49 protein-coding genes, 3 tRNA genes and 1 other RNA gene are annotated in these 52,188 nt (G+C 66.6%); 41 read left to right on the top strand and 12 right to left on the bottom strand.

What is annotated here, in order from left to right; genetic code table 11:
- Window positions 1-235 precede the first annotated feature (235 nt).
- Window positions 236-2,206, top strand: a complete 1,971-nt coding sequence (locus DYQ94_RS20355) for a peptidyl-prolyl cis-trans isomerase (protein ID WP_104541544.1) — start codon at window positions 236-238, stop codon at window positions 2,204-2,206.
- A 644-nt stretch (window positions 2,207-2,850) separates the two neighbouring features.
- Here the strand turns inward: DYQ94_RS20355 and DYQ94_RS20350 are convergent.
- The gene (locus DYQ94_RS20350) at window positions 2,851-4,035 is read right to left on the bottom strand and encodes a lytic transglycosylase domain-containing protein (protein WP_104553645.1); all 1,185 of its coding nucleotides are present in this window, start codon (window positions 4,033-4,035) and stop codon (window positions 2,851-2,853) included.
- A complete protein-coding gene (gene gloB / locus DYQ94_RS20345; protein ID WP_102581886.1) occupies window positions 4,032-4,799 on the bottom strand; it encodes a hydroxyacylglutathione hydrolase in 768 nt (255 codons plus the stop codon). Before gloB ends, DYQ94_RS20350 begins: the two co-directional genes overlap by 4 nt.
- Window positions 4,800-4,811: 12 nt before the next feature.
- Here gloB and DYQ94_RS20340 point away from each other — a divergent pair, with 12 nt between their 5' ends.
- Genes DYQ94_RS20340 through dnaQ form a run of 3 tightly spaced genes read left to right on the top strand, consistent with a single transcriptional unit; the run spans window position 4,812 to window position 6,706 of the window.
- Complete coding sequence (locus DYQ94_RS20340; protein ID WP_024938427.1) at window positions 4,812-5,468, top strand: hypothetical protein; 657 nt, start codon at window positions 4,812-4,814, stop codon at window positions 5,466-5,468.
- A 31-nt stretch (window positions 5,469-5,499) separates the two neighbouring features.
- The gene (gene rnhA, locus DYQ94_RS20335; protein WP_024938428.1) at window positions 5,500-5,952 is read left to right on the top strand and encodes a ribonuclease HI; all 453 of its coding nucleotides are present in this window, start codon (window positions 5,500-5,502) and stop codon (window positions 5,950-5,952) included.
- Window positions 5,953-5,971: 19 nt separating this feature from the next.
- Window positions 5,972-6,706, top strand: a complete 735-nt coding sequence (dnaQ, locus tag DYQ94_RS20330) for a DNA polymerase III subunit epsilon (protein ID WP_024938429.1) — start codon at window positions 5,972-5,974, stop codon at window positions 6,704-6,706.
- Between the two features lie 597 nt (window positions 6,707-7,303).
- Here dnaQ and DYQ94_RS20325 read toward each other — a convergent pair.
- Window positions 7,304-8,008: a PP2C family protein-serine/threonine phosphatase gene (locus DYQ94_RS20325; RefSeq protein WP_024938430.1), complete on the bottom strand. Its 705-nt coding sequence runs from the start codon at window positions 8,006-8,008 to the stop codon at window positions 7,304-7,306.
- Window positions 8,009-8,205: 197 nt separating this feature from the next.
- Here DYQ94_RS20325 and DYQ94_RS20320 point away from each other — a divergent pair.
- Window positions 8,206-8,296: transfer RNA gene (locus DYQ94_RS20320), tRNA-Ser, on the top strand.
- Window positions 8,297-8,553: 257 nt separating this feature from the next.
- Complete coding sequence (locus DYQ94_RS20315; protein WP_102252645.1) at window positions 8,554-8,958, top strand: DUF6165 family protein; 405 nt, start codon at window positions 8,554-8,556, stop codon at window positions 8,956-8,958.
- A gap of 237 nt (window positions 8,959-9,195) precedes the next feature.
- Here DYQ94_RS20315 and DYQ94_RS20310 read toward each other — a convergent pair whose 3' ends face one another.
- Complete coding sequence (locus tag DYQ94_RS20310) at window positions 9,196-10,245, bottom strand: glycosyltransferase family 9 protein (protein ID WP_126965173.1); 1,050 nt, start codon at window positions 10,243-10,245, stop codon at window positions 9,196-9,198.
- Window positions 10,246-10,265: 20 nt separating this feature from the next.
- Between DYQ94_RS20310 and DYQ94_RS20305 the strand changes: the two genes are divergently transcribed.
- From DYQ94_RS20305 to DYQ94_RS20280, 6 genes are all read left to right on the top strand, one after another.
- Window positions 10,266-11,015: a 3-deoxy-D-manno-octulosonic acid kinase gene (locus DYQ94_RS20305; RefSeq protein WP_024938433.1), complete on the top strand. Its 750-nt coding sequence runs from the start codon at window positions 10,266-10,268 to the stop codon at window positions 11,013-11,015.
- Window positions 11,015-11,764, top strand: a complete 750-nt coding sequence (locus DYQ94_RS20300; protein ID WP_115043147.1) for an MBL fold metallo-hydrolase — start codon at window positions 11,015-11,017, stop codon at window positions 11,762-11,764. Before DYQ94_RS20305 ends, DYQ94_RS20300 begins: the two co-directional genes overlap by 1 nt.
- Window positions 11,764-12,795: a GTP 3',8-cyclase MoaA gene (gene moaA / locus DYQ94_RS20295; RefSeq protein ID WP_104568858.1), complete on the top strand. Its 1,032-nt coding sequence runs from the start codon at window positions 11,764-11,766 to the stop codon at window positions 12,793-12,795. Before DYQ94_RS20300 ends, moaA begins: the two co-directional genes overlap by 1 nt.
- A 76-nt stretch (window positions 12,796-12,871) precedes the next feature.
- Window positions 12,872-13,369 carry a cyclic pyranopterin monophosphate synthase MoaC gene (gene moaC / locus DYQ94_RS20290; protein ID WP_024938436.1) on the top strand — a complete coding sequence of 166 codons (498 nt, stop codon included), beginning with the start codon at window positions 12,872-12,874 and terminating at the stop codon, window positions 13,367-13,369.
- Window positions 13,366-13,611: a MoaD/ThiS family protein gene (locus tag DYQ94_RS20285; RefSeq protein ID WP_160954651.1), complete on the top strand. Its 246-nt coding sequence runs from the start codon at window positions 13,366-13,368 to the stop codon at window positions 13,609-13,611. Before moaC ends, DYQ94_RS20285 begins: the two co-directional genes overlap by 4 nt.
- Window positions 13,608-14,057, top strand: a complete 450-nt coding sequence (locus DYQ94_RS20280; RefSeq protein WP_160954650.1) for a molybdenum cofactor biosynthesis protein MoaE — start codon at window positions 13,608-13,610, stop codon at window positions 14,055-14,057. Before DYQ94_RS20285 ends, DYQ94_RS20280 begins: the two co-directional genes overlap by 4 nt.
- Before the next feature lie 247 nt (window positions 14,058-14,304).
- Here DYQ94_RS20280 and ffs read toward each other — a convergent pair.
- An RNA gene (ffs, locus tag DYQ94_RS20275) (signal recognition particle sRNA small type) lies at window positions 14,305-14,401 on the bottom strand.
- Window positions 14,402-14,470: 69 nt separating this feature from the next.
- Window positions 14,471-14,563: transfer RNA gene (locus DYQ94_RS20270), tRNA-Ser, on the bottom strand.
- A gap of 236 nt (window positions 14,564-14,799) precedes the next feature.
- On the opposite strand from DYQ94_RS20270, the gene dnaX reads away from it, so the two are divergent.
- The 4 genes from dnaX to DYQ94_RS20250 all read left to right on the top strand — a co-directional run bounded on the left by dnaX (window position 14,800) and on the right by DYQ94_RS20250 (window position 18,314).
- Window positions 14,800-16,836, top strand: coding sequence for a DNA polymerase III subunit gamma/tau (gene dnaX / locus DYQ94_RS20265; RefSeq protein ID WP_126965171.1), 2,037 nt, complete (start codon window positions 14,800-14,802; stop codon window positions 16,834-16,836).
- 6 nt (window positions 16,837-16,842) lie between these two features.
- Window positions 16,843-17,163 (top strand): YbaB/EbfC family nucleoid-associated protein, encoded by a 321-nt coding sequence (locus DYQ94_RS20260; RefSeq protein ID WP_005913896.1) that lies wholly within the window; start codon window positions 16,843-16,845, stop codon window positions 17,161-17,163.
- Between the two features lie 100 nt (window positions 17,164-17,263).
- A complete protein-coding gene (recR, locus tag DYQ94_RS20255) occupies window positions 17,264-17,857 on the top strand; it encodes a recombination mediator RecR (protein ID WP_016902529.1) in 594 nt (197 codons plus the stop codon).
- Between the two features lie 106 nt (window positions 17,858-17,963).
- Entirely contained in the window at window positions 17,964-18,314 is a 351-nt protein-coding gene (locus DYQ94_RS20250) for a histidine triad nucleotide-binding protein (RefSeq protein ID WP_016902528.1), read from the top strand.
- 111 nt (window positions 18,315-18,425) lie between these two features.
- Here the strand turns inward: DYQ94_RS20250 and DYQ94_RS20245 are convergent, their stop codons facing one another.
- From DYQ94_RS20245 to DYQ94_RS20230, 4 genes are read right to left on the bottom strand one after another with little or no spacing between them, the layout of a single operon-like run.
- The gene (locus tag DYQ94_RS20245; RefSeq protein WP_016902527.1) at window positions 18,426-18,959 is read right to left on the bottom strand and encodes a Slp family lipoprotein; all 534 of its coding nucleotides are present in this window, start codon (window positions 18,957-18,959) and stop codon (window positions 18,426-18,428) included.
- Window positions 18,956-20,908, bottom strand: coding sequence for a transglutaminase TgpA family protein (locus DYQ94_RS20240; RefSeq protein WP_126965170.1), 1,953 nt, complete (start codon window positions 20,906-20,908; stop codon window positions 18,956-18,958). Before DYQ94_RS20240 ends, DYQ94_RS20245 begins: the two co-directional genes overlap by 4 nt.
- Window positions 20,901-21,857: a DUF58 domain-containing protein gene (locus tag DYQ94_RS20235; protein ID WP_039515942.1), complete on the bottom strand. Its 957-nt coding sequence runs from the start codon at window positions 21,855-21,857 to the stop codon at window positions 20,901-20,903. Before DYQ94_RS20235 ends, DYQ94_RS20240 begins: the two co-directional genes overlap by 8 nt.
- 5 nt (window positions 21,858-21,862) lie before the next feature.
- Window positions 21,863-22,816 carry an AAA family ATPase gene (locus DYQ94_RS20230; RefSeq protein WP_016902524.1) on the bottom strand — a complete coding sequence of 318 codons (954 nt, stop codon included), beginning with the start codon at window positions 22,814-22,816 and terminating at the stop codon, window positions 21,863-21,865.
- A gap of 36 nt (window positions 22,817-22,852) precedes the next feature.
- Between DYQ94_RS20230 and DYQ94_RS20225 the strand changes: the two genes are divergently transcribed.
- From DYQ94_RS20225 to DYQ94_RS20215, 3 genes are read left to right on the top strand one after another with little or no spacing between them, the layout of a single operon-like run.
- Complete coding sequence (locus DYQ94_RS20225; RefSeq protein ID WP_160954649.1) at window positions 22,853-24,694, top strand: glycosyltransferase family 39 protein; 1,842 nt, start codon at window positions 22,853-22,855, stop codon at window positions 24,692-24,694.
- 8 nt (window positions 24,695-24,702) lie between these two features.
- Window positions 24,703-25,698, top strand: coding sequence for a glycosyltransferase (locus DYQ94_RS20220; RefSeq protein ID WP_160954648.1), 996 nt, complete (start codon window positions 24,703-24,705; stop codon window positions 25,696-25,698).
- A complete protein-coding gene (locus tag DYQ94_RS20215; protein WP_160954647.1) occupies window positions 25,698-27,530 on the top strand; it encodes a hypothetical protein in 1,833 nt (610 codons plus the stop codon). The genes DYQ94_RS20220 and DYQ94_RS20215 overlap by 1 nt, the downstream gene beginning before the upstream one ends.
- Before the next feature lie 122 nt (window positions 27,531-27,652).
- Here the strand turns inward: DYQ94_RS20215 and DYQ94_RS20210 are convergent, their stop codons facing one another.
- Complete coding sequence (locus DYQ94_RS20210; protein ID WP_054590838.1) at window positions 27,653-28,228, bottom strand: Maf family protein; 576 nt, start codon at window positions 28,226-28,228, stop codon at window positions 27,653-27,655.
- 110 nt (window positions 28,229-28,338) lie between these two features.
- Between DYQ94_RS20210 and DYQ94_RS20205 the strand changes: the two genes are divergently transcribed.
- The 14 genes from DYQ94_RS20205 to DYQ94_RS20140 all read left to right on the top strand — a co-directional run bounded on the left by DYQ94_RS20205 (window position 28,339) and on the right by DYQ94_RS20140 (window position 39,606).
- Window positions 28,339-28,848, top strand: coding sequence for a YceD family protein (locus DYQ94_RS20205; protein WP_046341941.1), 510 nt, complete (start codon window positions 28,339-28,341; stop codon window positions 28,846-28,848).
- Between the two features lie 97 nt (window positions 28,849-28,945).
- Window positions 28,946-29,140: a 50S ribosomal protein L32 gene (gene rpmF, locus DYQ94_RS20200; protein ID WP_003483870.1), complete on the top strand. Its 195-nt coding sequence runs from the start codon at window positions 28,946-28,948 to the stop codon at window positions 29,138-29,140.
- A 90-nt stretch (window positions 29,141-29,230) separates the two neighbouring features.
- Entirely contained in the window at window positions 29,231-30,208 is a 978-nt protein-coding gene (locus DYQ94_RS20195) for a beta-ketoacyl-ACP synthase III (protein WP_024938452.1), read from the top strand.
- Window positions 30,209-30,268: 60 nt separating this feature from the next.
- Entirely contained in the window at window positions 30,269-31,051 is a 783-nt protein-coding gene (locus tag DYQ94_RS20190) for a BUD32 family EKC/KEOPS complex subunit (RefSeq protein ID WP_160954646.1), read from the top strand.
- 104 nt (window positions 31,052-31,155) lie between these two features.
- Window positions 31,156-32,100 carry an ACP S-malonyltransferase gene (gene fabD, locus DYQ94_RS20185; RefSeq protein WP_126965167.1) on the top strand — a complete coding sequence of 315 codons (945 nt, stop codon included), beginning with the start codon at window positions 31,156-31,158 and terminating at the stop codon, window positions 32,098-32,100.
- Between the two features lie 82 nt (window positions 32,101-32,182).
- A complete protein-coding gene (gene fabG, locus DYQ94_RS20180; RefSeq protein WP_016902515.1) occupies window positions 32,183-32,926 on the top strand; it encodes a 3-oxoacyl-ACP reductase FabG in 744 nt (247 codons plus the stop codon).
- A 155-nt stretch (window positions 32,927-33,081) separates the two neighbouring features.
- Window positions 33,082-33,321: an acyl carrier protein gene (gene acpP / locus DYQ94_RS20175; protein ID WP_002814322.1), complete on the top strand. Its 240-nt coding sequence runs from the start codon at window positions 33,082-33,084 to the stop codon at window positions 33,319-33,321.
- A gap of 141 nt (window positions 33,322-33,462) precedes the next feature.
- Window positions 33,463-34,698, top strand: a complete 1,236-nt coding sequence (fabF, locus tag DYQ94_RS20170) for a beta-ketoacyl-ACP synthase II (RefSeq protein WP_024938455.1) — start codon at window positions 33,463-33,465, stop codon at window positions 34,696-34,698.
- Window positions 34,699-34,879: 181 nt separating this feature from the next.
- Window positions 34,880-36,235, top strand: coding sequence for an aminodeoxychorismate synthase component I (locus DYQ94_RS20165; RefSeq protein WP_126965166.1), 1,356 nt, complete (start codon window positions 34,880-34,882; stop codon window positions 36,233-36,235).
- Between the two features lie 60 nt (window positions 36,236-36,295).
- The gene (mltG, locus tag DYQ94_RS20160) at window positions 36,296-37,360 is read left to right on the top strand and encodes an endolytic transglycosylase MltG (protein WP_039530796.1); all 1,065 of its coding nucleotides are present in this window, start codon (window positions 36,296-36,298) and stop codon (window positions 37,358-37,360) included.
- Window positions 37,357-38,316 (top strand): DNA polymerase III subunit delta', encoded by a 960-nt coding sequence (locus tag DYQ94_RS20155; RefSeq protein ID WP_039523908.1) that lies wholly within the window; start codon window positions 37,357-37,359, stop codon window positions 38,314-38,316. The genes mltG and DYQ94_RS20155 overlap by 4 nt, the downstream gene beginning before the upstream one ends.
- Window positions 38,313-38,666: a PilZ domain-containing protein gene (locus DYQ94_RS20150; RefSeq protein WP_024938459.1), complete on the top strand. Its 354-nt coding sequence runs from the start codon at window positions 38,313-38,315 to the stop codon at window positions 38,664-38,666. The genes DYQ94_RS20155 and DYQ94_RS20150 overlap by 4 nt, the downstream gene beginning before the upstream one ends.
- A gap of 232 nt (window positions 38,667-38,898) precedes the next feature.
- Window positions 38,899-38,973, top strand: a tRNA-Val gene (locus DYQ94_RS20145).
- A gap of 306 nt (window positions 38,974-39,279) precedes the next feature.
- The gene (locus DYQ94_RS20140; RefSeq protein WP_054590844.1) at window positions 39,280-39,606 is read left to right on the top strand and encodes a hypothetical protein; all 327 of its coding nucleotides are present in this window, start codon (window positions 39,280-39,282) and stop codon (window positions 39,604-39,606) included.
- 28 nt (window positions 39,607-39,634) lie between these two features.
- Here DYQ94_RS20140 and prpR read toward each other — a convergent pair whose 3' ends face one another.
- On the bottom strand, window positions 39,635-41,236 hold the full coding sequence (prpR, locus tag DYQ94_RS20135) for a propionate catabolism operon regulatory protein PrpR (protein ID WP_126965165.1): 1,602 nt from the start codon (window positions 41,234-41,236) through the stop codon (window positions 39,635-39,637).
- Window positions 41,237-41,382: 146 nt separating this feature from the next.
- Between prpR and prpB the strand changes: the two genes are divergently transcribed.
- The 8 genes from prpB (at window position 41,383) to DYQ94_RS20095 (ending at window position 51,753) form a co-directional block, all read left to right on the top strand.
- Window positions 41,383-42,279 carry a methylisocitrate lyase gene (prpB, locus tag DYQ94_RS20130; protein WP_126965164.1) on the top strand — a complete coding sequence of 299 codons (897 nt, stop codon included), beginning with the start codon at window positions 41,383-41,385 and terminating at the stop codon, window positions 42,277-42,279.
- Window positions 42,280-42,354: 75 nt separating this feature from the next.
- Window positions 42,355-43,509, top strand: a complete 1,155-nt coding sequence (gene prpC / locus DYQ94_RS20125) for a bifunctional 2-methylcitrate synthase/citrate synthase (RefSeq protein ID WP_102256895.1) — start codon at window positions 42,355-42,357, stop codon at window positions 43,507-43,509.
- Between the two features lie 222 nt (window positions 43,510-43,731).
- Window positions 43,732-46,323 (top strand): Fe/S-dependent 2-methylisocitrate dehydratase AcnD, encoded by a 2,592-nt coding sequence (acnD, locus tag DYQ94_RS20120; protein WP_126965162.1) that lies wholly within the window; start codon window positions 43,732-43,734, stop codon window positions 46,321-46,323.
- 91 nt (window positions 46,324-46,414) lie between these two features.
- Complete coding sequence (locus DYQ94_RS20115; protein WP_029220676.1) at window positions 46,415-46,657, top strand: type II toxin-antitoxin system ParD family antitoxin; 243 nt, start codon at window positions 46,415-46,417, stop codon at window positions 46,655-46,657.
- Window positions 46,654-46,971 (top strand): type II toxin-antitoxin system RelE/ParE family toxin, encoded by a 318-nt coding sequence (locus DYQ94_RS20110; protein ID WP_016903136.1) that lies wholly within the window; start codon window positions 46,654-46,656, stop codon window positions 46,969-46,971. The genes DYQ94_RS20115 and DYQ94_RS20110 overlap by 4 nt, the downstream gene beginning before the upstream one ends.
- A gap of 93 nt (window positions 46,972-47,064) precedes the next feature.
- Window positions 47,065-48,264 carry a 2-methylaconitate cis-trans isomerase PrpF gene (prpF, locus tag DYQ94_RS20105; RefSeq protein ID WP_102256898.1) on the top strand — a complete coding sequence of 400 codons (1,200 nt, stop codon included), beginning with the start codon at window positions 47,065-47,067 and terminating at the stop codon, window positions 48,262-48,264.
- 188 nt (window positions 48,265-48,452) lie between these two features.
- On the top strand, window positions 48,453-50,669 hold the full coding sequence (locus DYQ94_RS20100; protein ID WP_126965161.1) for a TonB-dependent receptor: 2,217 nt from the start codon (window positions 48,453-48,455) through the stop codon (window positions 50,667-50,669).
- A 106-nt stretch (window positions 50,670-50,775) separates the two neighbouring features.
- The gene (locus tag DYQ94_RS20095; RefSeq protein WP_160954700.1) at window positions 50,776-51,753 is read left to right on the top strand and encodes a nucleoside hydrolase; all 978 of its coding nucleotides are present in this window, start codon (window positions 50,776-50,778) and stop codon (window positions 51,751-51,753) included.
- Window positions 51,754-52,188 lie beyond the last annotated feature (435 nt).

Raw genomic sequence — 52,188 nt, 5'->3', positions numbered from 1 at the left:
TAGTTCAGCTGGTTAGAATGCTGGCCTGTCACGCCGGAGGTCGCGGGTTCGAGTCCCGTCCGCTCCGCCAGTTATACAAAGCCCTCGGCTCCGTGCCGGGGGCTTTTTTTTGGCCGCTATGGCGGCAATTGCGCGCCGAAAGCCGTGTCGGATCCGGTGCGGTGCGGGATTGGGCTGGGTGCCCGGCGTCAGGCGCGTTACACTGCGCGGCTCGCCCACAGGCCGTGATTTGCCAATGCTGCAGAAACTTCGCGACAAGACGTCAGGCTGGATCGCTACCGCCATCCTGGGGTTGCTGATGATTCCGTTCCTGTTCGTCATCGACAACAGCTACCTCGGCGGCATTGGCGCCAATAATGTGGCCAAGGTGCAGGCACCGCCGACATGGTGGAAATCGGCGCCGTCGTGGTGGCCGGTTTCGCTGCTGTGGCAGCACCATGAAATCAGTACGCAGGATTTCCGCGCCCGCTTCGAGCAGGCGCGCATGCAGGAGCGGCAGCGCCAGGGCGAGAATTTCGATCCGCGCACGTTCGAATCCCGCGAAAACAAATTGCAGGTGCTCGACCAGTTGGTCGACGAGCAAGTGGTGCGTCTGGGGGCCGAAGATGCCGGCATCGTGATCGGCGATGCGACGGTGCGCGATTACATCGCCGGCATTCAGGCATTCCAGGTCGACGGCAAATTCAGCCCCGACCAGTACCGCGCTGCACTTGCGCAGGGCACGCCACCGCGCACGCCGGCGCAGTTCGATGCGTTGGTGCGCGACAGCTTGCAGCAGTCGGTGATTCCGCAGGCGATTGCCGAGTCGGGCTTTGCGACCAAGGCCGAGTTCGAGCGCTTGCTCAAGCTGATGGGCGAAACGCGTGACGTGCAGCTGGCCATGCTGCCGCCACCGGCCGCCGATACGGCGCCGGTCAGCGATGCACAGATCAAGCAGTGGTACGACGGGCATACCCAGGATTTCCGTCAGCCGGAGACGGTGACGATCGAGTATGTCGAACTCGATGCCGCCAAGTTGCCGCCGGCAACCGCCGCTGACGAGGCGACGCTGCGCAAGCGCTACGACGAAGAGAAGGCGCGTTTTGTCGAGCCGGACCAGCGTCTGGCGTCGCACATCCTGATCACCGCCGGTAGCGATCCTGCCGCGCAGAAAGCCGCCGAGGAGAAAGCGGCCAAGCTGGCTGCGGAAGCCAAGCAGCCCGGCGCCGATTTTGCCGCGTTGGCCAAAGCCAATTCGCAAGACCCTGGTTCCAAGGGCGCTGGTGGCGATCTTGGCTGGGTCGAGAAGGGCACGATGGTCAAGCCGTTTGAAGATGCCTTGTTCTCGATGAAGGCTGGCGAGGTGGTCGGCCCGATCAAGAGCGAGTTCGGTTACCACGTGATCCAGCTGCGCGAGGTCAAGGGCGGCCAGGGCAAGTCGTTCGAGCAGGTGCGCGATCAGCTCGCCGCCGAGCAGCTCAAGGCCGATGCCGACAAGGCATTTACGGATGTGAGCGGCAGGCTGGTGGATCAGGTCTACAAGAATCCCACCGCGCTGGAGCCGGCAGCCAAGCAGGTCGGTCTGCCGGTGCAGACACTGGGTCCGTTCTCGCGCGCCGATGCGAGCGGTATTGCGGCCAATCCGGCGGTGCTGCGTTCGGCATTCTCCGAAACGCTGGTGCAGGACGGCACGGTGAGCGATCCGATCACCATCGGTCCGAACCACAGCGTGGTGTTGCGTGTGACCAACCACACCGCCGAGGCGGCCCTGCCGTTGGACAAGGTGCGCGAGAAGGTGATCGCCGCCGTCCGCGCGGACCGCACCGAGAAGGCCGCCGCAGCGGCTGCCGACGCGTTGCTGGCACGTGTGCAGAAAGGCGAGACCCTGCAGGCGCTGGCCGCCAGCGAGAAGTTGCAGGTGCAGCCGATCCCGGGCTTGCCGCGCACCGCGCCGATTCCGACGCCGGCGGCAAACCGCGCCATCTTCAGCGCGCCGCGTCCGACCGACGGCAAGCCGTCGGTGGGCAAGGTGGAGCTGGATGGCGGGCGCTTTGCGGTGTTTGTCATCAGCAAGGCGACCCCGGGCGACCTGAAGCAGATGCCGGCCGAGCAGCAGACCATGCTGCGCGAGCAGCTGAGCCAGATCGACGGCAACAATGCGGCGCAGGCGTACGTCAAGGAAATGCGCAAGCGCTACAAGATCCAGATCGAAGAGGCGCAGCTGTAACCGCTGCTGTTCGACTGGTGGAGAAAGAGCCCGGGGAACCGGGCTTTTTCTTTGGCCGATGCCGTCGTGGGCAGGTGCCAGCGTTCGTGTGGAGTATCCCGCCGCTGGCGCTGCGGCGAGTCTGTGGTTGCGTGGACCAGGCACTGCGATGGCCCGCCGCAACTGATCTGGCGTCGTGCGCATTGCCATCCGTTTGGGATAGGTCTGCCGGGGTTGCGGATTTCGCGCGTCAGGATTGCAGGCGTGCGGTTGCGAAGACGTGCGTCATTCAACGTGCTGATCTGCCGGGCCAATCTGCCAGGCCAGAAAAGCCAGCGTCGGGTTGCGCGTTTGGTGCGCCTACGGGTGGCTGCCTGTCGGTTGGCGGCAGATGCTGCAAGCGCGCTCAATCAACTGCGATGTCGGTCGGCTTGCAACGATAGCGGGCCAATCGGCTGCGAGTACGCCCGTTTCCGATTCCACCCGTGTCCGATTCCATACGGCGTCGCTAGCAGCGCACGCAAAAGGTAAGTGTCAGGCGCTCTCTTCGCAGCCGACCTACGCCTGCGCAGCGCGGCGCTCAACTTCCCCGTGCAAGGTCGACGAGAAGCATGCCGCTGTAGCGTCAGCGGCGCAGGAACGGCGCCGGAGGCAGGCGGCTTAGGTCAGGGTGTGTCTTCGAACGACAACACCATGCCGGGCTTCAGCACGGCACGCTTGTCCAGGCCATTGCTGGTCAGCAGTGTCGTGACTGTCACGCCATAGCGGCGTGCGATGGCCCAGGCGGATTCGCCGTTGCGGACCGTATGCGTGGTGCGCGCCTGTGGCCTGGAGGCATCCGTCGTCGCGGCGGCAACGACCGTGGGGGCGGCAGCGCTGTTGTCCGCAGTGCTGCCCGTGTCGGCAGATGCGACCACGGCACCTGTCGCACCTGGCTGCGCAGGTGCGATCGGGGCGAGCACATGCACGCCCCGCGGTGCGGCGCGCGCGCTGGCCAGCGCCGGATTCAACCGGGCCAGCAGCTGCGGCTCGATGTCGCGTTGTCCCGCAAAGGCGTTGAGACTGGTGCCGGCCGGCAATGCATGTTCGGTGAGTACCGGTACCGGGCGGTCGAGCGAGGTCAGCAGATTGCCCTGCTGCTGCGCATGGTCCAGCACACAGGCGAGCGCGTGCAGCTTTTCCACGTACTCGTAGGTGACCTTGGACATGCCGGGCAATTCGGACGGGCGAGCGTTCTGCGCGTTCATGCCGGCCGTGCGCATGGCCTGCAGCACGCGATACTCGCCCGCGTTGTAGGCCATCAGCGCCAGGCGCCAATCGCCGCCGAACATGCCATACAGCGTCTTGAGATAACGCACCGCAGCGGTGGTGGAGTCCACTGCCGAGAGGCGTCCGTCGTATTGCGCGCCAACCGGCACATGGTGGTTGCGCGCAGTGGTAGCGATGAACTGCCAGAGGCCGGCGGGGCCACTGCCGTTGCGGGCGCCCGGGCGATAACCGCTCTCGACGAACGGAATTAGCGCAAATTCGGTCGGCATGTCGGCTTCGCGCAATTCATCGACCACGTAGCCGAATAGCGGCAAGACATCCTGTGCGTCGTCTGCCAGACGGGCCGGCGCGCGCGAAAAATGTTGTTCCCAGCGGGTGTCGCTATGTTCGCTGTCGCAGCCAGGATCGGCGCGACCGTCCAGGAACGACGAAAAGATCTCCCGACCGTTGCGCACCTGGGGTGTGGCGGTCTGGGCGATCGAGCTCTCTGCGGGTTTGGAGCGGCTTGCGTCGTTGGACGATGCGGCTGCGGGTGCGACGACCGCCGATGCGGTCAGCACTGCCAGAAGCAGGCGCCTCATGCGCGAAATTCGTCTTTCCAGCGCCGAAGTTCGGCGAAAACGTCAACTTCAGAGGAAATTGCCCCACCTGCGCGAGATGCCACCGCAGCGCGGATTTCGGGACTGCTGGTGCGTAAGAACGGATTGGTGGCCAGTTCACTCTTGAGCGAAATCGGCAGGGTAGGACGGGCTGCATGACGCATGGCCTGGGCTTCCTGTTGACGGCGCTGCAAGGCAGCGTTGGTGGGATCGACGTGCAGCGCAAAGGCCGCATTGGCCAAGGTGTATTCATGGCCGCAACACACGAGTGTTTCGCCAGGCAGGGAGGCCAGGCGCTGCAACGCGTCGAACATCTGAGGAGCGGTACCTTCGAACATCCGCCCACAGCCTAGGCTGAACAGGGTATCACCGCTGAACAGATGGCGGTCAGTGACGAAGGCGATATGGCTGCGGGTATGGCCGGGCACTTCCAGCACATCGAAGCTGTTTCCAAGCAGGCTCAAGCGATCACCCTGGCCCACGCGGTGGGCATCTGCCGGGATGCGTTCGTCGGCCGGACCGTACAGCGCAAGGTCCGGCCAACGCTGCTGCAGCGCTGCCACGCCGCCAATGTGGTCGGCATGGTGGTGGGTCAGCAGGACCGCACTGGGGCTGAAGCCTTCGCGCTCTGCGGCGGCGAACACCGGCTCGGCCTGGCCCGGGTCGACGATGACTGCGCGGCCATCGCTGGCGACCAGCGCCCAGATGTAGTTGTCGTCGAATGCGGGCAGGGCGGTCAGTCGCATAGAATTGGGACCATGCCTGCCACGCCATTCTCCCGTCAAGCTGGCGTCTCATCCTGGTTTGAAACAGGTGCAGGGCGCAGCCTGCTCCTGCTGGAGCGCAAATTGGCGCTTGCGGCGTTGCAAACGCGTCCCTCGCAGCCCTGGTTGTGGCTGACGCCGACGCCCGAGCTGCCGCCGCGCGAGCTGCTGCAGGGGCGCGGGCTGCGGCTGACTCGCAGCGCTGGCCGCTTTGCGGGAGATGCGCGTTGCGCCATGCCGTTTCCGTTGCCGACCGAAAGCCTGCAGGCCATCGTGGTGCAGCATGCGGTGGTGGGCGGCGCGGCGGAATTCCTGGCCGAATGCGAGCGGTTGCTGATGCCGGGCGGGCGGCTATGGCTGTTCACGCTCAATCCGCTGAGCCCGTACCGCTTTCGCTGGGCGCGGCGCGGTCCGGTGGCGCTGCGGCCGGATCGCTGGCGGCTGCTGGCGCAGCGTGCGGGGCTGCAATGCGTGGAGACCGAGCGCTACCTGGGGCCGATCTGGCGCACCGGGCGTGGCGTTACCGGCACCGATCGCGCACCCTGGCGCGCGGTGTATCTGCTCGAAGTGGAAAAGCGCGCCGCCGCTTCGATCGGGCCGACCCCGATCGCGATGCCCTCGCGCTGGCCGCAGCCTGTAGCCACGATCTGACGACCGACCACTTTCCAAACACCAGAAGCTGATGAAATCCATTGAAGTGCATACCGACGGCTCCTGCCTCGGCAATCCTGGGCCGGGCGGTTGGGCGGCCCTGTTGCGTTACAACGGCCGCGAGAAGGAATTGTCCGGCGGCGAAGCCACATCCACCAACAACCGCATGGAGTTGATGGCGGCAATCATGGCGCTGGAAACGCTCACCGAGCCATGCCAGATCGTGCTGCATACCGACTCGCAATACGTGCGCCAGGGCATCACCGAGTGGATGTCCGGCTGGGTGCGCCGCGGTTGGAAAACCGCTGGCGGCGACCCGGTCAAGAACCGTGAACTGTGGGAGCGCCTGCATGCGGCCACGCAACGCCACAGCATCGATTGGCGCTGGGTGAAAGGCCACAATGGTGACCCGGACAACGAGCGCGTCGACGTACTCGCCCGCAATCAGGCCATCGCCCAGCGCGGCGGCAGCGCAACCGCGTAAGCAATCAGCAAGAGGATTCATGCGTCAGATCATTCTCGATACCGAAACCACCGGCCTGGAATGGCGCAAGGGCAACCGCGTCGTCGAAATCGGTGCGGTGGAGCTGCTGGAGCGGCGCCCGAGCGGCAACAACTTCCATCGCTACCTGAAGCCCGATTGCGATTTCGAACCGGGTGCGCAGGAAGTGACCGGGTTGACCCTGGAGTTCCTGGCCGACAAGCCGCTGTTTGCCGATGTGGTCGAGGAGTTCCTGGCCTACATCGACGGCGCGGAGCTGATCATCCACAACGCCGCGTTCGATCTGGGCTTCCTGGACAACGAGCTGTCGCTGCTGGGCGACAACTACGGCCGTATCGTCGAGCGCGCCACCGTGGTGGATACCCTGATGATGGCGCGCGAGCGCTATCCGGGGCAGCGCAACTCGCTGGATGCCTTGTGCAAGCGCCTGGGCGTGGACAACTCGCATCGCCAGTTGCATGGCGCCTTGCTCGATGCGCAGATCCTGGCCGATGTATATATCGCTCTGACCTCGGGCCAGGAAGAGATCGGCTTTGCCAGCGCCGATACCGGCCAGCGCAGCGAGCATGGCGAGGGCATGATCACCTTCGATCCGGCGTTGCTGTTGCCGCGCGCGCGAGTGGTGGTGACCGCGTCGGAGTCGCAGGCGCACGAGGCGCGTCTGGCATACCTGCGCAAGAAGGCCGGGCGCGCGCTGTGGGATGCGCCGGTTGAAGAGGTGGCTGCTGCCGGGTAGTGCGGCTTTCGGCAAGGGGTGTCCGGCTGTCGCGCGGGGCGGCGATGTGGTGGGAGTGCAGTGCGTAGTTGGTGCCCGGCGAGGCTGCGAATTGCGCGCCCGGAGTGGCTACCGCGCGGGTTCGATGCCCGAGCTTGGCCCTGCCAACAAAGCGATGTCTCTCTGGTCTAGTGCGGAGCGGGATGATGTTGCTCTTCGCTGCAGGCCGGTGATCTGCGGCTTGGCTGCAGGGCCCTTGCCCGCCCACCATCGCGGGACACGCCGCAAGTACGTCCGTGTAGGCTCTTACGCGGCATCCATGCCGCGTAAGGTCCCGCGACGGTGGGCGGGCAAGGACTTGTCGAGATGGTCGGTGTGCATGGTATTCAACTAGGCAGCCGACTCACGCTCTGGTGCAGTGCTCTCGACGCCTCCGGGATCCTTGGCGGCCTGGATGCCGCCAGGGAGTCTTCAGGGCTAGATTGACGGCGTGGTCCGCAGGCGGTGAGGACATCGCGCCCTCGACCGACCAAGCGTTTGTCTGCATCCAACCATATGCGGCCAACGAAATTCTGCGCTGACCGCCAGCGGGCGCTCGCTAGGTCTTGTTGGCCGCTTTCAGTAGCTGCGCACCAGGATCGCAGTGATGTTGTCCGAGCCACCGCCATCGAGTGCGGCGGCGACCAGGCATTCGACACATTCCTGCGCGCTGCAATCGGCCTGCGACAGGGTCGCGGCGATCGCGGCATCGTCGACTTCTTCGGTGAGACCGTCGCTGCACAGCAGCAGTTGCATGCCGGATTTGAGCTCGCCCTGCATGGTGGCGACATTGAGGTGGACCGGATCGGTGACGCCCAGCGCCTGGGTCACCACGTTGCGATGCGGATGCGCGCGCGCCTGTTCGCTGGTCAGCGTGCCCTGGGCGATCAGTTCCTGCACATAGCTATGGTCCTGGCTCAGCTGCGCCAGCCGGCCGTCGCGCCACAGATATGCGCGGCTGTCGCCGACCCAGGCCACTTCGAAGCGCTGGCCCAGCACGCGCGCGGCGACGACCGTGGTGCCCATCGGCAAGGTGTCGTTGCAGCGGCGCGAGGTCTTGATGATCTCTTCGTCGGCGATGCGTACCGCCTGGGCCAGCGGGGTGCCGGCGCGCACCTCGCGCACGATGGTTTCGCGCGCCAGGGCGCTGGCCACTTCGCCACAGGCATGCCCACCCATGCCATCGGCCACCAGCCACAGCCCCAGCTCGCTGTCGCCGTAGTACGTGTCCTCGTTGAGGTCACGGCGCAGGCCGACATGGGTAAGGTGTCCGAATTCGAGCATGGGGGCGGGTCGCCAAGGAAGGAGGTGCGTGACCATCATCGCGGCGCGGCCGGCCCGCAGCAACACGCCGATCGCCGGTGCCGCAGGGCGGGTTCACGCCCGGACCTTCGATCGTGCCGGCGATGCCGGCCCGGGCCGCTTGTGGCTGGGCGCCGGTGCCCGTATGATGCACGGCCCCGGGACACTGGGGACCATCTGGAGAGGTGGCAGAGCGGTTGAATGTACCTGACTCGAAATCAGGCAGGCGTTTATAGCGCCTCGGGGGTTCGAATCCCCCCCTCTCCGCCAGATTGAGGCGAGCAGTTGTGCCAGTGCCGCGTGAGTTTCGCCGGCGGCATTGGGGGGTGAGAAGCCCCGGGTTCGACAGACAGCAGCGCTGTCTGCACGGCGAAGCCGCCCGCAGGGCGAAGGCACGGAGTGCCGAGTGAATCCCCCTCTCTCCGCCAGATTCGCATCAGCCCCCGCAAGGGGGCTTTTGTTTATGTGTCGCCGCCGCGCGCTGCTGCGCTGGCTGCAATCCGCCCGATATCCGTTGGAGGCCTGTCATGTCCGAGATCCTGGTGCCCGTGTCCTTTGGTGAGCTGCTCGACAAGATCGCGATCCTGCAGATCAAGTCCGAGCGCATGAGCGACCCCGTCAAGTTGGCCAACGTGCGCAGCGAGCTGTCCGCGCTGGAGACCAGCTGGATGGCGCATCCGGCCGCCGGTCACGACATCGTGCGTCTGCGTGCTGCGCTCAAGGCCGTCAACGAGCGGCTATGGGTGATCGAGGACGACATCCGGCTCAAGGAGCAGGCGCAGACCTTCGACGACGGCTTCGTGCAGCTGGCGCGAAGCGTCTATATCGAAAACGACGAACGTGCGCGCATCAAGAAAGAGATCAACCTGGCGCTGGGTTCGTCGTACGTGGAAGAGAAGTCGTATCAGGACTACCGCGCTAGCGGTGTCTGAGAGCCGCTGGTTGCAGGTCTGCGTAACCGATACACGTGGTGGTCGGTGGGTGTGCGGCGCTTTCTGGTGCGCCGCCACACTTCGAGTCGGCCGGCACCGCGGTGATTGGCTGCCGCGCGCGTGAGCCGGCGGTGTTTGGCTCCTGCTTCCCGGCTGTCCTGGGCGTCTGCACCGCGGCGCAGCGCGCAGCTGCGCAACGATTGAACGCCTGTTCGAGCGACGATCCGACGCCGATTCTCAGCGCGGATGATCGCTGCGATAACGCTCGAATGCGGCGATCGCATCGTCCACGGTGATCAGCGCCATCACCTCGTCGAACTCGATCTTGGTGCCCCATTTCAGCTGGTCGGCCGGCTTGCCCAGGTATTTGCGGGCGGCCGCGTCGTAACGGTCTACGCAATAGCGCACGTCCGAGTAAGGGCCGCTGCGCAGCGGGTTGCTGGCCGCATGCAGGCCGAGCACCTTGGTGCCCATCGCGTTGGCGATGTGCATCGGCCCGGAATCGGGGGTGACCACCAGCTCTGCGCGGGCGAGCAGGGCGGGGAGTTGTTTGAGCGTGTCCTTGCCGACCAGGTCCAGCAACGGCGTGCGCGCGGCTGCGACGATGGCATCGGCGGTGCTGCGTTCCAGCTCGCTACGGCCACCGCACAGCACGACCCGCCAGCCTTGCGCTGCAGCGTGGTCGGCCAGCGCGGCATGGCGGTCGGGATACCAGTTGCGGCGTGCGTGGCTGGAGCACGGCGAAATCATCAGCACCGGGCGGCCATCGTCGTCCCATTGCGCGCGTGCCCAGCGATGCGCCTCGTCGGGAACCGGCAAGTCCCAGCGCACCTGGGTCTGGGTCAGGCCGAGTGGCTGCGCGAAGCTGCCGATGGCGTCGAGCACGTGGATGCCGGGGCGGTCGGCGATGCGCTCGTTGACGAACAGGCCGTGCAGGTCCTTGGAACGGCTGCGGTCATAGCCGATCCGCCGCTGCGCCGGTACGAAGGCCGACAGCACATTGGCGCGCAAGGCCACCTGCATCTGCAGCAGCGCATCGAAGCGACCCAATGGCGCCAGCGAGCGGCGGAGCGCGCGCATGCCGGCCACGCCGGTGCGCTTGTCGTAGGCATGGAACTGCACGCCGGGCAGGCCGTCGAGCAATTTCAGCCCGGCCTTGTCGATGATCCAATGCAGCTGGCTTGCCGGAAACCCCGCCTGCAAGGTGCGCACCAGCGGCACCACGTGGGTGACGTCACCCAGGGCGGACAGGCGCAGCAGGCATAACGAGGCGGGCGTAGAAGCCATGGTGTTGTTAGACTCGATAGATGGTTTCTTTCGACGCCACTGAAGCGCTGGCGCCGTACCGCGAAGGCCGCGGCTATGGCGCCATTCTGTTCGACCGCGAACGGCTGCGGCAAGCCGATGCCGGGCTGTTTTCGCCGCAACGCTGGGGCGACAGGGCACGGCCGGTCGACGAAGGCGGGCGGGGTGGGGCGTGGTTCGTGGATGCGCCGTTCGGTCACAGCGTGTTGCGGCAGTACCTGCGCGGCGGCATGGCCGCGCGCGTGAGCCGCGATCACTATCTGTGGAAGGGCGCCGGGCGCACGCGCAGCTTTGCCGAGTTCCGGCTGATGCGCGAACTGCTCAAGCGCAAGTTGCCGGTGCCGCGCCCGTTGGCGGCTTGCTACTTGCGCGAGGGGCTGAGTTATCGCGCTGCATTGTTGATGGAACGCCTGGAGAACGTGCGCTCGCTCGCCGATCATGCGCAGGTCGCCGGGCGTGGGGCGCCGTGGGAAGAAACCGGGCGGCTGATCGCGCGCTTTCATCGCGCCGGCCTGGATCATGCCGATCTCAACGCGCACAACATCCTGTTCGATGCCGGCGGGCATGGTTGGTTGATCGATTTCGACCGCGGCGTATTGCGCATTCCGGCCACGCGCTGGCGCGAACGCAATCTCAAGCGCCTGCATCGCTCGCTGCTGAAGTTGCGCGGCAACCGCAGCCGCGAAGAGGTCGACAAGGATTACGAGCGCCTGCATCGCGCGTACGAGCTGGCCTGGGGCCGGGGCTACTGATGAACTGGGCGTTGCGGGTACAAGGGGTCGGCAATGCGTCGGCGGTGGCGCTCGGTTCGCCGATGGCCACCATCGAGCGCGCCGGCGCGCCGTGGCTGACCATCGATTGCGGCAGCGAAGGACTGACTGCCTACCAGGCCCAGTACGGTCATCTGCCGCAGGCGGTCTTCATCACCCATGTGCACCTGGACCACGTCGGCGGGCTGGAACGGCTGTTCGTGGACAGCTATTTCTCCCAACGCCGCGGCCGCACGCGCCTGTACGTGCCGGCGCCGGTGGTGCCGTTGCTGCAGCGGCGGATCGCCGACTACCCGAACGTGCTGGCCGAGGGCGGCGCGAACTTCTGGGATGCCTTCCAGCTGGTGCCGGTCGGCGACGCGTTCTGGCACGACGGGGTGCGGCTGGAAGTGTTCCCGGCGCGCCACCACTGGCCGGAGACCGCCTACGGGCTGCGGCTGAAGGGGGCGCTGGTCTGGAGTGGCGACACCCGGCCGATCCCGGAAATGCTGGCCCGTTATGCCGACGACAGCGAGCTCATCGCGCATGACTGCGGCGTTCACGGCAACCCGTCGCATACTGGGGTGGACGATTTGGAGCGGGAGTACCCGCAGGACCTGTTGAGCCGCATGCTGCTGTACCACTACGCCAGCGACGCCGACGGCGACGTGCTCCGCGCACGCGGCCATCGCGTGGCCGTGCCTGGTCAACATCTGTCGCTGGCGGAGCCGACTGCCGCCATGGTGCCCTGATGGGCGCCCTGCTGTTGCCGAACCTGGCCGCCGCGCCGATGCAGGACCGCTATGGCCGGCCGCTACGCGACCTGCGTCTGTCGGTCATCGAGGCCTGCAATTTCCGCTGCGGTTACTGCATGCCGGCCGATCGCGTGCCCGACGACTACGGATTCGATGCGCAGCAGCGCCTGAGTTTCGATCAGCTGGAAACGCTGGTGCGTGCCTTCGTCTCGGTCGGCGTCACCAAGGTGCGCCTGACCGGTGGCGAGCCACTGTTGCGTCGCGATCTGCCCAGCCTGATTGCGCGCCTGACCACGATCGAGGGCATCGAGGATCTGGCGCTGACCACCAACGGCACCTTGCTCGCGCGTCAGGCGGTGGCGCTGCGCCAGGCCGGGCTGCGCCGGATTACCGTCAGCATGGACGCGCTGGATCCGGAGCTGTTCAGACGCATGAGTGGCAACCGTGGCGAGATCGCGCAGGTGCTGGCCGGTATCGCCGCTGCCGAGCAGGCCGGCTTCCAGCGCCTGAAGATCAACTGCGTGGTGCAGCGTGGCGTCAACGAAGATCAGGTGCTGCCCCTGGTGGAGCACTTCCGTGGCAGCGGCCATGTGCTGCGCTTCATCGAGTTCATGGATGTGGGCAGTTGCAATGGCTGGACCGCCGATGCGGTGGTGACTTCGGCGCAACTGCACGCGCGCATCCACGCGCGCTGGCCATTGCTGCCGCTGGATGCCAATTACACCGGCGAAGTGGCGCAGCGGCATGCATTTGCCGATGGCGCCGGCGAGGTGGGCTTTGTCAGTTCGGTCAGCGTGCCGTTCTGCGGCGATTGCCAGCGCGCACGCGTGTCGGCCGACGGGCAGTTGTACACCTGCCTGTTCGCCAGCCAGGGCCATGACCTCAAGCCGGCCCTGGCCGAGGGCGAGCATGGATTGTCCGAGCATCTACGTGCGCGCTGGAGCATACGTGGCGACCGCTACAGCGAGGTGCGCGCATCGACACCGCGCCGTGGCAAGCCGGTGGAGATGTTCCTGATCGGCGGGTAAGGCACTGCTGTTCCATCCAGGCGCCCCGTTCACCGAGAATGTCGCATCCTGAGCGCCTGTCATCGTGTCGTTTCCCATGCCTGCAAAATCCCGTTCCGCACGCCTGACCCACCTGGACGATTCCGGACTGCCCACGATGGTGGATGTCTCGGACAAGGCGGTCACCGCGCGCAGCGCCACCGCGCAAAGCCGGGTGCGTTTTCCGGCCGCCGTCGCCGCGCAGTTGCGCGCCAACGGCTTGCGCAGCGCCAAGGGCGGCATCGTGGAGACCGCTGTGATCGCCGGCACCATGGCGGTCAAACGCACGCACGAGTTGATTCCCTTCTGCCATCCGTTGCCGATCGACGCGTGTCGGTTCGAGATCGACTGGGCGGGCGAGCAGCTGCTGGACATCCGTTGCACGGTGCGCTGCGTGCATCGCACCGGTGTGGAAATGGAAGCGCTCACCGGCGCCAGCGTGGCGGCCCTGACGGTCTACGACATGTGCAAGGCGTTGTCGCACAGCATGAGCATCGGCCCGACCAGGCTGGTGTCCAAGCGCGGTGGCAAGCGCGATATCGGAGCAAGCCAATGAGCAAGACAGTGACAGTGCTGTATTTCGCCAGCCTGCGTGAGGCAGCGGGCATTGCCAGCGAGCAGGTGCAATCGCAGGCGCAGGACCTGCGCGCGCTCTATGCCGAACTCGATACGCGCCATGGCCTGCGCTGGACACCGGCGCAGCTGCGCGTGGCGGTGGATGGCGCGTTCGCGCGCTGGGAGGACGGCGTGCGCGATGGCAGTGAAATCGTGTTTATTCCGCCGGTGTCGGGAGGTTGAGCATGAGCGAGCAGACTTCCGCCCTCTTTGCGCTTTCCGAGGTGCCTTTGCCGGTCGACAGCTTGCGCGCTACGCTGGAACACCCGCATGCCGGCGCATTCGCCAGTTTCGAAGGCTGGGTACGCAATCACAATGAGGGCCGCAGCGTGGCCGGGCTGCGCTATGAGGCCTACGCCGCACTGGCGCAGGCCGAAGGCCAGCGCGTCCTCGACGAGGCAATGGGTCGGTTTGCCATCGTCAACGCCTACTGCGTGCACCGCGTGGGCGAGCTGAGCATCGGCGACATGGCGGTATGGGTCGGCGTCAGCGCGGCGCATCGCGGCGCCGCATTCGATGCCTGCCGCTTCATCATCGACGAGGTCAAGGCGCGCGTGCCGATCTGGAAGCACGAACATTACCTGGAAGGCGATGCCGGCTGGCTGCATCCGGAATCGCAGACGCAGTAGTGCGCTCGCAGGCCACGCGCTGCGGGAACATCAAGAGATCAGGTTGGTGTTCCGCCGGTTGAGCGCGCCGGAAAGCGCCTGACGCTGCGCGTATTTCCGAGCCGTCGCCACGGCGCTGCAAATCACTGGCCAGCTTTGAGCATGGCCGCAAAGTGCCGCGTCGCAGTGGCGGCTGCACACCGTCTGCATTACGCGCCGAGTGCGTGCGGCATCTGTCGATGCGCCATCAGTCTGGGTTGGGGTGGTGTCCCCGCCGGTTGACCTCGGCGCCCGCATCAATCGATACCGTTGCTGCCTTCCGGCCCTGGCGGGATTTTCGATCTAGCGTCGCGAGGGACCGACGGGGCCACCATAAGACGTGGGTCACTGGCGTGACCCTGGATCCATGCAATCGTGTTGCTGGATCATGAAACTGGCGGAGAGAGGGGGATTCGAACCCCCGAAGCGCGGTTTAGACGCTTACACACTTTCCAGGCGTGCTCCTTCAACCACTCGGACACCTCTCCGTACCTGCCGTGCGACCGGGTCGTCGGCAGGAGCGGGATTCTAGCCGCCGCGGGCGCCATTAACAAGGTAAAGGATCTGCCGGTCGGGCGTGACGGTGCCAGCGCAGGCGTCTGGCCGGCCACCGACGTTGTCCGGCAGTCCTCCGGTGGGTGGCGACGCCGGGGCGCCACGGCCGCTGAACGATCCACTTGACGTGCCGTGGCACAATATCGGTTCAGAGGAAGCTGGTTGCCCGATGTCTTATCTTGTTCTCGCCCGCAAGTGGCGCCCGAAGCGTTTTGCCGAACTCGTAGGCCAGGAACACGTGGTCCGCGCGCTCAGTAACGCGCTCGACAGTGGGCGTGTGCACCACGCATTTCTGTTCACCGGCACCCGCGGCGTGGGCAAGACCACGATTGCGCGCATTTTCGCCAAATCGCTGAACTGCGAGACCGGCACCAGTGCCGATCCGTGCGGCCAGTGCCCGGCCTGCCTGGATATCGACGCCGGCCGCTACATCGACCTGCTGGAAATCGACGCCGCGTCCAACACCGGCGTGGACGATGTGCGCGAGGTGATCGAGAACGCCCAGTACATGCCCTCGCGCGGCAAGTTCAAGGTCTATCTGATCGACGAAGTGCACATGCTCTCCAAGGCCGCGTTCAATGCGCTGCTGAAGACGCTGGAAGAGCCGCCCGAGCACGTGAAGTTCCTGCTGGCCACCACCGACCCGCAGAAGCTGCCGGTGACCGTGCTGTCGCGCTGCCTGCAGTTCAATCTCAAGCGGCTGGACGAGGACCAGATCCAGGGCCAGATGACCCGGATCCTGGCCGCCGAGCAGATCGAATCGGATCCATCGGCGATCGTGCAGCTGTCCAAGGCCGCCGACGGCTCGCTGCGCGACGGTCTGTCGCTGCTCGACCAGGCCATTGCCTATGCCGGCGGCGCGCTGCGCGAGGACGTGGTGCGCACCATGCTCGGCACGGTCGATCGCACCCAGGTCGGCGCGATGCTGCAGTCGCTGGCCGACGGCGATGGCGCGCGCCTGATGCAGGTGGTCGCCGCGCTGGCCGAGTTCTCGCCCGACTGGAGCGGCGTGCTGGAGGCGCTGGCCGAGGCCTTGCACCGCATCCAGGTGCAGCAGTTGGTGCCGTCGGTGGCATTCGTCGGCGATGGCATCGACCCGACCGCCTATGCCGCGCAGCTGCGGCCGGAAGTGGTGCAGCTGTGGTACCAGATGGCGCTCAATGGCCGTCGCGATCTGTATCTGGCGCCGAGTCCGCGCGCCGGTTTCGAGATGGCGGTGCTGCGCATGCTGGCCTTCCGCCCAGCGGCGGCAGTGCCGGCTGGCGGCAGCGACGATGGACGTGGTGCCAGCGCCGGCGGTCATGCGCGTTCTGCGGCAACTGGCGTGCAGGCCGCCGCGCCGGTGGCAGCCGCACCAGCACCCGCAGCGGTGGCGAAACCGGCCGACCTGGAGGCCGCGCCTGCTGCCGTGGCTGCGGTCGCCGCGCCGGCGCCGGTCGCTGCTGCGCCCGCGCCTGTCGTGGTGCTGCCCGCTGCGCAAGCATCGACCGATAGCCGCCCATCGACAGCTCCCACGCGCAGCGACGACACGCCGCCCTGGGCAATGGACGATGCGCCGGTGCGCGCCAACGCTGCCCCCGTCGCTGCGGCGACGCCCGTGCTGGCGCCGGAAGCGGCAATGGCGCCACCCGCAGCAGCCGCTGCGACGCAGCCGGCTGCGGTCGCGCCCGAAGCTGCGGTGGCAGTTGCCGTAGCGGCTGAGGTACCTGCACCTGCAGCGGCGATGATGTCGATGCCATCGGTTGCCGCACCCTCCGTATCGGTACCGGCACCGGCACAGACAACCGATCCATCGCCCCTGCTCGACAACGGCCATATCGCCGACGCCGAGCAATGGCTGGATCTGGTCACCCGCAGCGGCTTGAACGGCCCCTCGCGACAGCTCGCCGCCAATGCGGCCTTCATCGGCCATCGCGACGGCGTGTTGCGCCTGGCGCTGGCACCGGGCTTCGAATATCTCAATTCCGAGCGTTCCATCGCCAACCTTGCGCAGGCACTCGCGCCCGAGTTGGGAAATACGCCGCGCATCGTCATCGAGACCGGCAACGCCGATGTCGAGACCCTGCACGAGCGGGCCAGCCGCCAGAAAGGCGAGCGCCAGAGCGCGGCCGAAACAGCGTTCATGAACGACCCGAACGTGCAGCAGCTGATTCAGCAGCAAGGCGCGCGGGTCGTCCCCGATTCCATCCGCCCTTACGACGAGTAACGACACATGCGTGGGAACATTGCCCAATTGATGCAGCAGGCGCAGAAGATGCAGGAAAACCTGCAGCGCGCCCAGGAAGAACTGGCCAAGCTGGAAGTCACCGGCACCGCCGGCGGCGGCATGGTCAGCGTGACGCTGACCGGCGCCAAGGAGTGCCGCAAGGTCCGCATCGACCCGAGCATCCTCTCCGACCAGGAAATGGCCGAGGACCTGATCGCCGCCGCCTTCAACGACGCCTCCAACAAGATCGACGCCGAATCCAAGGACCGCATGGGCTCGGCCACTGCCGGCATGCAGCTGCCGCCGGGCATGAAGTTGCCGTTCTGAGCGAGGGGATTCGGGAGTCGGGATTGGGGATTGGCTGGAAGCGAGATCCGCTTCTGCATTTGCGAATCCCAAATCTCCAATTCCCAATCCCGGCCACCCAATGTCCTCTCTTCTCGAACAACTGATCGAGGCCTTCCGGGTATTGCCGGGTGTGGGCCAGAAATCGGCCCAGCGCATGGCCTACCACGTGCTCGAACGCGAGCGCGAGGGGGGCCGCCGCCTGGCTGCGGCGCTGGCCAATGCGGTGGAAAAGGTTGGCCATTGCGTGCAATGCCGCGACTTCACCGAGGCGGAGATCTGCGCGATCTGTGCCAGCAGTAGCCGCGACCGGCAGCAGCTGTGCGTGGTGGAATCGCCGGCCGATCGTTTGGCGATCGAACACGCCACCGGCTACCGCGGGCTGTACTTCATCCTGCAGGGCCGGCTGTCGCCGCTGGACGGCATCGGCCCGCGCGAGCTGGGCCTGGACCGGCTCGGCGAGCGTCTGGCCACCGGCGAGGTCACCGAAATGATCATCGCCACCAATGCCACCGTGGAAGGCGAGGCAACCGCGCATTACCTGGCCCAGCTTGCCCGCCAGCATGCGGTGCGCCCGAGCCGGCTCGCGCAGGGCATGCCGTTGGGCGGCGAGCTGGAATACGTCGATCGCGGCACCTTGTCGCATGCCTTTGGCACCCGGGGTGAGGTGCTTTGAGGGCGGGGATTGGGGAGTTGGGATTGGGGATTCGTAGAAGCGAAAAGCGGAGGCATGCGCGGTAAGCTCTTGCCAATCCCTAATGACCGATCCCCAATCCCCATCCATGACCGACACCATCTTCGGCAAGATCATTCGTCGCGAAATCCCGGCCAACATCGTCTATGAAGACGACGAGGTGCTGGGCTTTCAGGACATTGCACCGCAGGCGCCGGTGCATGTGCTGTTCATTCCCAAGCAGCATGCGATTCCCACGCTGGACGATGTGCCGCCGGAGCAGGCGCTGTTGGTGGGCAGGCTCGCACTCGCTGCAGCGTCGTATGCACGCGAGCAGGGGCTGGCGCAGGACGGCTATCGCATCGTGATGAACTGCCGCGAGCATGCCGGCCAGACGGTGTTCCACATCCATCTGCATCTGCTGGCCGGCGCGCCGCTGGGACGGTTCGGCACGCCCTGACCTGGTTACACGATCGAGCGCATCAGCGCCTGTTCGAGCAGCCGTATCGCATAAACAAAAACGCCGCTCCCTGCGAGCGGCGTTTTTGCGTGTCACTGACTCAGCGGTCGATTACCACCAGCCGCGGCCCCAGCCCCAGCCGCCGCCCCAGCGCGGGCCCCACGGGTCGCCCCACGGGCCGTACGGGTAGGCCGGCACCACATCCACCTCGCGCACGACCGGCCACAGGTAGACCACGTCGGCATTCACCTTTGGCAGCTTGTAGTCGTACTCGCCGATCTTGGTGGTTTCGTAGCCTTCGATCTTGCCGATGAAGGTCACTTCGCGGCCGGGCTCGAACACGGCCGGGTCGTAGAAGCCCGAGCGGCAAGCCAGGAAGCGGCCATCGCTGGCGTCCACGGCGTTGCGGTCCGGACGGCCACTGGCATTGAGCGGACGCGAGATCAGCTCGAAGCAGGTCTGGCCCTGCCCGGGCTTGGTCTGGATGATCTTGCCGCCCCAGCGCACCGACGTGCCGACCTGGGCGCTGGCGGTGGAATCGCTCGGACTGACCGTAGGGAACTGACCCTGCAGCGGCTTGGGCGCGGTGGCGCAGGCGGCGAGCCCGAGCGCGGCGACAATGGGAAGAAGAAAGCGGGTACTCATGAGGAAGCTCCGGTTCGCGGGCGATGCTGCTGCAGATCTTTGAGGAGTGAGGCGCTGTCCGAATCAGCGCCAGCGTAGCGCGCGGCAGCGAAACGTTGGCTGAGTGCCAACAATGCCGGATTCGGGTGTGAACGGGCGACACGTTGCGCCCAGGCGATGGCCGGTTCGTGCGGTTCGCGGGCCAGGCCGAGCTTGTCGTAGCGGCGGCCCAGGCGATGCCAGGCGCGCAGCAGCGGGTCGCGTTCACGCTCGCCGCGCGCCAGCAGCCAACCCATCCACGCCAGCGCGCTGACCGCAAACACGCCGAAGACGGCGGCCAGCTGCGAGCTGTCCAGGCGATCGATGCCGAAGGGTTGCAGCAGCCGTTGCTGGCGGTCGGCGTCGAAGGACAGCACCAGATCGTTCCAGCCGCGGCGCAGCAGGTCGCTGACCTGGCCCAGGCTGGCCCACATGCCGAGCTGGGCGAAATTGTCGCCCGCGCCGACCTGCACGCGGTCTTCCAGCGTGTCGTAGATGCGTTCCGGCGCCACTGCGGCGGTGGGGTCCACCCGCACCCAGCCGCGCCCGGCCAGCCAGACTTCGGTCCAGGCATGCGCATCCATGCGCCGCACCACCCAGTAATTGCCGAAGCCGTTGTAGGTGCCGCCGGCATACCCGGTGACCACGCGCGCCGGGATGCCGGCCGCGCGCATCAGCACCACGAACGAAGAGCTGAAGTGCTCGCAGAACCCGGCCTTCTGCTGGAACAGGAATTCGTCGACGCTGTTGCGGCCGAGCAGTGGGGTATCCAGGGTGTAGGCGAAGTCGCGGGTGATCCACTGCAGCGCGCGCTGCACCACGGCATCGTCGTTGCTGCCGGCTTCCGCGCGCCATTGCCGTGCCAGCGCGAGCGTGCGTGGATTGAAGCCCGGCGGCAGGGCGAGGGCGCGCTTGCGCAACTGGTCGGGCAGGTCGGTGTCGAAGCGTGCCGGTGGCGCCGATTGCAGCTCCCAGCGGGTCAACGCACTCAATGGCCGCTGCGCGAACAGTTCGTAGTCGGGTGACAGCTCGGCATTGGCCACCGCCTGCGTGGGCAGGTCCAACGACACCAGCTGGCGACGATCGGTGGGCTCGTAGTCCAGGCGATAGCGATAGCGCTGAGGCCCGGCGGTGACCGAGGCGGGTTGGCCGCGGCCGGTCCAGCGCGCGCGCTGCCAGGTCCGGCCATCGAAGTCCCACATCACCGGCCCGCGCCAGTAGCGTTGTTGCGGTGGTGGCGCGTTGCCGGTGAACTGCACGCGCAGCGCCGGGCTGTCGTCGGCCATCAGGTCGATCCATTCGCCCGGCGACATGTTGTCCGACAGGCCGGGCCGCGACAGCGCGCGCTCGGGCACGCCCCACAGCGGCGAGCTCAGGCGCGGCAGCAGCCAGAACGTGGCCAGGGCCAGCGGCACGCCGATGGCGACCAGCTTGCCGATGCCGCGCAACTGCATCCGCAGCGCAGGCGTGGCGGTGCGGTGTTCCTCGTCGGCCAGCCGCTGCATGCTCAGCAGCGCGCTCACCACCGCCAGCAGCGCCAGCCCCATCGTCGCCGGCCCCTGGTCGAGCAGAAACGCCGCGAACGGGGCGAACAACGCAAAGCCGAGCAGGCTGCGCGCATCGCGCAAGGTGCGCAGCTCGGAGGCCTTGATCGCCAGCATCGCGGCCAGCACCGCGCAGCCGGTGTCGCGGCCGAAGCGCATGCCGATCTGCCAATACACCGCGCCCAGCATTGCCACCACCAGCAACAGCCGCACCGGTGCCATCACGGTGCCGCGCCAGCTCAGCACCCCGACCAGCACGGCGGCCACGGCAATGGTGCCGGCGAGCAGGCCGGGCAGCTGCAACAGCAACGGCGCCAGCGCCAGCCAGCTGGTGACCAGCACCCAGGCGCGACTGGCCTGGGTGATCGGGACGGACGGCTCAGTCATGGGGAAGCAGGGCCAGGGCGCGCAGACACAGGTGATGGTGGGCCGGACCTTGTGCAGGCCCCAGCGGCGGTTGGCCCGGCAATAGCAAGCGGTAGCGCCGCCCGTCGCGCTCGGCCAGGTTGACCCAGCGGGCAAGCCGCGCGATGCGGCGCTCGTACGGCAACGCGTTGAGCGTGCGCCAGTCCAGCGTGACTTCGATGCCCAGCGGCTGCTCGTATTCGCGCACCAGCAGGCTGTCGCGGCGTGCCGAGTGCTTCCAGGAAATCGTGCGTGGCGCATCGCCGGCGCGATACGGGCGCAGTTGGTGCAGCTCCTCGCCTTGCGGGTGCAGGCGGGTCTGGTTGGGCGAACCGGCGCCCTCGGGCAATGCCGGCCCTTGTTCCTCGGGCCTGGGATAGGCCAGCAGCGGTGTCTCCGGCCAGACCCACGACCAGGCGCGCACCAACCCCAGTGGCTGGGTGCTGGACAGGCGGATGCGTTCGATGTCCTGCCAGCCGCGCCGCTCGGTGGGCACCGGCAGGTCGACCTCGGCCATGTCGTGCTCGAGCAACGCACAGAAGCCGCTGCTATCCAGGTGATCCAGGCGCAGCCCACGCCGTGCGCGGCTATCGCGACGTGCCAGCGACACCCGCATGCGCAACGGTTCGCCGGCAACCACCGGTTCGGCCGACACCGCCTCGACGCGCAGTGCCGACAACTGCAGGTGCGCCATGATGCTGCTGGCAATCCCGGCGGTGGCCAGCAGCAGCGCCAGCAGCAGGGCCGGGTTGTTGTTGTAGTTCAAGGCGCCCAGCAGCATCGCCAGCAGCAAGGCGGTGACAAACAGCCCGAAGCGCGTCGGCAGCACGTAGATACGCCGCCGATCCAGCACGATCGGCAAGGCCTCCGCGCCCCGCGGACGCGCCAGCAGGCTGAGTCGGCGACCGATGCCGCGCACGTGCGCACGCACCTGGGTCAGTCCACCGGCACGCTGTGCAGCAGCGCCTTGGCCAGCGCCGGCCCGGACGAGGATTCGGCCTCCGGCACCAGCCGGTGCCCGGCCACCGCCACGAACAACGCCTGCACGTCTTCCGGCAGCACGTGCTCGCGCCCGAGCAGCAGCGCGTAGGCCTTGGCCGCGCGCAGCAGCGCGATGCCGGCACGCGGCGACAGCCCCACGCGCACTCCGGCGTGCTGGCGGCTGCGCAGCAGCAAGGCCTGCACATAGCCGATCAGCGCATCGCTGGTATGGATCTGGCCCACCACCGTGCGCAGCGCCACCACGTCGGCGTCGCTGAGCTGCGGTGCGGCCTGGGCGATCAGTTCGCGCCGATCCACGCCCGACAGCAACGCGCGCTCGGCGTCGGCGCTGGGATAGCCCAGGCTGAGCCGCAGCAGGAAGCGATCCAGTTGCGAGTCCGGCAGCGGAAAGGTGCCGGACAGGTCGACCGGGTTCTGCGTGGCGATCACGAAGAACGGCTCCGGCAACGCATGGGTGACGCCGTCGAGCGTGACCTGCTGTTCGGCCATGGCCTCCAGCAGCGAGCTTTGCGTACGCGGCGGCGCGCGGTTGATTTCGTCGGCCAGCAGCACGTTGGTGAACACCGGGCCGGGATGGAACTGGAACTGGCGCGAGGCGGCGTCGTAGACCGATACGCCCAGCACGTCTGCCGGCAGCAGGTCGGAGGTGAACTGCACGCGCTGGAAGCCCAGCCCCAGGCTGGAGGCCATCGCGTGGGCGAGGGTGGTCTTGCCCAGGCCGGGCAGGTCTTCGATCAGCAGATGGCCGCCGGACAGCAGTGCCACGAACGCCAGGCGCACTTCCTGCGCCTTGCCCAGCAGCAGCGAATTGACCTGGTCCTGTGCGCGCCGCAGCGATTGGCGCAGCGCATCGGTTAGCATTTCCGTGGAACGCAGCGGTGTCGACATCACAATTCCGTAGGTGGAAGAAGAGTGCACAGGGCAATGCAAGGGGACCAACGCGCACATCGCACCTTCGTGATCCTGTGGACACTGGCGACGGCCGTCAAGCTGTTGATCGCCGCGCGGCTGCCGCTGTTCGTCGACGAGGCGTTCTACTGGCAGGAAGGCCAGCATCTGGCCGCCGCGTATTCGGATCTGCCGGGCATGACCGCCTGGCTGGCGCGGCTGGGCGTGGAACTGGGCGGGCATCATCTACTGGCCCTGCGCCTGCCGTTTCTGGCCATTGCCGCGCTGATTCCCTGGTTGATCGCGCATATCGCCACGCGCTGGTTCGGCTCCACGCTGGGCTGGCAGGCCGGCAGCCTGACCCTGCTGATGCCGCTGTCGGCCACGCTCGGCATCCTGGCGGTGCCGGATGTGCCGATGGCGCTGGCGGCGGTGCTGTGCATGGATGCCGGCGCGCGGCTGCTGCGCGAGGTCGATGCCACCAGTGCGCTCGAGCTCGCCATCGGCCTGGTGATCGGCGCGCTCAGTCATTACCGCTTTGCCGGGGTGATCGGGGTGGGCTGCATCGCGCTGCTGTGCATTCCGCAGGGGCGCGCGGTCATGCGCGACCCGCGCATCTGGATGGCGCTGACGGTGGGCGCGGTGAGCTGGCTGCCGCTGCTGTTCTGGAATACCGAGCATGACGAGGCCGGGCTGCGCTTCCAGCTGGTCGACCGGCATCCATGGCGCTTTCAGATCACCGGGCTGTGGTTCTTGCTGATACAGGCGGTGCTGGTGACCCCGCTGCTGGCCTGGGCGATGCTCAAGGTCGGCCTGGCCGGCACGCGCGCCGGTGGCGGTTCGCGTGCGCAGTGGCGGTATTTCGGCCTGCTGGGCGGGATTTCGACCGTGGCGATCTTCGTGCTCGGCTTCTTCAGCGATGCCGAGCGGATCAGCTTCCACTGGCCGCTGCCGGGCTACCTGGCCTTGCTGGTGGCGGTGCCGGTGATCCTGATGCGTTGGCCGCATACGCTGCGTCGCGCGGCCTGGGCGATTGCGCTGCTCGGCACCCTGGGTGCGTACGGCTATTACCTGGCCGTGTCGGTGCCGTCGATTCGCGCGCATGCGGCCGGCGAAAAATACTATCCGCGCAACTTTGCCGGGTGGAAGGACCTGGCGCGCGCGGTCAAGCTCCGGCTCGCGCAGATGCCGCCGGGCACGCGCGTGCTGGCGGAAAACTTCAAGGTCGGTGCCGAGCTGGGCTTTCAACTGCACGATGCCAACGTGGAAGTGCTGCGCGCGGAGTTGAACGACAAGCACGGACGCAGTGCGCAGCTGCAGCAGTGGGGGCTGCTCAGCGATGGCACGCGCGCCGGGCCGCGGCTGCTGGTGCTCTCGCCCAGCGATCAGCGTTATCGCGACCTGTTGAAGCGCTATCACGACATCTGCGAGATGGTCGGGCCGCTGCCGCCGCCCACGGTTGTGTCCACCGATCACGGCTACCAGCGCTTCCTGCTTTTCGCGCTGCCGGCGCAACGCCAGCCCGGGCCGTGCATCGCCCCGGCGATGGCCTGGATCGACACGCCGCTGCCGGACGTGCGCGTGTCCGGGCAGGTACAGGTGCGCGGCTGGGCATTCAAGGACGGCGTCGGGCTGTCGCAGGTGGAACTGCTGCTGGACGGGCGCCCGGTCGCGCAGGCCGAGTACGGCACGCCGCTGGATGTGCGCCCGTACTGGAAGATCTCCACCGACCCGCAGCACCCCAACGTCGGTTTCAACGCCACCTTCGACACGCATGCGCTGCCGCCGGGCACGCATTGGCTGGGACTGCGCCTGCATGGCCACGACGGCAGTGTCGAGGACTGGTGGGAACAGCCCATCACCGTTTCCGCACCTTAGATCACGCAATGACCGACGCCATGACTGTTGTCCCTCCCGTGCCTGTGCCCGGGATCCGAATCGCCGTGCTGGTGCCCTGCCATAACGAGGCGGCGACGGTCGCCTCGGTGGTCACTGCGTTTGCCGCTGCCTTGCCGGGCGCGGCGATCCATGTGCTGGACAACAATTCCAGCGATGCCACCGCGACGATCGCCGCAGCGGCCGGCGCGCAGGTGTGCCGCGTGGCGCTGCAGGGCAAGGGCAATGTGGTGCGGCGTGGATTTGCCGATGTGGAAGCGGACATCTATGTGCTGGTCGATGGCGATGCCACTTACGACGCGGCCGCCGCACCGGCGCTGGTGCGCAAGCTGATCGACGAAGGCCTGGACATGGTGGTCGGCGCGCGCCGCGATCAGCAGCAGGCTGCGTATCGGCCCGGTCATCGCGTCGGCAACGTGTTGCTGACGCGGTGCGCGGGGCTGCTGTTCGGACGCAGTTTCGATGACATGCTGTCCGGCTATCGGGTGTTCTCGCGGCGCTACGTCAAATCCTTCGCTGCGCATGCGCAGGGATTCGAAACCGAAACCGAACTGGCCGTGCACGCATTGCAGTTGCGCATGCCGGTGGCCGAGGTCGAAACCGCCTACGGTGTGCGCCCGGAGGGCTCGCAAAGCAAATTGAATACTTGGCGCGATGGCTGGCGCATCCTCACCACCATCGCCAAGTTGTTCAAGGCCGAGCGGCCGTTGTTGTTCTTCTCCATCGGCTTTGTGCTTAGCGCCACGTTGTCGATCGTGCTGGCGATTCCGTTGTTCGAAACCTATTTCCAGACCGGGCTGGTGCCGCGGTTTCCCACGGCGATCCTGTGCGTGGCGCTGATGCTGCTGGGTTTCCTGTTGCTGGCGTGCGGGCTGATCCTGGATACGGTCACGCGCGGACGCGTCGAGGCCAAGCATCTGGCGTATCTGGCCGAGCCGGGCGTCGCCACTGTTGTCGCTGCGCGTGCACCTGGAGCCGCCCGCTGATGGCAGCCATCGCGACATCGACGCCGGTGGGCCGGCGACAGCGGCTGTTGGGCTGGGCCGATCGCCATTTCGGCTTTCATTCACCACGCCAGATCGCCGCGGCGGTGACGGCGGTCGTGCTGCTGGGTGCGCTGCTCTCGCTTGGGCTTGGCCAGGACGCCAACTGGGACCTGCGCAACTACCACCTCTATATCGGCGATGCCTGGGCGCACGACCGGCTGGGCGTGGATCTGGCGCCGGCGCAGATGCAGAGTTACTTCAGCCCATTGCTCGATGTCCTGCATGCCTGGCTGATGCTGCAGCTTCCCGGGCCGGTGGCCGGGCTGCTGCTGGGCGGCTTGCATGCGCTGGTGTTCGTTCCGGTGGCGGCAGTGGCATGGCGCGTATTGGCCGGGCAAACGTGGCGCGCGCAGGGGGCACCGCTGCTTGCAGTGGCCGGCATGTGCAGCGCGGTGTTTCTGTCCGAGCTCGGCGGCACCATGGGCGACACCGCCAGCGCGATCCCGGTGCTGGCGGCGCTGGCGCTGGTGTTGTCGGCGCAGGCGCGGGCGCGGCAGGGCGCGCATGCGGTGCATCGATGGGCCATCGCCGGCGCACTGATCGGCCTGGCCGTCTCGCTCAAGCTCACCAATGCGCTCTACGCGTTGGCGCTGGTGCCGGCGGTCCTGTGCGATGGCGGGCGCCTGCGCTCCCGCGTGCTGGGCCTTGGTGTGCTTTCCGGCGTTGCGGCGCTGGTGTCGGTGCTGGTGGCCGGGCCCTGGTATTGGCAGGTCTGGCAACACCTGGGCAATCCGCTGTTTCCGCAGTTCAACGGAGTCTTCAAATCGCCGCTGGCGCAGCCGGTGTCGATCGCCGACGTACGGTGGTTGCCGCGCAATCTCGGCGAGCAGTTGATCTGGCCGCTGCTGTTTACCTTCAAGCCGCAGCGCATCGGCGATCTCGGTCTGGTGCAGGCCGGTTGGGCGGTGCTGTATGCGGTGACGCTGGTCGCTGCAGGGCGCGGGTTGCTGCGTCGGCCCGTGCGACAGGTCGGGCTGGATCGCTCGGCCGTGGTCCTGCTGGTGTTCTTCGGCGTTGCGTACGCGCTGTGGCAGGCCATTTTCAGCATTCATCGCTATCTGGTGGTGCTGGAGCTGCTTGCGCCGCTAGTGCTCTGGATCGTGAGCCGGCACGCATTTGCTGCACGCGCCGATCGCAAGGCGGCCTGGTTGATCGGGCTATGTGCCCTGGTCGCGGTGGTCGGGTGGAAGGATTGGGGGCATGAAGCCTGGGCGCGCGACAGCTTCCAGGTGCAGCAACCGGCGATGGGCGAACCTGCCGCCTCCACGGTGTTGCTGGTTGGCGACGAGCCGCAATCCTGGCGGGTGCCGCTGCTTCCGCGGCAGGCGCGTTATATCGGTGTGGCGACGAATATCGCCGAGACCGACCAGTACCGGCAGCGCGTGCGCACGCTGATTGCCGAGCGGCCGCAGCTCTACGCCATGCTGGGCGCGGCGCGCGACAAGCAGCAGCTGCGGATCGACCGGATGAATCGCTGGGCGCAGCAACTGGGCTGGAGCGTGCAACCGCAATGCACGCGCCTACGCTGGTTGATCGCGCGCGGACTGCGTGCCGAACTGGATGCATCGCAGCCGGGCCGCTGCGTGCTCAACATTGCCAAGGGTAGGGCGCTGGACATCGCCGCCGCCGACCGTGCGGTGCGCGAGGCCGCGCAGCAGCGCCTGGCCGCGTACGGGCTGACGCTGGACCCTGCGCGTTGCCGCACGCTGTCCTCGCGCGTGGGGCAGGCTGATTATCCGTATCAGTTCTGTGAGTTGACTCGGCCCGGTTAGGGCTGCGTGCCTGGGTGCAGGGATTGGGGGTTGGGGATTCGAGATTCGAGATCGGGGAGTTTTGCTCGTGCCCGATCTTTTCCGTGCGTGCGCGGCCTTCACTCCTGGTCGCACGGCAATTCTTACGGAATCTCGAACCCCGCCTGGCGCAGCAGCCGTGCCAGCGCGATCAGCGGCAGACCGACCAGGGCAGTGGGGTCCTGCGAGCGAATGGCGTCGAACAGGCTGATCCCGAAGCCCTCGCACTTGAAGCTGCCGGCGCAATCCAGCGCTGGCTCGGCGGCCAGGTAGCGGTCGATTTCGGCGGGCATCAGCGGGCGCAGCTGCACCTCGGTCAGGTCCAGCGCGTGCGCAGTGCGGCCAGGGCCGACCAGGCTCACAGCCGTATGGAAGCGCACCACGCGGCCGGACATCGCGGTCAGCTGCGCATGCGCCCGCTCCAGCGTGCCTGGTTTGCCCAGGGCCAGGCCATCCAGGTCGGCGACCTGGTCCGAACCGATCACCCAGGCGTCGGGCGCCTGCGCAGCCACCGCTGCTGCCTTTTCGGCAGCCAGCCGGCTTGCCAGCGCGTCCGGGCGCTCCCCAGGCTGCGCCTGCTCGTCGACCTCCGGCCGGGCGGTGCTGAACTCCAGGCGCAGCCGGCCGAGCAGCTCGCGTCGATAGACAGAGGTTGAGGCAAGAATCAGGCGTGGCATCATGGGGCGCTGCACAGGACGGGCAGGGAAGTCTGCCAGCGTTGGCACCTTGCGAGGCGTGTGAATAGGGGTATTTGACAGGGCGTCGGCGGGTCTTTAACATTCTGCGGCTTATGTCCGCGAACGTACCCGAAATGCTGGATGCTTGGCGGATGGTCGTAGCGCGCAGGCGCTTCGATGGCCGCATCCCGCTCTCTGCGATGACCCGCCTGCAAGGGAGCTTGGTCGATACCGAGGGCGAGTGTGTCTATTCGCTCCAATTCGATCATGACGACCTGTTGAAGGTCGCCTATGTCGAACTCAGTGTCGATGTCGAGCTTCCGCTGGCCTGCCAGCGCAGCCTGCAGCGTTTTCTGTATCCGGTGCAAATCAGACAGCGTCTTGGTTTGATCCGTGACGAAGCCGACGAAGCTGCGTTGCCGGCCGAGTACGAGGCCTTGCTGGTGCCGGAAGATGGCATGCTGCGGGCCGCGGATCTGGTCGAGGACGAACTGGTCCTGTCGATACCGGTGGTGCCGATGGCGCCGGGTAGCGAAGCCGTCGAGGCCGAGTGGGTTCCGACCCAGGAAGAGCAAGACAAGGCCAGTCCGTTCGCGGCGCTGGCAGCGTTCAAAAAACAGTAACCGCCGCTGTGAAGGGCGGAAAGACAGGTCGGCGCGGGCGTGAAGCGTCCTGTTCGACTCGACAGACAAGTTATCGAACTTAAGTTGGAGCAATCCCATGGCTGTGCAGAAATCCCGAGTTACCCCGTCGCGTCGCGGCCAGCGTCGTTCGCACGATGCCCTGACCGCCAAGCAGCTGTCGACCGATCCGACCAGCGGCGAGATCCATCTGCGCCACCACATCACCGCTGACGGTTACTACCGTGGCAAGAAGGTGATTGCGACCAAGTCGTCGGCCGTCCAAGAAGATTGATTCGTGGCACCCGGCGCGTTCGACGCTGCCGGGTGACCCTCGCTTCTTCCGGAGCCGCCGACCACCGCGGCTCTTGCAACAGGGAACAGTATGAGCAAGCGGATCTATTCCAGGATCGCGGGCACGGGTAGTTATTTGCCCGAAAAGGTGTTGACCAACGACGACATGTCCAAGATCGTCGACACCAGCGATGAATGGATCTTCTCGCGCACTGGTATCCGTGAGCGTCACATCGTCGCCGACGACCAGACCACCAGCGACCTGGCGTATTTCGCCTCGCTGAAGGCGATGGAAGCGGCCGGCGTCACCGCCGACGAGCTCGATCTGATCGTCGTCGGCACCACCACTCCGGACCTGATCTTCCCGTCCACTGCCTGCCTGTTGCAGGCGCGGTTGGGCAATGTCGGGTGTGGCGCGATGGACGTCAACGCCGCCTGCTCGGGCTTTGTCTATGCGCTCAGCGTGGCCGACAAGTTCGTGCGCAGCGGCGATGCCAAGACCGTGCTGGTGGTGGGCGCCGAAACCCTGACCCGCATCGTCGACTGGACCGACCGCACCACCTGCGTGCTGTTCGGCGATGGCGCTGGCGCGGTCGTGCTCAAGGCCGACGAAGACACCGGCATCCTCAGCACCCATCTGCATGCCGATGGCAGCAAGAAAGAGCTGCTGTGGGATCCGGTCGGCGTGTCGGTGGGCTTCGGCGAAGGCAAGAACGGCGGCGGCGCGTTGCTGATGAAGGGCAACGACGTGTTCAAGTACGCGGTCAAGGCGCTGGATTCGGTGGTCGACGAGACCCTGGCCGCCAATGGCTACGACAAACACGACCTGGACTGGTTGATTCCGCACCAGGCCAACCTGCGCATCATCGAAGCCACCGCCAAGCGGCTGGATCTGCCGATGGAGCAGGTGGTCGTCACCGTGGATCGCCACGGCAATACCTCCTCGGCCTCGGTGCCGCTGGCACTGGACGAAGCGGTCCGCTCCGGCCGCGTGCAGCGGGGTCAATTGCTGCTGCTGGAAGCGTTCGGTGGTGGATTTACCTGGGGCTCGGCGCTGCTGCGCTACTGAGTTCCGCAGGCAGCGCCGCGTCCGCCGGCGATGCCTGACAGCGTCAGGGACGGACCCGTTATGGCAGAACCCATCGTCATCGCCGGACAGCGCGTCTGGCTGAAGCAGTACCGCCGCGACAGCCGGGCGGTCTCGCTCGGAGCACTCAACTTCGTCGCCCGCCGCTGGGGCCTGGACGCCTTGCGCCCACCGCCGCACCGTGGCGGCGATGCCGCGCGCGATCTGGAAGCGCGCCGGCTCGGCGAACTGCAGGCGCAGGCGGTGAATGTGCCGCGCGTGGTCGGTTGCGGGCAGGCAGCCCTGGTGCTCAGCGACAACGGCCGTTCCTTTGCCAGCTGCCTGCGCGAGGCCGACGCGCCCGAGCGCGACCGCCTGATCGCGCTGGCGGTGGCGGCCATTGCCGCTGCCCATCGCGATGGCGCGTATTTCGGCCAGCCGCTTCCGCGCAACATGACCTTCGACGGGCAGGCGGTCGGCTTCATCGATTTCGAAGAAGATCCGCTGGAAGTGATGGACCTGGCCCAGGCCCAGGCGCGCGACTGGCTGGTGTTCGGCTACGGCGTGGCCAAGTATTACCGCGGCCGCCGCGAGGTGCTGCAGCGGTTGATGACGGGCGCCTTCGATGCGGCCGGCCCGGCGGTGGCGGCGCATGCGCACGTGGTGACCGGGCGCCTGCAGCGGTTTGCGCAGCTCACCGGTCGCCTGGGGCGCTCGGCCAGGGCGCTGGCGCGCGCCATCCTGGCCATCCACGCGGCGACCTCCCTGGCCGTGGTGCTGGTACTGGTGATGTGCGTGGACTGGCTCGCCGATGGCGAAATGGACCTGCTCAACGCCTTGCTGTAAGTGTGCCGGCGGTCGCGCCGGACGGGCCTTGCATACGCGGCAGTACAGACGCCGGGGCGATTTCGCACGTATCATCCCGGCTCGATTTTTGTAGGCAGCAACGCGTGACCGAATCCACTCTCGCCTTCGTGTTCCCCGGCCAGGGCTCGCAGTCCCTGGGCATGCTGGCCGAACTGTCCGAGCTGCATCCGCAGATCCGCGAAACCTTCGCCGAAGCCTCCGAAGGCGCCGGCGTCGACCTGTGGGCGCTGTCCCAGGGCGGCCCGGAAGAGATGCTCAACCGCACCGAGTACACCCAGCCGGCCTTGCTGGCCGCCGGCGTGGCGGTGTGGCGGCTGTGGAATGCGCAGCGCGGGCAGCGCCCGGCGGTCCTGGCCGGGCACAGCCTGGGCGAATACACCGCGCTGGTCGCGGCCGGCGCCCTGTCGCTGCACGACGGCGCGCACCTGGTGCGGCTGCGCGGCCAGTTCATGCAGGCCGCCGCGCCGGCCGGTGTCGGTGCGATGGCGGCGGTGCTGGGCGCCGAGGATGCGCTGGTGCTGGAGGTCTGTGCCGAGGCGGCCGGCAGCCAGGTGGTGGTGCCGGCCAATTTCAACTCGCCCGGTCAGATCGTGATCGGCGGCGATGCGGCGGCGGTGGATCGCGCGCTGGCCCTGCTGGCCGAGCGCGGCGTGCGCAAGGCGGTCAAGCTGGCGGTGAGCGTGCCCTCGCATACCCCGTTGATGCGCGATGCCGCCAACCAGCTCGCCGAAGCGATGGCCGGACTGAGCTGGCACGCGCCGCAGACTCCGGTGGTGCAGAACGTCGATGCGCGCGTGCACACCGGCAGCGATGCGATCCGCCAGGCGCTGGCCGAGCAGCTGTACCTGCCGGTGCAGTGGACCGGCTGCGTGCAGGCGCTGGCCGCCCAGGGCATCACCCGGATCGCCGAATGCGGCCCCGGCAAGGTGCTGAGCGGGCTGATCAAGCGCATCGACAAGAGCCTGGACGCCCGTCCGCTGGCCACGCCTGCCGATTACGCCGGCGCGCTCGAGGCGTGGACGCACTGATTCGACGCACCTGCCGGCGCTGCCGGCAGCCCTCACCGTTCGCGGCTGCGGTCGCGAGCTCCCCACTCGAGGAACAGCATTCATGAGCAAGCCTCTGCAGGGCGAGATCGCCCTCGTCACCGGTGCCAGTCGCGGCATCGGCGCGGCCATCGCCGATACGCTGGCCGCCCAGGGCGCCACCGTGATCGGCACCGCGACCTCGGCCTCCGGCGCTGCGGCGATCGGCGCGCGCCTGGCTGCCCAGGGCGGCCACGGCCGCGAGCTCAACGTCACCGACGCTGCGGCGGTCGATGGCCTGATCGATGCGATCGGCAAGGAGTTCGGCGCGATCTCGATCCTGGTCAACAACGCCGGCATCACCCGCGACAACCTGTTGATGCGGATGAAGGACGACGACTGGCAGGCGATCATCGACACCAACCTGACCAGCGTGTTCCGCACCTCCAAGGCAGTGATGCGCGGCATGATGAAGGCGCGCAAGGGCCGCATCGTCAACATCGCCTCGGTGGTGGGCGTGACCGGCAACCCCGGCCAGACCAACTACGCCGCGGCCAAGGCCGGCATCATCGCGTTCTCCAAGTCGCTGGCCAAGGAAATCGGCTCGCGCGGGGTCACCGTGAATGTGGTGGCGCCCGGCTTCATCGATACCGACATGACCAAGGCGCTGCCGGAGGAGGCCAAGGCCGCCCTGCTGCAGCAGATCGCGCTCGGGCATCTGGGCGCGCCGGAAGACATCGCCAACGCGGTGGCATTCCTGGCCGGCCCGAGCGCCGGTTACATCACCGGTGAGACCCTGCACGTCAACGGCGGCATGTACATGCCGTGAGCGTGCGGCGCCGGGAGGCGCTAAGTGGCTGATCGGCCGGGACTTGTGATGCAATGCAAGGCTCGGTCGCTTCCACTACACTATCCAACGCGGCCATCGCAGCCCGATGGCGTTTTTTTCGTACCACCACTACTCCATCTGGAGCGATATCCCCAATGAGCACCATCGAAGAACGCGTCAAGAAAATCGTCGTCGAACAACTCGGCGTCAAGGAAGAGGAAGTCACCACCAGCGCATCGTTCGTCGATGACCTGGGTGCCGACTCGCTGGACACCGTCGAGCTGGTGATGGCGCTGGAAGAAGAGTTCGAGTGCGAGATCCCGGACGAAGAGGCTGAGAAGATCACCTCGGTCCAGCAGGCGATCGACTACGTCAAGGCTCACGTCAAGAGCTGATGCGTTGTTCCTGACCGCGGTGGCGTGCGTCAAGCCGCTGCTGCGTCAGACATTCCATGGGGCCGCTGATGCGGCCCTGTGTTTTTCAAGCGTCATCCGCAAACTGCAAGCACCGTCCGTTCCGTGGTGAGGAGATCTGCAATGAGTCGTCGTGTTGTCGTTACCGGCATGGGCATGGTGTCGCCGCTGGGCAATGATCTGGCCACCAGCTGGGATGGAATCATCCACGGGCGCTCAGGCATCGGCCCGATCACGCAGATCGATGCCTCGCAGTTCACCACCAAGATCGCCGGCGAGATCAAGAATTTCGACCCCACGCTTTTTGTGTCCGCCAAGGACGTCAAGAAGATGGATTCGTTCATCCATTACGGTGTCGGTGCCTCGTTCATGGCGCTGGACGACTCCGGCCTGGAAATCGACGAAAGCAATGCCGAACGCGTTGGCGCCATTCTCGGCTCCGGCATCGGCGGGCTGCTCGGTATCGAAGAGCAGACCATCAAATTCCATGAGGGCGGCGCGCGAAAGATATCGCCGTTCTATGTGCCCAGCACCATCATCAACATGCTGCCGGGCCAGGTCAGCCTGATCAAGGGCCTGAAAGGCCCGACCTTCTCGGCCGTATCGGCCTGCGCCACCTCCAACCATTCGATCGGCACCGCGATGCGCATGATCCAGCATGGCGACGCCGATGTGATGCTGGCCGGCGGCGCCGAGCGCGGCTCCTCGCCGAGTTCGGTGGGCGGCTTCTGCGCGATGAAGGCCATGTCCACCCGCAACGACGACCCGACCGGCGCCTCGCGTCCGTGGGACAAGCAGCGCGATGGCTTCGTGCTGGGCGACGGTGCCGGCGTGCTGGTGCTGGAAGAGTACGAACACGCCAAGGCGCGTGGCGCACGCATCTATGCAGAACTGGTCGGCTTTGGCGCCAGCTCCGACGCCTTCCACATGACTGCACCCAGCGAAGACGGTGAGGGTGCGGCGCGCAGCATGGCCGCGGCGATGCGCGATGCCAAGCTCAATCCCGAGCAGATCGGCTACCTCAACGCGCACGGCACCTCCACGCCGCTGGGCGATCTGGCCGAAACCCTGGCGATGAAGCGCGCGCTGGGCGACCACGCCTACAAGACCATGGTCAGCTCGACCAAGTCGATGACCGGCCACCTGCTCGGCGCGGCCGGCGGCGTGGAAGCGATCTTCTCGGTGATGGCGCTGCATACCGGCATCATTCCGCCGACCATCAATCTGGAAGAGCCCAGCGAAGGCTGCGACCTGGATTACGTGCCGAACGTGGCGCGCGAGGTGCAGGTGGATGCGGTGATGTCCAACGGCTTCGGCTTTGGCGGCACCAACGGCACGCTGGTGTTCAAGCGCGTCTGACGTCCCGGCGTTGGTGTACCGCGAACAATGCTTCGCGGTACACGCCGCACGCAGGTTACGGCGGTCGGGCAGGGCGCGTGTACGCGGCCGAACGTCGCTCCGCGAGCTGATCCTTCTCTTCATGTGTGCCCTGCCTCTCTCGCAGGGCGGCGCCTCTTAGCACCCCACGCCCAACCGGCCGATGACGCTCACCAGACCCCTGCACGCCGACATCGACCTGCTGGCGCTGCATCGGCTGGCGCCGCAGCGGTATCCGGCACTGCTCGAATCCACCGCCTCCGGCACCGCGCACGGTCGCTGGGATGTGCTGCTGCTTGCAGACGGCGCACGCCTGCGGCTGGATGCCGATGGGCGCACGCGCGACGGCGATGGACGCGTGCTGGACGGCGGCTTTCTGCAGGCATTGGATGCGGCCTGGCAGGCCGAGCGCGTGCCGCACGATGCGACCAGCCCCTGGCCGTTTCGCGGCGGCTGGGCGGTATTGCTGGACTACGAACTGGCCGCGCAGGTCGAACCGATTCTGCAGTTGCCCACGCGCAGCGATGGCCTGCCGAGCGCACTGGCCTTGCGTGCGCCTGCCGCGGTGCTGCGCGACCGGGTACAAGGCCGCTGCATCGCGCTGGCCGAGCCGGGCCGCGAGGATCTGCTGACCCGCATCGTCGAGGACATCGCCGCCTGCGCCGCATTGCCACCATTGCCCGGCTGGGTCGGGCCGCTGGCTGTCGATGAGGACGCGCCGGAGCGCTTCACCGCTGCAGTGGAGCGCGTGCTCGATTATCTGCGCGCCGGCGATGTGTTCCAGGCCAATATCTCGCGCGCCTGGCATGCGAGGTTCGCCGCGGCGGTCGATCCGGCGGCGTTGCATGCGCGCCTGCGCGCGGCCAATCCCGCCCCGTTTGCCGGCCTGTTCGTCGCGGCAGGACGCGCGGTGGTGAGTTCCTCGCCGGAGCGGCTGGTGTCGGTGCAGGGCGATGTGGTGCAGACGCGCCCGATCGCCGGCACGCGCGCCCGCTTTGTTGGCGACGACGATGCCGCGCGCATCCGCGAGCTGGTCGGCCATCCGAAGGAGCGCGCCGAGCACGTCATGCTGATCGACCTGGAGCGCAACGACCTGGGACGCATCTGCGCGCCCGGCACGGTGGAGGTGGACGAGCTGATGGGCGTGGAAAGCTACGCGCACGTGCACCACATCGTCAGCAATGTACGCGGCCGTCTGCGCGCCGACGTCACTCCGGGCGAGGCGATCGCCGCGGTGTTTCCCGGCGGCACCATCACCGGTTGCCCGAAGGTGCGCTGCATGCAGATCATCGCCGAGCTCGAACGCACCGCGCGGGGCGCCTACACCGGCGCATTCGGCTGGCTCAATCGCGACGGCGACATGGATCTGAATATCCTGATCCGCACCGCCGAGGTGGCCGGGGAGCAGGTGCATTTCCGCACCGGCGCCGGGATCGTGGTGGATTCGGACCCGCAGCGCGAACTGGACGAGACCCGCGCCAAGGCGCGCGGCGTGCTGCGCGCCTTCGACCAGGCATGAGCGCTTCAACGGGACATCACCGGCGCGCGGTATCCTGCGCGGCGCTGGGGCAATGACGAGGTGCGTGTGGCGGTGACTGGCAAACGTGGATGTCTGGCTGTGCTGGGCACGGCCCTGTTGCTCGTGGCGCTGCTGGCGATTGCGGGGCTGGTGGCGTGGCGGCATTACCTGCACTTTGCCGACACACCGGTGAGCGCGAGCGCGCCCAGTGTGGTGATCGCGCCCGGCGATTCGCTCAAGGCCACGTTGCGCAAGTTGCGCGCCGCCGGCGTGGCGCAGGGCACCGATCTGGAATGGCAGTTGCTCGCGCGCCAGGTCGATGCGGCCGGCAAGCTCAAGGTGGGCGAATACGCGCTGGCGCCGGCCCTGTCGCCGCGCGAGCTGCTCGAACGCATGCGCCAGGGCCGGGTGATCCAGTACCGCTTCACCATCGTGGAAGGCTGGAACTTCCGCCAGCTGCGCGCCGCGATCGCCACCGCCACGCCGCTGCAGCAATCCATCGCTGCGCTGGACGATGCGGCGTTGATGGCGCGGCTGGGGTTCGCCAACCAGCACCCGGAAGGGCGCTTCCTGCCGGAAACCTATCTCTACCAGCGCGGCGACAGCGATCTGGACGTGCTCAAGCGTGCCCACCTGGCCATGGACAAGGCGCTGGCGCAGGCCTGGGAGCAGCGTGCGCCGGATCTGCCGCTCGGCTCGCCGGAACAGGCCTTGATCCTGGCCTCGATCATCGAAAAGGAAACCGCGCTGGGCTCGGAGCGCCCGTTGATTGCCGGCGTGTTCCTGCGCCGCCTGCAGCTGGGCATGAAGCTGCAGACCGACCCCACCGTGATCTACGGCATCGGCAGCAGTTACGACGGCAATATCCGCCGCCGCGACCTGACCACCGATACGCCGTACAACACCTACACGCGTACCGGCCTGACCCCGACGCCGATCGCCATGCCCGGCCGTGAGGCCTTGCTGGCGGCGGTGCGTCCGGCGCCGGGGAACGCCCTGTACTTCGTGGCGGTCGGCGATGGCACCGGCGCGCATGCGTTCTCGGCCACCCTGGCCGAACATAATGCCGCGGTGGCGCGTTACCTGCAGCGCCGTCGCCTGCCGCAACCGGAGTCCACTCCATGACCACTGCGTTTTCACCCTGGCAGCAGCGCGCCTACGACCAGACGCTGGCGGCACTGGACGCCGGCCGGCTCGGGCACGGCCTGCTGATCTGCGGGCCGGATGGTCTGGGCAAGCGTGCGGTGGCGCTGGCGCTGGCCGAGCATGTGCTGGCCAGTTCGCCGGACCCGGCGCTGGCGCAGCGCAGCCGGCAGCTGATCGCCGCCGGAACCCACCCGGACCTGCAGCTGATCTCGTTCATTCCCAACCGCACCGGCGACAAGCTGCGCACCGAGATCGTGATCGAGCAGGTACGCGAGATTTCGCAAAAGCTCTCGCTGACCCCGCAGTACGGCATCGCCCAGATCGTGATCGTCGACCCGGCCGATGCGATCAATCGCGCTGCCTGCAACGCCTTGCTCAAGACGCTGGAAGAACCCTCGCCGGGGCGCTACCTGTGGTTGATCAGCGCGCAGCCGGCGCGCCTGCCGGCGACCATCCGCAGCCGCTGCCAGCGCCTGGAATTCAAGCTGCCGCCCGCACACGAGGCGCTGGCCTGGCTGCTGTCGCAAGGTGTCGACGAGCGGGCTGCACAGGAAGCGCTGGATGCCGCACGCGGTCATCCGGGGCTTGCGGCGCAGTGGCTGCGCGAGGATGGCCTGGCGGTGCGCCGCGCGGTGGCGCAGGACCTGGAGCAGATCGCCGCCGGGCGCGCCAGCGCAGTGGATATCGCGCAGCGCTGGACCAACGACGGCCAGGCCGACCAACGTCTGCGCCACGCGGCAGACCTTGCGCTGGCACAGGCATCGGCCGGCTTGACCGATCCGTCCCGGTTGCACAAGCTGGCGACCTGGTTCGACGCCGCCAATCGCACCCGCGACCTGCTGCGCACCACCGTCCGCGCCGATCTGGCGGTGACGGAATTGTTGCTGGCCTGGCGCGAGGGAGAGCGTCCGGCACGTTCTAGGGGAACTCGATGAGTGCAATGAATGCACGCCAGGGCATCTTGTCGCTGGCGTTGAAGGACAAGCCGGCGCTCTACAGCGCCTACATGCCGTTCGTGAAAGGCGGCGGCATCTTCGTGCCCACGCCCAAGCGCTACATGCTCGGCGACGAAGTCTTCCTGCTGCTGACCCTGCCTGACTCCAGCGAGCGCCTGCCGGTGGCCGGCAAGGTGGTCTGGACCACTCCGGCCGGCGCGCAGGGCAACCGCGCCGCCGGCATCGGCGTGCAGTTCCCGGACGGCCCGGAAGGCGAAGGCGTGCGCAACAAGATCGAGATGTTGCTGGCGGGCCTGACCACATCGGACAAGCCGACGCATACGATGTGAGGCGGGTGCGTGTGCGTGTGCGCGTGATCGCAGTCGTGTTGGACGCGGGCCATCGAAGCTGCGTATCGGGCGTTTGAACGGCGCCGAATCGAACGCCGCGTCATCGCTGCCAGCTAGCGCGAATGCCGCGCCCGGTCACCGGAACGCGGCGTTTTCGACCGCATCATCATCGCAGTGGATGAACCTGTTGACGATCGCCGCAGCTGCCCTATAATGTGCGGCTCGCGTCATCGGGCGGTTAGCTCAGCGGTAGAGCATTGCCTTCACACGGCAAGGGTCACAAGTTCGAACCTTGTACCGCCCACCATCGAAACCCAACAGCAGCAAGGGTTTCAGCGCGAGAAGAAGAGCCGGCCATGGGCCGGCTTTTTTGTTGTCCTGCAGTGTCCTGCAAAGCCTGGGCATCTGGCTCGGTTGAAGTGCTGGTATGGACGTGGCCGATGCCGTCGAATCGTCGTTGTCGCCGACATCCGTGCGAGTCGAGTGAATGGCCTGTTGATTCAGTGATTTGTTCAAGTCGCTGACAGCCGTGTTCATCCGGTTGTGCCTGCTTGTTGCAGGCTCGGGAACGAATCGCCATCCTGCAATCCCCCGCGTTGAAGAAGGAGTGGCGATGAAGGCGCTGCTTGGAAGTGCTCTGGTTGCAATGATGCTGCTGGCGGGCTGCGCCCGTGACGTGGGCGAGCAGTACGTGGGCAAGTGGGTCAACATGAGGTCGGAGAAGAACGTGCTCAGCATCGAGCACAACGGCGAGAGCTTCATCATTCGCGACACCACGCCGGAGCTGCTGGGCGGTGGCGTCAAGACCAGGAATCATCCGGCGATCTTGAACAAGGGCGTGCTGCAGGTATCCAACGCCGATGGCACGGTCAACTACGCGATCGACCAGGCGACCGGGCACCTGAGCACGGGCGATACCGAATACACGCGGGTCAAGTGATCGCTGCGCGCTCGCCCGCAGGTGCATCTCAAGCAGGCGATGCCGACGCGTGCGCCTGCATCCAGCGCCACAACGTCGTGCGCGAGACGCCGAGCGCCTGGGCGGCGAGGGCGCGATTGCCGTTTGCGCGATCGAGCGCGGCGCGGACCGCTGCGGCAGTGAGTTGCATGCGCGAGGTTGCAAGATCGCTGTGTTCGGGGGCCGCCACGCTGTCGCCAATGCGCATGTCGAACAGCTCGGGTGCCCAGCTTCGCAATTGATCCAGGCCCAGGCTGTCGTGCGGTTGGGCCTTCCAGTGGATGCACAGGCGTTCGACCAGGTTGCGTAGTTCGCGCACGTTGCCCGGCCAGGTGTGCTGTTGCAGCCGCTGCAGCGCTGCTGGAGACAATGGCGACGGCAGCGCGCCGAGTTGCTGGAAGTAATGTGCCAGCAACAAGGCGATCTCGTGGGGGCGATGACGCAGCGGCGGCAGGGCGATGCGTAACGCCGCCAGGCGATAAAAAAGGTCGCGGCGGAAGCGCCCCTGTTCGACCAGGGCCTGCAATGGCTGCAGGCTGGCGGCGATGACGCGTACGTCGACGGAAACCGGCAGTGTGGCGCCGACACGCAGCACTTCGCGCTCTTCCAGCACGCGCAACAGGCGTGTCTGCAGCGGCATCGGCAGTTCGCCGATCTCGTCGAGAAACAGCGTGCCGTCCTGCGCGGCTTCGATCAGGCCGACATGGCCGCCGCGGCGTGCGCCGGTAAAGGCGCCGTCGCTGTAGCCGAACAATTCCGCTTCCAGCAGCGATTCGCTGATGGCGCCGCAGTTGACGGCGACGAAACGGCCGCGTCGTCGGCTGCCGGCATGCAACTGGCGCGCGACCAGTTCCTTGCCGGTGCCGGTCTCGCCGCTGATCAATATGGTGCCCGGATGCGGGGCGTACAGCTGCACCAGCTCGCGCACCTGCGCGATTGCGGCGTCTTCGCCAAGCAATGCGTCGGTGCGCCGCACCCGGCGCGTGCCGGTGCGGCTGCCGCCGCGCTCGTTGCCGGGTGCGGTACCCAGCGCGATGGCGTGCTCGAGCGCCAGGCGGACCGAATCTGCCGAATACAGCAGCACGCCGGGCAGGCCAGCCTGCTCGGCGAAATCGATCGCCATGCCGGTGCCGACGATGACCTGGATGCCGCTGGCGCGCAGGTCGGCAATGCAGTCGCGCGCGTCTTCGGCGGTGACGAAGCGGCGGTGCTCGATGTCGAGGTCAAAGCTGTCCTGGAAGGCGCGGAACGAGGGCACGTCGGTGGCATGGGTGACCACGCCGATGCGCGGTGCGATGCGGCGTGCGCGCGCCAGCGCTTCCATCAGATCGAACCCGGTGGCCTGGATCGGCGCCAGTGGCAGTGCGAGCCGGCTACGCAGATAGGCGGCATTGGAGCCGCCGGCGACCAGTATGTCGCAGCGCTCGCGGCGCAGGCGCTGGCCGATGACCTCCACCGCCTCGGCAAAACCGAGGTTGACCTGCTCGATGCGCGCGCGCTGGTCGAACTCGGGGATGACGTCGGCCAGCAGGCCGGTCAGGCGAGAGACGCTGACGGTCCAGATGACCGGTGGAGAGGGCTCCATCGGCTCGGTAAACCTGGGGCTGCGCATCGTTGGTGCCACGTTGCAAGGATGTTGCATGCTGCTCGTTGCGTTGCAGGTTTGCAACATGTATGTCGTTCTGGCCAAATCGAATCAATGACTTGGCGTTGGCATGCCATTTGCGCCTAATCCCGTATCCCAACCCTGGAATCGCCATGACGTCCTCACCCACCGCTTCCGCCGGCACGCGCTTCCGCGCTGCGCTGGCTGCCGAATCGCCGCTGCAGGTGATCGGCGCGATCAATGCCAACCATGCGCTGCTGGCGCAGCGTGCCGGCTACCAGGCCATCTACCTGTCTGGCGGTGGTGTGGCGGCCGGTTCGCTGGGGCTGCCGGACCTGGGCATCAATACGCTGGAAGACGTGCTGATCGACGTGCGCCGCATCACCGATGTCTGCGAGCTGCCGCTGCTGGTGGACGTGGACACCGGCTTCGGGCCGAGCGCGTTCAACATCGAGCGCACCATCAAGTCGCTGATCAAGGCGGGCGCAGCCGGCTGCCATATCGAGGACCAGGTCGGCGCCAAGCGTTGCGGGCATCGTCCGGGCAAGGAGATCGTCAGCCAGGCCGAGATGGTCGACCGGGTCAAGGCGGCAGCCGATGCCAAGACCGATGCGGCGTTCTTCCTGATTGCGCGCACCGATGCGATCCAGATGGAAGGCGTGGATGCGGCGATCGAGCGCGCGATCGCCTGCGTGGAAGCCGGTGCCGACGGCATCTTTGCCGAAGCCGCGTACGACCTGGACACCTACAAGCGTTTTGTCGATGCAGTGGGCGTGCCGGTGCTGGCCAACATCACCGAATTTGGCAAGACACCGCTGTTCACGCGTGACCAGCTTGCGCAGGCCGGTGTGGCGATCCAGCTGTTTCCGCTGTCGGCATTCCGCGCGGCCAACAAGGCGGCCGAGGCGGTCTATACCGCGATTCGGCGCGACGGCCATCAGCAGGCCGTGCTGGAAACCATGCAGACGCGCGAAGAGCTGTACGAGCGCATCGGCTACCACGGCTACGAGCAGCGCCTGGACGCGTTGTTTGCACGCAAAGGCGCATGATCGTGCCTTGCTGCGTGCAGGTTCCGCAACTTCATCCGTGACACCGCAACACGACACCGTTTGGGAGCGCATCGCATGAACGACACCGTCAATCCCGGCTTTAAGCCGAAGAAATCCGTCGCACTGTCCGGCACTGCTGCAGGCAACACCGCGCTGTGCACGGTGGGCCGCAGCGGCAACGATCTGCATTACCGTGGCTACGACATCCTGGATCTGGCCACCACCAGCGAGTTCGAGGAAATTGCCTATCTGCTGGTGCACGGCAAGCTGCCCAACGACGGCGAACTGCGCGGTTACAAGGCCAAGCTGCGCTCGCTGCGCGGCGTGCCGGCGGCAGTGAAAACCGCACTGGAGCAACTGCCGCCGTCGGCGCATCCGATGGATGTGATGCGCACCGGGGTGTCGGTGCTGGGCTGCCTGCAGCCGGAAAAAGACGATCACAATCATCCCGGCGCGCGCGATATCGCCGACAAGCTGATGGCCTCGCTGGGCTCGATGCTGCTGTACTGGTACCACTACAGTCACAACGGCAAGCGCATCGAGGTGGAAACCGACGACGACTCGATCGGCGGGCACTTCCTGCATCTGCTGCACGGGTTCGCGCCGAAGGACTCATGGGTGCGTGCGATGCATACCAGCCTGATCCTGTACGCCGAACACGAGTTCAATGCGTCCACGTTTGCAAGCCGGGTGATCGCCGGCACCGGCAGCGACATGTACAGCGCCATCGCCGGCGGCATCGGCGCGTTGCGCGGGCCCAAGCACGGCGGCGCCAACGAAGTGGCCTTCGAGGTGCAGAAGCGCTACGACACCCCGGACGAGGCCGAGGCCGACATCAAGGCGCGTGTTGAACGCAAGGAAGTGGTGATCGGCTTCGGGCACCCGGTCTACACCGTGTCCGATCCGCGCAACAAGGTGATCAAGGACGTGGCGCGCGAACTCTCCGACGAGCAGGGCAGCCGCAAGATGTACGACATCGCCGAGCGCCTGGAGACGGTGATGTGGGACATCAAGAAGATGTTCCCCAACCTGGATTGGTTCAGTGCGGTCAGCTACCACATGATGGGCGTGCCGACGGCGATGTTTACGCCGCTGTTCGTGCTGGCGCGTACCGCTGGGTGGAGCGCGCACATCATCGAGCAGCGCATGGACGGCAAGATCATTCGTCCCTCGGCCAATTACACCGGCCCGGAAGATCAGGTCTTCGTACCGCTGGATCAACGCTCCTGAGGACGCGCCAGCGGTTGGCTTGATCCGCCACGATCGCCTTCATCCAACGAAGGCGATCAGACGATGGCAGCCGCAACGAGAGATGGCAGTCCCCCCGCACGCCTGAAATCCTGAATCCGATTCCCGATTCCCGAATCCCGAATCCCGAATCCCGAATCCCGAATCCCGAATCCCGAATCCCGAATCCCGAAATACCCCCCGCCCGCTTCGATATCGCCAGCCATGAATAGCCAGTACCGCAAGCCCTTGCCGGGCACCTCGTTGGACTACTTCGATGCACGCGCCGCCGTGGATGCGCTGCAACCCGGCGCCTATGCAACGCTGCCGTACACCGCACGTGTGCATGCGGAGAATCTGGTGCGGCGCGCCGAACCGCAGATGCTGGAGGCGTACCTGCGCCAGCTGATCGAGCGCAGGCGCGACCTGGATTTTCCATGGTTTCCGGCGCGGGTGGTCTGTCACGACATCCTGGGCCAGACCGCGCTGGTCGACCTGGCCGGGCTGCGCGATGCGATCGCCGAGCAGGGTGGCGACCCGGCGCAGGTCAACCCGGTGGTGCCGGTGCAGTTGATCGTCGATCACTCGCTGGCGGTGGAATACGCCGGTTTCGACAAGCAGGCCTTCGCCAAGAATCGCAGCGTGGAAGATCGGCGCAACGCCGACCGCTTCCACTTCATCGAGTGGACCAAGCGCGCATTCGAAAACATGGAAGTGATTCCGCCGGGCAACGGGATCATGCATCAGATCAATCTGGAGAAGATGTCGCCAGTGATCTATACGCTCGATGGCGTGGCGTTCCCCGATACCTGCGTAGGCACCGACAGCCACACCCCGCATGTGGATGCGCTGGGTGTGATCGCGGTGGGCGTGGGCGGGCTGGAAGCGGAAAACGTGATGCTGGGGCGCGCCTCGTGGATGCGGCTGCCCGACATCATCGGTGTGGAACTGCTGGGCCGGCCGGCGCCCGGCATTACCGCCACCGACATCGTGCTGGCCCTGACCGAGTTCCTGCGGCAGCAACGTGTGGTCGGTGCCTATCTGGAGTTCTACGGGGCCGGCGCCAGCGCGCTGACCATCGGCGATCGCGCGACCATCTCCAACATGACGCCGGAGTTCGGTGCCACTGCGGCGATGTTCTATATCGACCAGCAGACGTTGGATTACCTGCGCCTGACCGGGCGCGAGGACGCACAGATCGCCTTGGTGGAGACCTACGCACGCCACACCGGCCTGTGGGCGGATGACCTGGTCACAGCGCAGTACGAGCGTGTGCTGCAGTTCGACCTGTCGAGCGTGGTGCGCAACATGGCCGGGCCATCCAATCCGCACAAACGCGTGGCCACCAGCGAGCTGGCCGAGCGCGGCATTGCCGGCGTCTGGGATGCCGTGCCGGGCCAGATGCCCGATGGCGCGGTGATCATCGCGGCAATCACCTCCTGCACCAATACCTCCAACCCACGCAATGTCATTGCCGCGGGCTTGCTGGCGCGCAATGCGAATGCACGCGGATTGACGCGCAAACCCTGGGTGAAAAGTTCGCTGGCGCCGGGTTCCAAGGCGGTGCAGTTGTACCTGGAAGAGGCCGGGTTGCTGGGCGAACTGGAACAACTGGGTTTCGGCATCGTCGCGTTTGCCTGCACCACCTGTAATGGCATGAGCGGTGCGCTGGACCCTGCGATCCAGCAGGAGATCATCGACCGCGATCTGTATGCCACCGCGGTGTTGTCGGGTAACCGCAATTTCGACGGGCGCATCCATCCGTATGCGAAGCAGGCGTTTCTGGCATCGCCGCCGTTGGTGATCGCCTATGCCATCGCCGGCACGGTGCGCTTCGATATCGAAAAGGATGTGCTGGGCATCGATGCCGATGGCGTGGCGGTGACGCTCAAGGACCTATGGCCGAGCGATACGGAGATCGATGCGGTGGTGGCGCGCAGCGTCAAGCCGGAGCACTTCCGCAGCGTCTACGACCCGATGTTCAAGCGCAGCGCGGGGCAGGGCATCCGCGTCAGTCCGTTGTACGACTGGCGACCGGCCAGCACCTACATCCGGCGCCCGCCGTACTGGGAAGGCGCGCTCGCCGGTGCACGCAGTTTGCAGGGCCTGCGCCCGTTGGCGGTGCTGGGCGACAACATCACCACCGACCATCTGTCGCCGTCGAATGCGATCCTGGCCGGCAGCGCGGCAGGCGAATACCTGGCGCAGATGGGCGTGCCGGAGGAAGACTTCAATTCCTACGCCACCCATCGCGGCGATCACCTCACCGCGCAGCGCGCCACCTTCGCCAACCCCAAGCTGGTCAACGAAATGGCGGTGATCGATGGACAGGTCACCGCCGGTTCGCTGGCGCGGCTGGAACCGGAAGGGCAGGTACTGCGCATGTGGGAGGCGATCGAAACCTACATGATGCGCAAGCAGCCGCTGATCATCATTGCCGGTGCCGATTACGGTCAGGGCTCCTCACGCGACTGGGCCGCCAAGGGCGTGCGTCTGGCTGGGGTGGAGGTGATCGTGGCCGAAGGCTTCGAGCGGATCCACCGCACCAACCTGATCGGCATGGGCGTGTTGCCGCTGGAGTTCAAGCCGGGCACCGACCGCAAGACGCTGGGCATCGATGGCAGCGAAACCTTCGACGTGGTCGGCGAGCGCACGCCGGGCGCCACGCTGACGCTGTCGATCCATCGGCGCAACGGCGAGCAGGTGCAGGTGCCGGTCATCTGCCGCCTGGATACCGCCGAGGAAGTGTCCATCTACGAGGCGGGCGGCGTGCTGCAACGGTTTGCGCAGGATTTTCTTGAGGCCTCGGCAGCCTGATGGCGTCGACGCCCGAGGACGCCAGGTCGTCCGCTTGCACCCACCCGTGCAGGCGCGCACACTTTGGCAATCTTTGCCATCAGGAGGTCGCATGGCCACGATGAATATCTCTTTGCCCGACGAGCTCAAGCAGTTCGTCGATCAGCAAGTTCAGGAGCACGCCTACGGTTCCAGCAGCGAGTACCTGCGCGAACTGATCCGCAAGCAACGTGATGTGGAACAGCTGCGTGGGTTGCTGCTAGATGGGGCCAACTCCGGGCCGGCCGTGGCAACGGAGCCTGATTTCTTCGACAAGATGCGTGAGCGCGCGCAGGCACGCGCTGCCAGCAAGTGAAGCCGGCGCGCTGGCGCCCATTGGCGCTGCGTGACGTCGACGAAGCCGCTGCGTGGTATGGCGAACAAGCCGGGCTCGCGCTGGAACTGGCGTTTGCCGACGCGCTGGAGTCGGCGGTCAAGATGCTGATGCAGCACCCGGGTGTCGGTTCCAGCCGACATGCGGTGCTGTTGAAGCTGCAGGACCTGCGGGTGTGGCCACTCAAGGGATTTCCCTATTTGATTTTCTACATCGAACGCGACACGGACATCGTCATCTGGCGTGTGCTGCAGATGCAGCGCGACATTCCTGCGTGGATGAGCGGCGACGCCTGAGCGGTTCGACGCGAGTTTTGCCTCAACTCTCCGGCAGCGCCGCAGTCAGTGCGTCTTCGCTGTGATCACGATTAACCGAGATAGACCAAGCCCATGACCCCGCTCCCCCAACTCCGCATCCCGGCCACCTACATGCGTGGCGGCACCAGCAAGGGCGTGTTCTTTCGCCTGCAGGATCTACCCGCTGCCGCGCAGCAGCCCGGGCCTGCGCGCGATGCGTTGTTGCTGCGGGTGGTCGGCAGCCCCGATCCGTATGGCAAGCAGATCGATGGCATGGGTGGGGCGACCTCCAGCACCAGCAAGAGCGTGATCGTGTCGGCCAGCACGCGTGCCGGGCACGATGTGGACTACCTGTTCGGGCAGGTGTCCATCGACAGCGCGTTCGTGGACTGGAGCGGCAACTGCGGCAACCTGTCGGCGGCGGTGGGGCCGTTTGCGATCGCCAATGGCCTGGTCGATGCCGCGCGGGTGCCGCGCGATGGCGTGGCGACGGTGCGGATCTGGCAGGCCAATATCGGCAAGACCATCGTGGCGCATGTACCGATGACCGATGGCCAGGTGCAGGAAACCGGCGACTTCGAACTGGATGGGGTGACCTTTCCTGCCGCCGAAGTGCAGCTGGAATTTCTCGACCCGGCCGACGATGCCGAAGGCGAGGGCGGGGCGATGTTCCCCACCGGCCAGCTGATCGATCAGCTGGAGATTCCCGGCCTGGGCACGATCGCCGCAACGCTGATCAATGCCGGCATCCCGACCATCTTCGTCAACGCGCGCGACCTGGGCTATACCGGTACGGAGCTGCAGGAAGCGATCAATGGCGACCCGCGTGCATTGACGATGTTCGAGACCCTGCGTGCGCACGGCGCGGTGCGGATGGGCTTGATTGCGAAGGTGGAAGACGCAGCGACGCGGCAGCACACGCCGAAGGTGGCGTTCGTGGCGCCGCCGGCCGATTACACCGCCTCCAGCGGCAAACCGGTGCACGCTGCCGAGCTCGATCTGCTGGTGCGCGCGATGTCGATGGGCAAGTTGCATCACGCCATGATGGGCACCGCCGCGGTGGCGATCGGCACCGCGGCCGCCGTGCCCGGCACCCTGGTCAATCTGGCAGCGGGCGGCGCGGCGCGTTCTGCGGTGCGCTTCGGACATCCCTCCGGAACCTTGCGCGTCGGCGCCGAGGCGCAACTGGTGGACGGCCAGTGGCAGGTGACCAAGGCGCTGATGAGCCGCAGTGCGCGGGTGCTGATGGAAGGCTGGGTGCGGGTGCCGGTCGACGCCGCCGGGGTCGGCTGATCGCCCGCTGAGACCGGGCAGGCCCCAACGCACAAATTGCATGCGCGTGTTGCATTAATTCGAACGCCTTTTCGAATTCGGAAAACTTTTTCGCACGCGCTCTGCCAAATTTGTGTAAATCGTGTTAATTCTGTTGCAACGCGGCATGCAGATCAGGCCGCTCCGCCAACCGAATTCGGAGTCTTCCCATGTCCGCCAGCCGGTCGCTCAAGATCAGCGCGCTCGCCGTTGCCGTTGCTTCCCTTCTCCCGCTTCATGCCGCTGCCCAGCAGGCGCCCGGCGACGACGGTGTCGTGCGCCTGGACGCGGTCAAGGTCACGGTCGAGCGCCGCTCGGAAGATTCCAAGGACGTACCGGTCTCGGCATCGGTGCTGCGTCCGGAATTCCTGGATGCCATCTCCACCAGCGGCTCGGATATCCGCGTGCTCGCGGGCAAGGCGCCCAGCCTCAACATCGAGTCGTCCAACGGCCGTGTATTCCCGCGCGTGTACATCCGCGGCTACGGCAACACCGACTTCAACACCTATGCCTCGCAGCCGGTGTCGCTGATCTATGACGACGTGGTGCAGGAAAACGCATTCCTGAAGGGCTTCCCGATCTTCGATCTGGAAGGCCTGGAAGTGCTGCGCGGCCCGCAGGGCACGCTGTTCGGCCGCAACACGCCGGCCGGCGTGGTCAAGTTCAACTCGGTCAAGCCGGCCATCGGCGCCAATGACGGCTACGCCAGCCTGTCCTACGGCACCTACGGCACCATGACCCTGGAAAGCGGCCTGAGCATCGCCATGGGCGACCATTGGGCGGCGCGTCTGTCCACGCTGGGCCAGCGCCGCGACGACTGGGTGGAAAACCGCGATGGCCGCGATCTGGAAGGCTATACCGACTCGGCCGTGCGCCTGCAGCTGCTGTACCAGGCCAGCGACGATTTCAGCGCCTTGTTCAACGCGCATGCGCGTCACCTGGACGGCACCGCGCGGCTGTTCCGCGCCAACATCATCCAGCCCGGCACCAACCAGCTGGTGGACGGCTTCGACGAAGAGAAGTCCTTCATCGACGGCGCCAACAACCAGGAACTGCAGACCTACGGCGGCAGCGCCAATCTGACCTGGGACCTGGGCGACATCGCGCTGCACTCGATCACCGCCTACGAAGGCATCGGCAAGTACTACAGCCGCGGCGATATCGACGGCGGCTTCGGCGCGGTGTTCGCACCGCCGTCCGGCCCGGGCGTGATTCCGTTCCCGGTGGAAACCGCCGGCGGCATCAAGAGCCTGGACCAGTACAGCCAGGAACTGCGTGCCGAATCGCAATACGAAGGCCCGCTCAACTGGCAGGCCGGCCTGTACTACTTCCACGACGATGTGGAAGGCGAAAACTACACCTACAACACCTTCAGCGGCGGCGATCTGGCCAGCTACCAGCTGACCCGCCAGCGTAACACCTCGTGGGCGGCGTTCGGCTCGTTGAACTATGCGGCCACCGATCGCCTGAACCTGCGCGCCGGCATCCGCTATACCTACGACAAGAAGACCTTCGACGTGCTGGCGCTGGACCGCGTCACGCTGGTCGAGCCGTCCAGCGGCGAGACCGACAACTCCAAGGTCACCGGCGATCTGGCGGCCACCTTCGCCATCAACGACGACGTCAACGTGTACGCCCGTGCCGCACGCGGTTTCCGCGGCGCCAGCTTCGGCGTGCCTTCGGGCACCGCGCCGCTGACCGTGGCCGAGCCGGAGACGGTGGATTCGTTCGAGATCGGCGTCAAGTCCGACCTGTTCGACAACCGCGCGCGTCTGAGCTTTGACATCTACGATTTCCGCGTCAAGAACCAGCAGCTCACCGCAGTGGGCGGCGTCTCCAACGACGTGCGCCTGCTCAACGCCGACAAGACCAAGGCGCGCGGCGCCGAGTTCGACTTCGAAGCGCTGCTCACCCAGAACCTGCGCGTCACCGCCGGCGGCGCCTACAACTGGACCCGCATCGACGACCCGACCCTGTCGGTGGGCGTGTGCCGCACCTGCACCGTGACCGACCCGCTCAATGCGGCCGGCAATGCCATCATCGACGGCAACGACCTGCCGCAGGCTGCCAAGTGGATGGCCAACGCCACCCTGCGTTACGGCATCCCGATGGGCAACGACGGCGAGCTGTTCTTCTACACCGACTGGTCCTACCGCAGCGAAGTGAATTTCTTCCTGTACGACTCCAAGGAGTTCACCGGCCAGCCGCTGGTCGAGGGCGGCGCCAAGATCGGCTACAACTGGGGCGCGGGCGCGTACGAGTTGTCGGTGTTCTGCCGCAACTGCACCAACCAGATCCGCGTGACCGGTGCGATCGACTTCAACAACCTCACCGGCTTCATCAACGACCCGCGCATCGTCGGTGCGCAGTTCCGCGCCAACTTCTGATCGGCGTCGTGGTGTAGCACTATCGAACCGCCGGCCAACATGCCGGCGGTTTTTTTATGGTCGCAGGAGTGGATGCATGCAGCGGAGATGGCGAAACATGTGGTGGATGCTGGGGCTATGGTGTGCGTCGGCAGTGGCATGGGCGCAGACGCCTGCCGCCACCGCGGCGCAGCCGGCGCCAACGCCCAGGTCGGCGTCCCCCGAGTTGCTGGTGGTCTCCACCGATATCGGCGACGACATCGACGATGCGTTTGCGCTCGGGCTGTTGCTGCGTAGCCCGCAGCTGCATGTGCTGGGCATCGCATCGGCCTGGGGCGACACCAGCATGCGTGCGCAGTTGCTGCAGCGCCTGTTGCAGCAGGCCGGGCGCAGCGAGATTCCGTTGGCGGTGGGCGCACGCACCACCAGCGCGATCCCCTTCAGCCAGGCGCGCTGGGCCGCCAGGGGACAGTTGCCCGGCAAGCTGCCGGATGCGGCGGCGATGATCCTGCAGCAGGCGCGCCTGCACCCTGGCAAGGTGACCTTGCTGGTATTGGGGCCGATGACCGACGCCGCAGCGGCGCAGCAGCGCGACCCGGCCGGCTTTGCCAAGCTCAAGCGTATCGTGGCGATGGGCGGGTCGGTACGCGTCGGCTACGGCAAGTCGGCCTATCGTCCGGCCAGCGCGCCGGCGCCGGAGTACAACATCCTGGCCGATGTGCCGGCGGCGCAGCGGGTGTTCGCGGCCGGCGTGCCGATCGTGTTGCTGCCCTTGGACGCCACCCAGATCACGCTGGAAGAACCCGAGCGCATCGCCTTGTTTGCACATGGCGATGGGCTCACCGATGCGCTCACCCAGCTGTATTACCAGTGGCGCAATACCGACCAGCCCTGGGCCAGCGCCACGCCGACCTTGTTCGACGCAGTGCCGGTGGCCTGGCTGCTGCGCCCCGATCTGTGCCCGACCACGCCGCTGCATCTGGACGTCGATGCGCAGGGCTACACCCGCGAAGGCGCAGGCACGCCGAACGTGCAGGCCTGCCTGCGTGCGGACAAGCCGGCGTTGATCGACCTGTACATGCGTACGGTGCTGCAGTTGCGCTAGGAGTGGCTATCAAGATGTGGTGAGCGCCGGCTTGGTGGCGAGCGCAGTGGTTTTATTGGCCGTACTTTGGGATGCAGTCAAAAGCCTGGTTGGTCGTGTGCGCGGTGCCCTCACCGCTCGCGGGACACGCCGCAAGTACGTCCTTGTAGGCTTGGTGGCGGCATCCATGCCGCCACACGGTCCCGCAATCGGCGAGGACACCGCACCAGAAAATGCGTCGGTTGCTTGGTTGAACGCCTGCTTGTTGCTCTGCTTGTGATGGAACGTTTGTTCGACGCACCATCCTCCGAACAATGCACGCCATGCCCTGTGCGCGCCCCTGCACACCGACCATCTCGACTGGTCCTTGCCCGCCCACCGTCGCGGGCTCTTACGCGGCATGGATGCCGCGTAAGAGCCTACATGGACGTACTTGCGGCGTGTCCTGCGATGGTG

The sequence above is a fragment of the Xanthomonas sp. LMG 8993 genome (assembly GCF_009835065.2).
Classification (GTDB): Bacteria; Pseudomonadota; Gammaproteobacteria; order Xanthomonadales; family Xanthomonadaceae; genus Xanthomonas; species Xanthomonas arboricola.
The sequence above is the reverse complement of the archived record's forward strand: the minus strand, read 5'-3'. Positions and strand labels throughout refer to the sequence as shown.

Coding starts and splice junctions, on each gene's coding strand:
- DYQ94_RS20140 (WP_054590844.1), top strand. CDS start 39,280: ATGAAGGCGCTGCTTGGAAGTGCTCTGGTTGCAATGATGCTGCTGGCG.
- DYQ94_RS20310 (WP_126965173.1), bottom strand. CDS start 10,245: ATGGCTTCTACGCCCGCCTCGTTATGCCTGCTGCGCCTGTCCGCCCTG.
- moaC (WP_024938436.1), top strand. CDS start 12,872: ATGCCTGCAAAATCCCGTTCCGCACGCCTGACCCACCTGGACGATTCC.
- acpP (WP_002814322.1), top strand. CDS start 33,082: ATGAGCACCATCGAAGAACGCGTCAAGAAAATCGTCGTCGAACAACTC.
- DYQ94_RS20230 (WP_016902524.1), bottom strand. CDS start 22,816: ATGTCGACACCGCTGCGTTCCACGGAAATGCTAACCGATGCGCTGCGC.
- DYQ94_RS20210 (WP_054590838.1), bottom strand. CDS start 28,228: ATGATGCCACGCCTGATTCTTGCCTCAACCTCTGTCTATCGACGCGAG.
- DYQ94_RS20095 (WP_160954700.1), top strand. CDS start 50,776: ATGCTGGGGCTATGGTGTGCGTCGGCAGTGGCATGGGCGCAGACGCCT.
- DYQ94_RS20245 (WP_016902527.1), bottom strand. CDS start 18,959: ATGAGTACCCGCTTTCTTCTTCCCATTGTCGCCGCGCTCGGGCTCGCC.
- DYQ94_RS20150 (WP_024938459.1), top strand. CDS start 38,313: ATGAGTGCAATGAATGCACGCCAGGGCATCTTGTCGCTGGCGTTGAAG.
- prpC (WP_102256895.1), top strand. CDS start 42,355: ATGAACGACACCGTCAATCCCGGCTTTAAGCCGAAGAAATCCGTCGCA.
- DYQ94_RS20300 (WP_115043147.1), top strand. CDS start 11,015: ATGAACTGGGCGTTGCGGGTACAAGGGGTCGGCAATGCGTCGGCGGTG.
- DYQ94_RS20285 (WP_160954651.1), top strand. CDS start 13,366: ATGAGCAAGACAGTGACAGTGCTGTATTTCGCCAGCCTGCGTGAGGCA.
- DYQ94_RS20240 (WP_126965170.1), bottom strand. CDS start 20,908: ATGACTGAGCCGTCCGTCCCGATCACCCAGGCCAGTCGCGCCTGGGTG.
- gloB (WP_102581886.1), bottom strand. CDS start 4,799: ATGCGACTGACCGCCCTGCCCGCATTCGACGACAACTACATCTGGGCG.
- recR (WP_016902529.1), top strand. CDS start 17,264: ATGTCCTCTCTTCTCGAACAACTGATCGAGGCCTTCCGGGTATTGCCG.
- DYQ94_RS20325 (WP_024938430.1), bottom strand. CDS start 8,008: ATGCTCGAATTCGGACACCTTACCCATGTCGGCCTGCGCCGTGACCTC.
- rpmF (WP_003483870.1), top strand. CDS start 28,946: ATGGCTGTGCAGAAATCCCGAGTTACCCCGTCGCGTCGCGGCCAGCGT.
- DYQ94_RS20225 (WP_160954649.1), top strand. CDS start 22,853: ATGCAAGGGGACCAACGCGCACATCGCACCTTCGTGATCCTGTGGACA.
- DYQ94_RS20195 (WP_024938452.1), top strand. CDS start 29,231: ATGAGCAAGCGGATCTATTCCAGGATCGCGGGCACGGGTAGTTATTTG.
- DYQ94_RS20155 (WP_039523908.1), top strand. CDS start 37,357: ATGACCACTGCGTTTTCACCCTGGCAGCAGCGCGCCTACGACCAGACG.
- dnaQ (WP_024938429.1), top strand. CDS start 5,972: ATGCGTCAGATCATTCTCGATACCGAAACCACCGGCCTGGAATGGCGC.
- DYQ94_RS20340 (WP_024938427.1), top strand. CDS start 4,812: ATGCCTGCCACGCCATTCTCCCGTCAAGCTGGCGTCTCATCCTGGTTT.
- fabF (WP_024938455.1), top strand. CDS start 33,463: ATGAGTCGTCGTGTTGTCGTTACCGGCATGGGCATGGTGTCGCCGCTG.
- rnhA (WP_024938428.1), top strand. CDS start 5,500: ATGAAATCCATTGAAGTGCATACCGACGGCTCCTGCCTCGGCAATCCT.
- DYQ94_RS20305 (WP_024938433.1), top strand. CDS start 10,266: ATGGTTTCTTTCGACGCCACTGAAGCGCTGGCGCCGTACCGCGAAGGC.
- DYQ94_RS20250 (WP_016902528.1), top strand. CDS start 17,964: ATGACCGACACCATCTTCGGCAAGATCATTCGTCGCGAAATCCCGGCC.
- DYQ94_RS20315 (WP_102252645.1), top strand. CDS start 8,554: ATGTCCGAGATCCTGGTGCCCGTGTCCTTTGGTGAGCTGCTCGACAAG.
- prpR (WP_126965165.1), bottom strand. CDS start 41,236: ATGCGCAGCCCCAGGTTTACCGAGCCGATGGAGCCCTCTCCACCGGTC.
- DYQ94_RS20205 (WP_046341941.1), top strand. CDS start 28,339: ATGTCCGCGAACGTACCCGAAATGCTGGATGCTTGGCGGATGGTCGTA.
- DYQ94_RS20350 (WP_104553645.1), bottom strand. CDS start 4,035: ATGAGGCGCCTGCTTCTGGCAGTGCTGACCGCATCGGCGGTCGTCGCA.
- acnD (WP_126965162.1), top strand. CDS start 43,732: ATGAATAGCCAGTACCGCAAGCCCTTGCCGGGCACCTCGTTGGACTAC.
- prpF (WP_102256898.1), top strand. CDS start 47,065: ATGACCCCGCTCCCCCAACTCCGCATCCCGGCCACCTACATGCGTGGC.
- DYQ94_RS20165 (WP_126965166.1), top strand. CDS start 34,880: ATGACGCTCACCAGACCCCTGCACGCCGACATCGACCTGCTGGCGCTG.
- DYQ94_RS20100 (WP_126965161.1), top strand. CDS start 48,453: ATGTCCGCCAGCCGGTCGCTCAAGATCAGCGCGCTCGCCGTTGCCGTT.
- dnaX (WP_126965171.1), top strand. CDS start 14,800: ATGTCTTATCTTGTTCTCGCCCGCAAGTGGCGCCCGAAGCGTTTTGCC.
- fabG (WP_016902515.1), top strand. CDS start 32,183: ATGAGCAAGCCTCTGCAGGGCGAGATCGCCCTCGTCACCGGTGCCAGT.
- DYQ94_RS20260 (WP_005913896.1), top strand. CDS start 16,843: ATGCGTGGGAACATTGCCCAATTGATGCAGCAGGCGCAGAAGATGCAG.
- moaA (WP_104568858.1), top strand. CDS start 11,764: ATGGGCGCCCTGCTGTTGCCGAACCTGGCCGCCGCGCCGATGCAGGAC.
- DYQ94_RS20215 (WP_160954647.1), top strand. CDS start 25,698: ATGGCAGCCATCGCGACATCGACGCCGGTGGGCCGGCGACAGCGGCTG.
- DYQ94_RS20220 (WP_160954648.1), top strand. CDS start 24,703: ATGACCGACGCCATGACTGTTGTCCCTCCCGTGCCTGTGCCCGGGATC.
- DYQ94_RS20355 (WP_104541544.1), top strand. CDS start 236: ATGCTGCAGAAACTTCGCGACAAGACGTCAGGCTGGATCGCTACCGCC.
- DYQ94_RS20115 (WP_029220676.1), top strand. CDS start 46,415: ATGGCCACGATGAATATCTCTTTGCCCGACGAGCTCAAGCAGTTCGTC.
- DYQ94_RS20190 (WP_160954646.1), top strand. CDS start 30,269: ATGGCAGAACCCATCGTCATCGCCGGACAGCGCGTCTGGCTGAAGCAG.
- prpB (WP_126965164.1), top strand. CDS start 41,383: ATGACGTCCTCACCCACCGCTTCCGCCGGCACGCGCTTCCGCGCTGCG.